Here is a 57671-nt window from a genome sequence, read left to right on the forward strand (position 1 = left end):
CTTCTACCAGTCGGTCTCGATGATGGCCGACATCATGGGTTTCGTCTTCGTGGTCGGGATGGCCATGGCCCTGTCTCAGCGCTACGTGACCCGAAAGGACCGGCTCTGGGGTGAACACACCCGGCTGGAGGACGACCTCTTCGTCTGGGCGCTGTTCCTGCTCGGCGTCGGCGGGTTCCTCCAGGAGTCGATTCGCATCGTCGGTGCCGGAATGCCCGAGTTCGAGACCGTGAGCGTCGTCGGCTACGCGCTCGCCTCGGTCTTCACGGGCCTCGGCATGGACCCCGAGATGGCCGCGACCCTCTACCGCCCGCTCTGGTGGTCCCACGCCCTGCTCGCGCTGGGCTTTGTCGCCACGGTGCCCTACGCGAAGCCGGTGCACATGCTCACGAGCTACGCGAACGTGGTGACCCGCGATCCGAAGGCCGGCGTTCGCCTGCCGGGCGTTCCGGAGGACGCCAGTCCCGAGGAGATCGGCACCACCGATATCGAGGACTTCTCCTGGAAGCAACTGCTCGATCACGACGCCTGTACGAAGTGTGGCCGGTGTACCTCGGTGTGTCCGGCCAACCAGTCCGGTCGGCCGCTCGACCCGCGAAACGTCATCCTCGACCTGCGGAAGTACGGCCGGGAACTCGAAGCCGGCGAGACCGAGGAGATCCCGATCATCTCCGGCGAGGAGGACTCGGTCATCGACCCGGAAACCATGGAGTCCTGTATGACCTGCATGGCCTGTGTCGATGCCTGTCCGGTCGAGATCGAGCACGTCACGCAGTTCACGGAGATGAACCGTCGGCTCACCGAGTCCGGCGCGATGGACGAGAACGTCCAGGAGGCCATGATGGCCCTCTTCCAGCAGGGCAACTCCTTCGGCGAGCCCGAGGCCCAGCGGGCGGAGTGGACCGAGGAACTCGAATTCGACATCCCCGATGCCCGCGAGACCGAGGTCGAGTACCTCTGGTACGTGGGTGATTACCCGAGCTTCGACGACCGGAACCAGAAGGTCGCTCGCTCCCTGGCCCGGATCTTCGAGGCCGCGGACGTCTCCTATGGCATCCTCTACGAGGACGAGAAAAACGCCGGGAACGACATCCGCCGCGTGGGCGAGGAAGGGCTCTTCGAGATGCTCGCGATGGAGAACATCGAGACCTTCGAGGCCGTGGACTACGACCAGATGGTCACCACGGACCCCCACGCCTACAACACCTTCAAGAACGAGTACGAGCAGTTCGGCTGGGAGCGCGGTGACGACGTGGTTCACTACACCCAGGTCGTCGAGGACCTCGTCGAGTCCGGCGCGCTGCCCCTGGAGGGCACGGAACTGGACACCCGCGCGACCTTCCACGACCCGTGTCACCTCGGCCGGTACAACGACGAGTTCGAGGCCCCGCGTGCAGTGCTCGACTCCACGGGGGCCGACCTCGACGAGATGCCCCGGAACAAGTCCGACTCCTACTGCTGTGGTGGCGGTGGCGGCGGCCTCTGGCTCGACCCCGACGAGGACGAGAAGCCGGCCGAAGAGCGGATCCGGGAGGCCCTCGAGGACACTTCGGGCGGCGAGGACGTCGACCAGTTCGTCGTCTCCTGTCCGATGTGTATGACCATGTACGAGGACGGCGCCAAGTCCGGCGGCTATCAGGACGACATCGAGGTCGTCGACCTCGCGGAGATGGTCTGGGACGCCCTCGAGGCGAACGGCGCTGCCGATTCGGTCGCGGCCGCGGACTGACAGTCGGAGTCTCTTTTTGCGTGGGGCGGTCAGTACGGGTATGGAACAGACCCGACGCCCCAGACGCCTGCGCCAGGACGGCATTCGCGAGCTGGTCCGGGAGACGACAGTCTCCCCGTCGGACCTGATCGCGCCCGTGTTCGTGGACGCGACGATCGACGAGCGGGTCGAGATCCCCTCGATGCCCGGCCACGAGCGGGTCCCGCTGGACCAGATCACGGAGCGAGTCGAGGAAGTGCTCGCGACCGGCATCGAAGCGGTGATCCTCTTCGGCGTGCCCCAGGAGAAAGACGCCGAGGGCTCGGGGGCCTGGGCCGAGGACGGTGTCATCCAGGAGGCGACCCGCCGCGTGAGCGAGGCGACAGAAGCCTATCTCATCACGGACGTCTGTCTCTGTGAGTACACCGACCACGGTCACTGTGGCGTGCTGGAACCCGGCGCGCCCGAGGACGTGACGCTCACGGTCGACAACGACCCGACCCTCGAACACATCGCGCGGACCGCAGTCTCCCACGCCGAGGCAGGGGCGGACATGGTCGCCCCGAGCGGAATGATGGACGGGATGGTCGGGGCCCTGCGAGAAGCCCTCGACGAGGCGGGCTTCGAGCACACCCCGATCATGAGTTACGCGGCGAAGTACGAGTCCGCGTTCTACGGGCCCTTCCGGGACGCCGCCGACGGCGCACCGAGTTTCGGCGATCGCCGCCACTACCAGATGGACCCGGGAAACGCCGAGGAGGCCATGCGTGAGGTCGCCCTCGACGTCGAGCAGGGTGCCGACGTGCTGATGGTCAAACCCGCCTTGCCCTACCTCGACGTCGTCCGGGCGGTCGACCAGTCCTTCGAATATCCGGTCGCGGCCTACAACGTCAGCGGCGAGTACGCCATGCTCCACGCGGCCGCGGAGAAGGGGTGGCTCGACCTCGAAGCGACGGCCCTCGAATCCCTCCAGTCGATCAAGCGGGCCGGCGCGGATCTGATCCTCACCTACTTCGCCGAGGACGTCGCCAGGCGACTGTAGCCCGCGAACAGCCGAGACGATTCCAGCGCCGAGCGAGTGCACTCAGCAGGGCGCGAACAGGGACCAAGAACAGTTGAAGAGAGTGAGCCGGTGGGCTACTGGATGCCCCAAGAGAACGACCCATTGTCAGGCCGATCCCCAGCAAGCGTCCGGGCCTTCTCGACCGCGTCGATGGCGTCGATGACCGCTTCGGCGAGTTGCGCCTCGCGTTCGAGGTCGGACTGCTCCAGGACTGCTTCGAGCTCCCGGTAGGACCGATCGAGTCGCTCCCTCGGTTTCGAGTCCGATGCTCCCCGAAACTCATCCATTCTCGTGGCCATACCAGCAATTGGAGGCCCCTTTCAGGTAGTAATGGTCTGCCTAAAGGTGTGTCACCAGGTCACAATAGACGGCCTCCATCTTGCACTTCGCTGTGAATGCGATATACAGACATTGACCTCCTCCCGCGCCTGAAGACGCGGGAATCAGTCTCGACGGCACGACAGTCGACCAACACCACCTTCATTGCCCCCGGTGGCAAAGCCCGTAGCATGAATCTGGAGTCCTCACGAGACCTGTACGACCGTGCGCTCTCGGTCCTCCCTGGCGGGGTGAACTCCCCCGTTCGGGCGAGCTATCCCTATCCCGCGTTCATCCAGCGCGGCGACGGCGCCCACGTCATCGACGCCGACGGCAACCGCTACATCGACTACGTGGCCGGCTACGGCCCGGTTCTCCTGGGCCACTCGCTCCCGGATCGGGTGATCGCGGCGATCCAGTCCCAGGTCAGCGACGGGCCGATGTACGGCGCACCCACGGAGGTCGAGGTCGAACTCGCGGAGTTCATCACACGCCACGTGCCCAGCATCGAGATGGTCCGGTTCGTGAACTCGGGCACCGAGGCCACGACAGGGGCCGTGCGACTCGCCCGCGGCTACACGGACCGGGACAAGGTCGTAATCATGCAGGGCGGCTATCACGGGGCCCAGGAGAGCACGCTGATCGAGGGCGACCAGCACGAGGCCGCCCCCTCCAGCCCCGGCGTCCCCGCCGAATTCGCCGCCAACACGATTCCCGTCCCGTTCAACGACGAGGCGGCGGTCGAGGCGGTCTTCGCGGACCACGGCTCGGAGATCGCCGCCGTGCTCACCGAGCCGCTCCTGGGCAACCAGGGCATCGTCATGCCCCAGCCGGGGTATCACGAGACCCTTCGCGAACTCACCCGAGAGCACGGCGCACTCCTGATCTTCGATGAGGTCATGACCGGGTTCCGGGTCGGCGGCCTGGGTTGTGCCCAGAGTCACTTCGGGATCGAACCCGACCTGACGACGCTGGCGAAGGTCATCGGCGGCGGGTTCCCGATCGGGGCGATCGGCGGCCGAACCGAGATCATGGAGTCGCTGACCCCCGCCGGGGACGTCTTCGAGGCCGGGACCTTCTCCGGGCACCCGGTCACCATGACCGCGGGACTGGAGACGCTGCGCTATGCCGCCGAGGAGAACGTCTACGAGCACCTGGCCGACCTGGGAGAACAGCTCCGATCGGGGCTGGTGGACATCGTGGCCGATCAGGCCCCCGCCTACACGGTGACGGGCATCGACAGCATGTTCAAGGTCATCTTCACCCGGGACGGGCCGGCCCAGACTGGGGCCTGTTCGGCCGGGTGTCGCCAGGATCCGGACTGCCCGCACAGTCAGGCCTGTCCGAAAAACGCAAGCGACGTGAAAGCCGCGGCGACCGACCGCTGGGAGCGGGTCTTCTACCACCAGATGCGCGAGCAGGGAGTCCTGCTCACCCCCAACCAGTTCGAATCCGAGTTCCTCACCGCCGCTCACACCGCCGAGGACATCGAAGAGACGTTGGAAGCCTACAAGGCCGTCCTCTAGGCACCCCAGCGGCCACGAGACGAATGGTTTTCCCTCGCTGGGCCCCGAGCAGCGGACATGAGTACACAGGGCCCGCTCGAACTCGCGACGCGGGGCTCGGATCTGGCGCTTCGACAGGCCAGTCAGGTCCAGTCCTGGCTCGCGGACCACCGGATCGAAACGGATCTTCACGAGGTCGAGACCCGGGGCGATCGCATCGAGGACGCGTTGATCCAGGACCTGGGGAAGACTGGCGCCTTTGTCCGAGAACTCGACCGCCTGATCGTCGACGAGACCGTCGACGGGGCCGTCCACTCCATGAAGGACGTGCCGACCGACGAGCCCGAGGAGATCACCATCGCGGCCGTGCCCGGTCGCGGGCCAATCGGCGACGTGCTGGTCACTCCCGAGGGGGACACACTCGATGGACTGCCCACGGGCGCGACCGTCGGGACATCGAGTCTCCGGCGCGGAGCCCAGTTGCAGGCCCGCCGGCCCGATCTGGAAATCGAGCCGCTTCGGGGGAACGTCGACACCCGACTGGAGAAAGTCCTCGCACCCACGCTGCAGGCCGAACACGAGGCGCGGCTGGCGGCCGAGGAAGACGAGGACGTGAGCGCGCCGGACGAACTGTCGGTCGAGGAGTGGTTCGACTCCCTGGCCGAGATCGAGCGGGCCGCCCTGGGTCGGGAGGTCGAGGTCGAGTACGACGGGATCGTGCTCGCGAAAGCGGGGCTCTCCCGGAGTGGCCTCCTCGAGGCGGTCCCGACACACGACCTTCCCGTGGAGTCCCACGTCCCCGCCGCCGGGCAGGGTGCGCTGGCAGTCGCTGCCAAGGACGGCTCGGCCGCCGCCGAGGCCATCCACGAGGCGCTGGACCACGCGCCGGCCCGCATCGCCACGACGGTCGAGCGGATCGTCATGCAGGAACTCGGCGCCGGCTGTGTCGCCCCGCTGGGCATCCACGCAACCCTCCAGGGCGACGTGGTCAGGACCGCGGTGCAGGTGCTCAGCCGTGACGGGAGCGAGACGATCGCCGAGACCCGGGCGCTGGAAGTGAACCGATACGCGGCGGCAGCCCGCGAGTTCGCCGCCGATCTGGCCGACCGCGGGGCCGACACCCTGATTCAGGAGGCGAAACGCGAATGAGCGAGCGACCTCGCGTGGCGGTCTTCCGCCCGGACGACGAGCGAATGGCCCAGGCGATCGAGATGCTCGAATCCCTTGCCGTAAAGCCGGTCCCGGACCCGATGCTCGAAATCCGACCGACTGGGGCCACCCCACGCACGGACGCGGCCGTCACGATCCTCACGAGCAAGACGGGCGTCGAACTCGCCGAAGGATGGGCACCCGGCGACACACGGCTGGTCGCGATCGGACCCTCGACCGCCGAGGCCGCCGAAAACGCGGGGTTCGAGGTCGATCTGATCCCCGACGCCTACACCTCCGCCGGGCTCGTTGGGGCCCTCGCGGACTCGGTCGCCGGCGAACGCGTCGAGGTGGCCCGGAGCGACCACGGCAGTACCGTCCTCACCGACGGGCTGAACGAGGCCGGCGCCTACGTGCACGAGACCGTCCTCTACGAACTGACCACGCCCGCCGACGCGGGCGAGTCCGTCGAACTGGCCGCCGCTGGCGAGCTGGATGCCGCGCTTTTCACCTCCTCGTTGACCCTCGAGCACTTCCTCGCCATCGCGTCCGAGCGAGGGATCGAGGCCGAGGTCCGGGCGGGACTCGCCCAGGCGACGGTGGGCGCGATCGGCTCGCCAACCGCCGAGACGGCCGCGTCAATGGATCTTTCCGTGGACGTGGTCCCGGCGGACGCCGACTTCGAGGCCCTGGCCCGGGCGGTCGTCGCCGAACTCGACTGATCACGTTTATCCCGGATGCCGACCCACTTTCGGATGATGGATCCGCCGGTCCCAGCACTCCACGACCGGGCCGTGGCCGCCGCCGATCGGCTGCTCGCGGCCGAGTCAGTCCGGGTGGTCTCTCACGACGACGCCGACGGCCTGACGAGCGCGGCAATCGCTGTGACAGCCCTCGAACGGGCCGGGCTCGCGGTCGAGGTGGATATCAAACACGGGCTCGACGAGGCGGCGATCGACGATCTGGCCGCGACTGGTGGGACCGTCCTGTTCACCGATCTGGGGAGCGGCGGACTCGATCGACTCGCCGATACGGGGTCGTTCACGCCTATCGTCGCCGACCACCACGAACCGGCAGACGGGTCGATCGAACACCACCTCAATCCCCACTGTGTCGGGCTCGACGGGGGGCGGGAACTCGCCGGAGCCGGGACAGCCTATCTCCTCGCCCGGACCGTCCTGGATCGGGCTGGCGTCGACGAGCCCGACCCACGCGAACTCGCGGCACTGGCCGTCGTGGGGGCCGTGGGCGACCGGCAGACCGTCGACGGGGAACTCGTGGGGGCAAACGCCGCGATTGCTGCCGAGGGGGAGGCTGCCGGCGTCATCGAGAGCGGGACCGACCTCGCGATCTACGGCACGCAGACCCGGCCGCTGCCCAAACTGCTGGAGTACACCACGGACGTTCGAATCCCCGGAATCACCGGGAATCGACGGGGCGCGATTGGATTTCTGGAGGACCTGGACGTGGAGTTACGAACCGAGGCGGGCTGGCCGACCTGGGCGGATCTCGGGGCCGAAAAACGGACCCAGGTCGCGAGTGCGCTGCTCACTCGGGCCGTCGAGCGCGGGGTGCCCCCGGAGCGAATCGATGCGCTGGTGGGGACCAGTTACATCCTCTCCCGGGAGGAGCCAGGGACACAACTTCGGGACGCGAGCGAGTTCGCCACGCTCCTGAACGCGACGGCCCGCTACGAGGAAAGCGAGGTCGGGCTCGCCGTTTGCCGGGGGGATCGGGATGGCGCACTCGATCGAGCCGAAACGCTTCTCCGGAACCACCGGCGGAACATCTCCGCGGGGATCGAGTCCCTCGCCGAGACGGGCACGACCGAGACGGACCACCTCCAGTGGGTCCACGCCGGCGAGCAGATCCGGGCGACGATCGTCGGCATCGTGGCCGGGATGGCCCTGGGCGAGGGCGACATCGACCGACACACACCCATCGTCGCGTTCGCGAACAAGCCCGACGAGGGCATCAAGGTCTCCGCCAGGGCGAACGGCCGGCTCGGCGATCGGGGGCTAAATCTCGGGACGGCCCTGCGCGAGGCCGCCGCAACCGTCGGCGGCGAGGGTGGCGGGCACGCGATGGCTGCCGGCGCGACGATCCCCGAGGGAACAGAAGAACCGTTCGTCAGCGCCCTCGACGAGCGGATCGGCGCACAACTGAATTAGGCCAGAATCGAGTTCAGGAGCTTGGACTGAGCCGCGGCGAGGTGTTCGGTGAAGGTGGAGGTGGTGATGCCCAGTTCGTCGGCCACCTCTCCCGCGTTGGCGCCTTTTGGGTGATCGAAGTACCCCAGCCGATGGGCTGTCTCCAGAACCTCCCGCTGGCGATCCGTGAGTTCGCCCCGGTCGACGAGCACGAGATCGCCCTCGCCGGCCTCCTGTGCCCGGACGATGCGGACGATTCGCACGTCGGGGAACGTGTTGCGAACGCCGATGACCACCTCTCGAAGTTCGTCCATGTCCGCGACGTAGACGGCAAAGTGAAGCGCCCCGTCGACGGTTCGCACGTCCCGAACTGGCACGTCGAAATCCTGGACGATGCCACAGGGACAGCACTCGGCCTGCTCGCGCTGGAAGCGATAGACCGAGCGGTCGCCATAGGAGAACACCTGTGTCGCCTCCTCGATGTCGGGGTCGCCCTCGACGGCGAACTCCTCGGTGATCCGCCCCGATTCGGGGGCGACCGACCACGAGATGGACTTCGCGTCGCCAGCGTCCCCGAGATACTGTGTGATACGACAGGCATCTGGGCTCTCGAAGGCCAGCTCGGCCCGAATGCCAGTCGGCATGACCGTACAGAACGGAGTAGGCAGGTAAACCGTTCCGGCCCCAGCAAGCCTGGCCCCGTTCTCGCCCGAGAATTCCCCTATATGAGGGGGCAGTCAAAATACGCACGGCCTCGTATTTCATACCCCACATCGGCCGAAAACACCCTCTTCCCAGGTTTTTCACCGTTTTCAAAGGATGGGAAGCGCAACGTGTTTTAGGGTTACGGGCCCGTAAGTACCTCACATGTACGCGAAGGGCGATCGACAGGGCACGACCGTCACGCGACGGTCGCGAACGAACGCGTGGGGCGGGCACCGCCGCCGAAACGGTGCGGGGCCGTCATGAGCGCCCTCGCGGAGCAGCCAAGCGAGTCCGGCGAGTCGGGCGGCATCCGAGCGGAGATCCAGCTCGCCGATCTGCGGAGCTGTCCAGTCGCACAGGTTTCAAAGCAGGGCGTGGAGTGTTTCAACGTCTCCAAACGAGTCGACCCGGAGACCGGGCGAGTGACCGAGGAGTTCGCGACGGACGCCGATCTGGACGGGGAATCGGGCCTGGATCCCGTCTTCTCGTATGGAAACCAATCGGTCTACCGCTTCCAGCGGACCTTCGGTCACGACTGTGCCTGCGAACTCGTCGAGGAGTATGACTGCCCGATCGTCGACGTTCAGGCCCAGGACGGCGATCTGACGATGGTGTTTCACGCGCCATCGATGGACGAGCTCCGGGGAGCCGTGACGGCCTTGCGGGAGTCGTTCCCCGACGTGGACGTCAAACGACTGGTCAGCTCCCGCGACGAGGACGGCAGTGAGGACCTGGTCTTCGTTGACCGCGGCGTGCTCACCGACCGCCAGCGGGAAGTCCTCGAAACGGCCCACGAGCTCGGTTACTTCCAGCATCCCAAGGGCGCCAACGCGGGTGAAGTCGCCGACGAACTGGACATCACCACCTCCACCTTCACCGAACACCTCGCCGCAGCCCAGTCCAAGCTCCTCGACGCGATCCTCGAAGAACCCGAGCCAGTCGGGACCTGACCACCCGTCGATCGCCACAGTTCACGTTTTTCGACTTCGAGAGTTTCTGTTCGATTTTACCGAAGCAGGCCTGAAACCGCCAGTAAGGACCATTCTCGGCGTTTTGGGCCTATTCTGTCGGCCAAAATGGGTCAGATCAGTTTCGATTTTTTATATAGCAGTATTTGGTTTATAGACGGGTTTTGGGTCGCCAGATCACACAAACCCAATGGGCACTACCACGGACCAATCTAGCAAGCATCCGCCTCAGTCTAGCCACCCAGCGTGCAAGCTGTCGTGAGACGCGGTCGAGATCTGACCACCCCAATTACCCAACCAACCCCACAGCAACCACCAGGGCCAAAAATCTGCCTGATAAACCACATCCCGATATACGAAATCAGCGACCGGACGACCACGAGCCAGGGACCCGACTCGAAGCCACAGCAGCACCTGTCCGAAGCGAACTGGGGGAAATTTCGCCAACTGGATCGGTTGGGGAAATTCCACCAACTACCAGAGTTCTGTCTTCAATAATGCAACAGAACCCCTCAATAAACTGTATTTCGCTATATTAAATTCAGTACCACGGGACGCCCAATAGCAACATTTTCCATAACGTGAAACCGAATCGAAACTGATGAACGAGCATCGGGGACGGACCCACGAGACCACGGACACCTCACTTCGCGTGCTCGATGCCGTCGCGGACCTCGAAGGGGCCACGGTGAGCGAGATCGCCGACGAACTGGACATGGCAGTCAGTACGGCCCACAAACACCTCCAGACCCTCTTGGGAAACGGCCTGATCGTCAAGCACGACGACGAGTACCAGCTCGGGCTCAAACTCTACCACCTCGGGTCGAAAGCCAAACGCCGGGAGCCACAGTTCATGCTCGCCCGCGAGAAGACCTACGAGCTCGCGGAGCGGACCCGCGAGGTCGTGAACTTCTCGGTCCTGGAGAACGGCCGCGCGATCACCCTCTTCGACAGTCTCGATACCGGGACCCTCGAAGGATTCCAGCGCGGACAGTACTTCTACCTCCACAGCACGGCCGCGGGCAAGGCGATGCTCGCCGAGATGGACGAGTCCCAGATCGATACGATCGTCGACCAGTGGGGACTCCCGAAGTTCACGGAGTACACGATCACGGACCGCGAGACACTCTGTGAGGAGCTCGAACAGGTCCGCAAGCGCGGGTACGCGGTCAACAAACAGGAGTCCTGGGAGAACCTCAAGGCAGTCGCGGTCCCCGTCACGGCCTCGGATGGGGAAGTCCTGGGCGCGATGGACGTCTCCGGTTCGCCCCACCGGATCTCCTACGAGCGCTCGATCGCTCGAACCCTCGCCAAGAGCGTCGACGAACTCGAACGAGCCCTGGAGTCCCATACTGTTCTCGAGTCCCACTGGAACGACCGGTAACGAAAGCGGCGAATCGTGGGACTTTTCCTCGCGTATTCGAGAGTTCGTTCTGTCGGCTTGACACTGGTGAGTGTGGGGAGAGCTCCCAATGTTTCAAAAAACAACCAGATTGTTGTCATAACTCAAACCATGGACAGTGACGATCAGGGCGAACGGGACGCAGAATGGTGGTCGAAACGACAGGAGGAGCTCCTGTATGCGGATTCGGACAGGGAGCCAGGCGAGGGGAACCTCACGGGGTTCGGGATCGACGCCCACCCGGTCGTGTTCCCGATCTCGCTGGCGATGATCGCGCTCTTTCTGGTGGGCACGATTCTCTTGGGCGATACGGCCGCGACGGCCTACGAGACGATCAATTCGGTGATCAACGCGAACCTGGGGTGGCTGTACATCTTCTCGGCCAACGTCTTTTTGCTGACGTTGGTGTACTTCGCGGCGAGTCGCTACGGCGACATCCGCATCGGGGGCCTCGGAGCACGGCCTGACTACACGACCTTCGAGTGGATGGCGATGCTCTTCAGCGCCGGGATGGGTATCGGCCTGATGTTCTGGAGCGTCGCCGAACCGATGAACCACCTCGCGACCGGTGGCGGGACGATGTTCCCGTTCACGCCGAACACTGCCGAGGCCGGGCGTGCAGCCCTCGGAATCACCTTCTTCCACTGGGGCATTCACCCGTGGGGAATCTTCGGGCTGGTGGCGCTGGGGCTTTCCTTCTTCGCCTTCAACCGCGGGCTTCCGCTCACTTTCCGCTCGATGTTCTACCCGCTCTTTGGCGATCGCGTCTTCGACTGGCCGGGCCACATCGTCGACCTGGTGACCGTCTTCGCCACGATCTTCGGGCTGGCGACCTCGCTCGGACTCGGAGCCTCACAGATCAACGTGGGGCTCTCGGTCGTCCTCGAACGGCTGGTCGGAACCGGGGTCCCGTTCGGGGCCGGGACCCAACTGCTCATCATCGCGGCGATCACCGCGATCACGGGCATCTCGGTGGGCCTGGGCATCGACAAGGGCCTGAAGCGGCTGAGCACGATCAACGTCTACCTGATGGTCCTGCTCATGCTCTTTGTCCTCGCGGTTGGCCCGACGCGCTATCTGCTGGAGGGTATCATCCGCGAAGTGGGCTTTTACATCCAGAATCTGCCCCACATGTCCCTGTTCACGGAGACCTTCATGGGGCCGCTAACCGACCAGGCCGGCAAGGAGGCCGGCTGGCAGGATAGCTGGACGATCTTCTACTGGGGCTGGTGGATCGCGTGGTCGCCCTTCGTCGGGCTGTTCATCGCCCGCATCTCCCGGGGTCGGTCGATCCGACAGATGATCCTCGGGGTCTTGCTGCTGCCGACCGGCTTCTCGATGGCGTTCCTGGGCTCGTTCGGCGGGCTGGCAGTCTTCACCGAACTCGAACTCGGCGGGACGATCCAGCAGACGGTCGTCGAGCAGGGGTCGGCCTACGCCATGTTCGAGTTGCTGGGGGCCTATCCGCTCTCGACGATCACCTCAGCCGCCGCGGTGGGCCTCGTGGTCACCTTCTTCGTGACTTCCGCCGACTCGGGCTCGCAGGTCATCGCGCTGGTGACTGCCGGCGGGAAGCTCAACGTGTCCCAGCGCCAGCGTATGCTCTGGGCGATCGTCGTGGGCATCGTCGCCGCGGCCCTGCTGGTCGGTGGCGGCCTCAACGCCCTCCAGACGGCGGCGATCACCACGGGGCTGCCCTTTGCCGGCGTCATCCTCATCCTGATCTACACGCTCTACCAGGGACTTCAGGAGGAGTACGAGACGCTCCAGGAGATCGAAACCCCGCCCGGCGCGGCCGGTGGGTCCAGTCCCAGTTCACCGGTGCCACAGACTGACGACGACTGAACACCCAACTTTTACTGCGCTCGGTCCCTCCGCGACCTCGCTTGCAAAAGCTGGACCAAAACGTCCGCTTTCGGCACTCACATAAAGTCCGCAATACCTGACTGTTTGTTCTTGTCGTTCTCGAAGATCGACTCGATCGAGCGTTCGAGGATGTGGAGGCGCTGTTTGGTGTACTCCCGCGAGCCGTACTCCTCGGCGACCTCGATGGCCGTATCGAGGTACTTGGTCACCGACCCCTCGTGAACGGTGAGGGTCACGTCGCCGCCACACTTCCGGCACTCGCCAGTCAGGGGCGCCCGCCGGTACTTCGCGCCACAGGAGAGACACCGAACCTCCTGGCGGGTGAACGCCCGCAGGTTTCCGATTAGATCCGGCAGGAAGTGATACTCGATCACCCGCTCGGCGACGTCGGTCTCGTCGACGGCCCGAAGCTTCCGGGCGAGTTCGAGCTGAGCCTCCATCTTGTCCATCATCGACTCCAGGGTCTTGTACGCCGAGAGATCCGGCCCGAGCGCGATGTCAGAGGTGTCGTGTGTGAACCCGAAGTCCGAGTAGGCCCGGTCGGTCCCCAGGTGGGCCTCCGCGATTTCGATGTCGACCTCGCCGGGGTCGGCCATCTCCCGGGTCGCCTCGTAGAACTCTCTGGGGTACTGGTCCACCGTGTCGACGTTGTGGGCCTCGTCGTCGATCTCCGCCGGGTCGATCCGCGAGGACATCACGAGCGGGGCGTCCATCCGCCCGCCACGCTGGTCGGGAAGGTACTGCTTCGAGAAGTTGAGCAGGCCGTCCATCAGGAGCATCACACAATCTTCGTCACCGTCACACTGCTTCTGGGAGGTGTCGTTGACGATGACCGAATGCGTCTCCGGAACCGTGAGGCTGTACGTATGTTCGACCTTCGATTCAGCATACGTGACCTGCGCGACTTCGTCGATCAGATAATCTCCCTCCCCGCCGTCAAATACACGTCGTCCCCGTGATTCGATCGAATCAGTCTGAGAGATCAATCTATCGTGCTTACGTGGAAGGTGAAAGCCAACCTCCTCCCCAAACCGAACGGCGTCCGTGGACGAGATGGTGAGAACGTAGCTCCGCTCGGAAGTGGATTCGTTTCCTGGATCGTAGACATCTGGGAACTTTTCAGCCAGTTTCACAGGATCTACGGACTTAACTCGGGCCGTAATGCCAAGCCGTGTGAGCAGGCCAAGCAAGTCCTCTTTCAGTTCCTTGCTAACTGTCGTCGCCGATACGACCAGGCGGTCTTTCTCCACGGTTCCGTCGCCACTGAAGTACCCACTGAGAAACGCTGCAACCACGTCTTTCGTCGCATCAAAGATACAGTCAGGAGCTCGCTTCTCCGCTGCATCGAGCCCAGCAGCTAGCACGTCTTCGAAGAAAACTCGCATCAATCGCCCGGAGACAGTAACTTTGTACTCGTTCTCGCGATAGGGTTCGACCCCAAATGCGTTTTCAAACGTATCGACGAAAAAATCACGAGCAGTTGATTCCACCCCGGAAATAGTCGTCTGATGTATCGTTCCCTTCGGCGTCTCCTGTTTTCGAGCGAAGCCCTCGGCAGTATAATAGCCAATCAGCGTGGCAAGATCGGTGTCGAGAGTGATCGTCCGATCGATTTCGGTCCGGTCACGTTTCATCCCCAAAGTCACATCACCCGGAACCCGATCGATAACTGCTCCGGGCGAGTCAAGCAATTCCAGCAACAGCGAAGCTGGAATGCTCTCCCGGTAAATGTAGTTACTTAACGCCTTCTTCGTCAAGCCGAGGTGTTTCGCTGTGCTCTGGAGTGGATAAAACTCACCGTCCCAATCCTTGGCGAGCACTGACTCAAAGAGATCATAGAGGAACTCCTTATCGAACCCTTTCACCATCAGCGCGCTCGGATCGATTTCGGGAGTCGAGAGGAACTCCGCTAGGAGATCGAACTGTTTCGGTTCGGACGACGGCTCAAAAACGTCGAGATTGGCGGGAGTAACCAGCGAATCGTCCTCGCTCACCTCACTCGCCATTTTGGCACTGATTCCGGAGCCATCAAACACGTGAACGTCGTGGTCAGGAGTGACAGTAACCTCCCGGCCGCTTCGCGTCTCGATGGTGACCATGTGATCAGTCGCCTGATGCTTCGAAACCGCCTCCACCGGCTTGCGAACGATCTCGCCGTCCTGACTCAACGAGGGAACGAACACCGTCTCGTCGATATCCTGCACCAGAGTTCCGAAATCGTCCTCGTCTGCGGTTTCGGGATCAAGCCGGGGCTCAACGAGATCCGAAATACGGTCGTAGTGCCAGACACCATTTTCGTCCTCGAACCAGATCTTCGTCTCGGGGTGGAAGCAATTCCGGCGCTTTGAGGCGTGAAAGTACGGATGCGCGTAGCCAACCGCCGCCGAGGTGAACCCGGCGACCCGCCCGACGACCGCCGCGGAGGTGTGTGGGGCCATTCCGAAGACGAGTTCGCCGATCAAATCCTCGCGATCCTCGAGTTCGTAGAAGGGGTCTAACTCGTAATAGTCCGTGAGGAGTTCGTCGACGAAATCCGCGGTCTTGAGCATGTGTTCGGCGGCCCCATCCGAGAGGATCACGTCCTGAACCCGCAGTTCGACCAGTTGATCGGCGTGCTCCAGCGGGTCGCCGTTAATATCCGTCTCGTAGCCCAACTCCCGGAAGTCCGCGACGGTCACGTCCAGTTCTGCAGGCCGAACCGCGGTCACCGGGAGGTCGGTCATGTCGTACCGGACCGTCCCGTCCTTGAACGCCGTCACGCCGTGTTTGGCCCGGAGCACGCCCTTCTCCATCGGCTCGGGGACCTTGGTCTTGGACATCAGCCCCTTGACGCCCTTCACGATGTCGAGGGAGGTCTCGCGCTCCTCGACGGCCGCCAGGGCATCGTTGAACTCCCTGCCCACGTCCACGGTCTGGATGTCGACGTTCGAGAGCGAGCGCTCACAGCGCGGACACTCCACGCGACCGGCCTCGTCCGGTTCGACACGAATGGAACACTCGGGGCACTCGTAGTACGGCTTCGTCCGCTCGCCACACGCCGGACAGCGGGGTTTGTACGTGTGCTCGCCACAGGCGACACAGACCCGCTCGCCGAGTTCCACCTCGACGGTTCCCTGGGTTCCGTCGATGGAGTCCCCCGCAGCGGCCGCTTTGCCCACGTCCCGCTGATTCCCCCCGGCCTCCCCGATCGGGAAGAGGGTGTGGACCGCGGGGCTCAGGTCACGGGACTCGGATTTCTCCGGGCGGCCCATCCGGTTCCCGATCCGGGTCGGGGCCCGCTCGCGGACCTCGAAGGGAGCGATCTCCTCGATCGCCTTCATGGCGTTCTCCCAGTCGAGAGCGGCCTCGGAAAGGTCCGCCAGGGCCCACTGTCGTTCGAGGTCGGTGCTGACCCCCACCGTCTCCGCGAGCGGTTGCCAGTCCTCGATCTGGAGGGTGTCCGCGTCCTGGTGATGCCCGATCAGGAGCACCTCCAATATCTCCCGAACCGGCTCCGTGCGGGGGACAGAGAGGGCCTCCCCCTCGATCGTCGCCTCGGACAGGGCCGCGGCGAGCGTGTCGAGGTCCTCGACGCTGATGTCGTGATAGAGGTAGGTGTAGGCGGGATGGAGCGGCGCGTCGTGATCGCGGGCCCAGTTGAGCGCCTGGGCCGGCTCCGGATCGGCGAGATCGACATAGGGCGAGTCCCGCAGCGCCTGCACGTCAGCCCCCGCTGCAGCCAGGTCCTGCACCCACCACTCGGTGGTGTAGGACGCGGGCGCGAGGGGTTTGTTGTTCTCGACGAACTCCCCGTAGTTCACCAGGTACTCGCCGACGTCGAGGATCGCCTCCACGCCGTTTCGCACTTCGAGGGCCTCCGCGGGGTCGTCGATGCGGCGGACGTCCCCGTTGGCGAGTTTGACCGTCGGTCCCTCGATGGAGTCGACCGGGATCACGCCGGCGGCCTTGCCCGGGCGCTCGGTCTTGATCTGGGTGCCCGTCGCGAGGAAGTCATCGACGAGGTGCATCGTCGCCGGATGAACCCCGGCCGTGGCGAAGCCGTGATTGCGGGCTCGACCGTACCGGAGTCGAAAGCCGCCAGGCTCGCTCGGGTGCGAGAAGACCGGTCGGCCCGCGATGAGATCCCGGAGGTATTTGGTCTTGGGCGGGGCCCGTGGCGGGCCCGCCTGCTCGTCCGATTCGGCCTCGACGTCGCCATCGGCCTCCTCCTCGGCGTCGTCTTCACCCACGTCCCCATCGATCAGCGCCTGCAACCAGGGCCACTCAACATCGTCGAGTTCGTCCGTGTACCGCTTGATCTTCGGGGCCTTGAGCGCGATCCCCTCCGCGAGAACCAGACACATCCCCCCGCGGGGGCTGTTGGTGTCGACCCGTTCGAGGTCCCGATAGCCCGAGACCTCGCCGTCGCCGGTTGCCTCCCCGTCGAGCATGATCGGCACGTTCCGGGCGATGTGAGTTGCCTCCTCGTCGGAGGGCGTGTACTGCAGGCCGGTCTCCTTATCGTAGAGGGCGATCTCCTCGGCGTACCGCTCGATCTCTTCCTCGCGGGGTTGGAAGGCCTCGATGCCCAGAAGCGAGCGCGCGTAGTCCGCGACCAGCACCGACAGCGCCTGGGCTGTGCCGCCGGCCGAGCGAATCGGGCCGGCGTAGGCGACCGAGACGAACTCGGTCCCGTCGTCGTTCGTCCGCAGTTCGACCCGGTCGATCCCCTCGATCGGCGCGGCGACGACCCCCTCGGTGAGCAGGGCGACAGCGGTGCGAACCGCGCCCTCGACTTTGCCCTGGCGGGTGTCGTAGTCGCCAACCGTCCCCTCGACGAAGTCCTCGACGAGCATGAGCGCGGCTCGCTCTCTGGAGTAGTCGCCTTCGAGTTCGCGCACGCGCTCGGCGACCCCGTCGATGCCCAGAATGTTCTCCACGCGGTCGGCCATGTCGGTGGCCACGGGGATCTCGACCTCGGGCGTGGGGTCCTCGCCACGCTCGCGGGCGGTCTCCGCGATGTCGATGGCCCGGTCCAGCCGGGTTTCCAGTTCGTCGAAGTACTGGGCGTCGACCTCGCGCATCTACAGATCGAGCCGGTCGAGCCCGGTGGCGTCGTCACGGTCCCTGTCGAGTGATTCCTCGAATCCCCAAAGGAGGGCCTCGCCGCCGTAGACTGTCGCCGATTCGATCCGGCCGGCGACGGCCTGGCCCGAGGGGCGCGAGAAGACCCCCTGAACGGCGAGTTCGGGGCCGGCGGTCACCGTCCCGGTGAACACGGGCATTTCGAGCGGTTCGTCGAAGGCAAGGGCGTCGGCGGCGAAGGCGTCCTGATCGTAGACAGCCAGTTCGAGCTCGCGGACGGCCCCGGAGCCGAGAATCCAGGCCGATTCCAGGTCGGCCTGAGCGACGGCGGCTTCGAGTTCCGCGAGTAGAGACTCGTCGTACGCAAGATCGACGAGCAGGGTCCGGTCGGGGGACACCTCCTGAAAGCGCATACCGACCGGGACGGGACCCGCGGGCAAAAAGCTGGCCTCTCCTGAATCGACCCGGGTGTCAGCGCCACGCCTCGAGGTCGCGTGTCTCGTCCATCGACGCCGATACCCAGGCGCCGTCCTGGGAAATATCGGCGATGACGAGCCGCGACTCGGAACCGGCCTCATCGACTGCAGCCATGACCTCTCCGGCAGTACCCGTGGCGGCCATGGACGTGGCATCAGACACCATGACGTTTGGTACAACGTCTCATCGATTATTTAAACACGTCGAATCGGAAAGATCCGGGTCTCAAACCGAACGAGAGATCGGACACGGCAGTCGCGAGTCGATCTGAAAACGGTTCGACCGATCAGAAAACGATGAGCCCGATACCTGTCGCCCCAATCATCATTCCGGCACCGAACGCGGCCACCCGCGCCATCGCTCGCCGCGAGCTGGTCTCCGTCCAGCCGGTTCCCAGGTCCATCCGTGCCTGGAGCCCCTCGATTGTCCGACCAAGCATGATCGAACTCGCCCAGGACAGGAGCCCGAAACCGAACCAGATCCCCCCGAACGCGAAGGTACTGTCGATCCAGATGGGGACCGAACGGCCCACGAGACCGAGAACCGTCAGGAAGACCACGGCGAGGACGACCCCGACCAGACCGGCCGGCGCCACGAGTCGAACCCGTTGCTGAATCGCCCAAGTAGCGGTTCGCACGGTCAGTCCACGGCCTCACGCATCCGGGGGTCGAGGGCGTCACGCATGCCGTCACCGAGCAGGTTGAACCCGAGGACGGTCAATGCGAGGAACAGTCCCGGGAAGAAAGACCACCACCAGACCCCGGTCAGGAGGCCCAGACTGACGCCGTTCGAGAGCATCAATCCCCAGGACGGCGTTCCCGCCGAGGCGCCGAAACCCAGGAACGAGAGCGCCGCGAGGTCGATGATCGCGAGCCCGAAGTTGAGGGTGCTCTGGACGGTAATGGGCGCGAGCGTGTTTGGCAAGATGTGTCGAACGAGGATTCGGGGATCGGTCGCCCCGAGGGCCTCGGTGGCATCGATGTACTCGTCTTCGAGGACTGTGAGTGCAGCCCCCCGCACGACGCGGGCAAACCGTGGCGTGTAGACGAGGGTCAGTGCCATCACGGCCCGCCAGAGGCCCAGTTCGTCGGGGAAGATCGAGACGAGAGCCAGGGCGAGGAGCAAGGAGGGGAACGCGAGCAGCACGTCCATCGACCGCATGATGACGTTGTCAGTCACGTCGCCGTAGTAGGCTGCAATGATGCCCATCCCCACCCCGAGTATCGTCGATGCACCGACGGTTATCGAACCGTAGAGCATCGCGTACCAGGCCCCATAGGCGACCCGGGGCAGCAGATCTCGGGCCTGCCCGTCAGTTCCGAAGGGGTACTCCAGACTCGGGGCCGCCCGATTCGGGTTCGTCCCGAGTTGACTCTGTGAGATGACCTCGAGGTCCAGTGCGAACCGGGAATAGATCGCGATGGCAAGCATCGCGAGGATAATCAGAATGCCGGCGAGCGCCAGCCGATTCGACAGGAGCTGGGAGAGGAACGGCGAGGCGCGAAGCCGCTCGAAGAGGCTCCGGGTCGAACTGCCGCCCTCCTGGACTGTTTGTGTACTCATTGGTTGATCCGTGGGTCAAGGTACGAGTAAGTGATGTCGACGCCGAGGTTCACGAGCGTGAAGAGGAACGCGAAGGTCAGCACCGTCCCCTGGACGATGGGGTAATCGCCGACCTTGATCGCCTCGACGAGCAGGACGCCGATACCGCCGATCGCAAAGACCGTCTCGGTCAGGACCGCCCCACCGAGGAGGGTTCCGAACTGGATGCCGATGACCGTGATAACCGGGATGAGCGCGTTTCGGAAGCCGTGTTTGAGGACCGTGATCTTGGCCCCCTGGCCCTTCGCCCGGGCCGTTCGAATGTAGTCCTGTCTGATGACCTCAAGCATCGAGGACCGCATCATCCGGGAGATCAGCGCCATCGAGTAGATGCCGATCGTGAGCGAGGGCAACAACATATGCCTGACCGCAGAGACGAACATATCCCACTCGCCAGCGAGGAGCGTGTCCACGGTCACAAGGCCAGTGACGTGTATCGCCTGGAAGTTGTAAAGCGAGGAGATCCGACCACTCGTCGGCAACACGCCGAAAAACTGGGCGAAGACGAAGATCAGGATCGGCCCACTCCAGAAGATCGGGATGCTGATCCCGGCCAGGGCCCCGACCCGGGAGAGGTGATCGGTGATCGTGTCTTGCTTGATCGCGCTAACGAGGCCGAACGGAATGCCAAAGAGAATGCCGAAAAACTGGCCATAGAGCGCCAGTTCGATGGTCACCGGGAGCTTCTCGATGAGGACCTCCCGGACCGGCGTATTCCGGTAGATGATGTAGGAATCGCCGAAGTTGAGCTGGGCGGCGTTCCAGAGGAAGTCGGCGTACTGAACCCATATCGGATCGTTCAGGCCGAGGCCTTCTCGGATCTGTTCGACGAACTCCTCGCTCGCTCGTTGCCCGGCGATCGTCAGTGCCGGATCACCCGGAGACAGATGCAAAATTGAGAACACGACTGTCGCCACCCCGATCAGCACGGGGACGAGCAGCAGGAGGCGTTTGATGACGAAACGCTTCGGAAACATCGGCTCGTCGAAGCCTATTCGACGGAGACGTAATTAAGATACGGACCGCTGATGGTTGCGACGGTGTAGTTCTGCACGCGATTGGCGACACCGCGAAGCTCCTCGGCGTAGTCCAGGTAGACCCACGGCGCCTCGTCGTGGGCGATCTGCATCGCCTCGTTGTAGAGCTCCTCACGCTCGGCGTCGTCGAGGGATCGCTGGCCCTCCTCGACCAGGTCCATGTACTCGCGGTTTGCCCATCCCGCGCGGTTGCTCGTGTTGAAGCCCTCGGTGTCGAAGCTAACCCAGTCCTGGCCCTCCGTGAGCTGGTCCGCCTCGACCTGTGGGTGCAACAGCGCGTACGCGAAGTTGTCCGGGTCCGCGTTGTCGGTCATCCAGCCGAGGAAACACGCGTCGTGTCGACCTTCGGCGGTGTATTCGAGGAACGGCCCGAAGGACTGCTGGTTGATCTCCACGTCGATGCCGACCTCGCCGAGGTTCGACGAGACGGTCTCGGCGGTCTGCAGCGGCGACGGGTTGTACGCCCGCGGGTTCTGGAAGGTGGCCAGTTCGAAGGAGAACCCATCGCCGTAGCCGGCCTCATCGAGGAGTTGCTGGGCCTCGTCGGGATCGTACGGGTAGGGATCGAGATCCTCGTTGTACCCCAGGAGGTTCGGTGGCAGCGGCTGGCTTGCCTGGACCGCCACACCGGCGTAGATCTCTTCGACGATGGACTCCGTGTCGATGGCGTAGCTGATTGCCTGACGGACCCGGCGGTCCTGGAATTGCTCGATCGAGGAGAGGTTGAACGCCATGTAGCCGATGTTGATCCCCTCCTTGCGCTCGAGTGACGCGTTGTCGAAGCCCTCGACCTGCTGGGCGGACTGGGCACCGAGGCCGTCGATGATGTCCAGTTCGCCGGAGCCGAGTGACTGGGCTCGCGTCGAGTTCTCACCGACGGTGACGAAGACGAGTTCGTCGACGTGGGGGCCTTCACCCCAGTAGTCCTCGTTGGCCGACAGCCGGATCTGCTCGTTGCCGTCGTCGAGGGTCTCAAGCTCGAAGGGACCAGTTCCGTTCGCATTTGACTGCAGGTCCGTTCCGTACTCTTCGATGGATGCCTCCGAGTGGACCGCAGAGGGGAACATGGCCAGGTTCCGGAAGAACGGGGCGTATTGCTGGGACAACTCGATCGTCATCTCGTAATCCCCGTCCACCTGAATGTCTTCGATCCAGTTCCCGAGCGTGAAGTTGCCGTACGCGGACACGTAATCGTCTCCAGCGTAGTACTCGTAATCCGAATCGGTGAAGCGGCGATAGGTCGCCACGAAGTCCTGGGCGGTGAACTCCTCGCCGTCGTGGAAGGTCACACCCTCTCGGAGCGTCAGCGAGACGGTCTGGCCGTCCATCGAGTAGTCCGTCGCCAACCCCTCGCGCAGCGTCGCCTCACCCGGGACGAAGTCGATCAGCTTGTCATAGAGGTTCTCGGTGACCTTCGCGACCTCGCCACTGGTACTGTTCTGGAAGTCAAGCGTCGTCGAGTGGCTGCCACGGCCGTATCGCAACAGCGTGGAATCCTCGGAATCCCCGTTGTCTTGGTCGTCAGTCCCATTACCACTACATCCCGCGAGTGCAGCAGTAACGGCAGCACCGCCGGCTGCGGTGAGAAATCCCCGACGCGAAACCGTGCTGTCACTGGATGACATGAAATTACCTCAGATGTGTAACTATCATAAATGTTTGCATCAATTCAGATCTCGTCAATCCAGCAGATGACACGCCGCGGGATGGTCTCCATCCGACAAGACTGGGTCCGCAACCTCACAGACACTCTCGAAGGTATCGGAGAGGAGCGATTCCGCCTCCTCCCAGTCGCCCGAGGCGACCTGTTCTACTGCCGACTCGAGTACGCTACCGGCCTCACCGGCCGGAACCGTGTCGAAGTGGTCCTCGCGCAACTGCTCGGCAATTGCACGGGGCGTCTCGGAGTCGGCCTCGTGGGTCGCCGTCTCCAGGTCGATTGTCCGGTCCTCCACGCGCTGTTTGAAGAACATGATCTCCCGATACACCTCCTGATCCACGTCGAGGTCGTCCGGCGGAATGATTTGCGGGCAGCGCGTACGGAAGTGACAGCCCGACGGCGGGTCGATGGGGGATGGAACGTCACCCCGCAGGATGTCGCGGTCTTCGGTTCCCACCGTCGGATCCGGAACCGGAATCGCCGAGAGCAGAGCCTGTGTGTACGGGTGTCGGGGATCTTCGAATAGCGCTTCGGTGTCCGCGAGTTCGACGATCTCGCCGAGATACATCACCGCGACGCGGTCGGAGATGTGTCGCACAACCGAGAGGTCGTGGGCGATGAACAGGTACGTGAGGTCAAAGCGGTTCTGCAGGTCCTCGAGCAGATTGAGGATCTGGGCCTGGACCGAGACGTCCAGTGCCGAGACCGGTTCGTCGGCCACGATGAAGTCCGGATCCACCGCCAGCGCACGGGCGATTCCGACCCGTTGGCGCTGGCCACCCGACATTTCGTGTGGATACCGGTTGTACTGGCCAGTTTCGAGCCCGACGGCTTCGATGAGCTGGTTGACCCGACGGCGGCGTCGGAGCCGGTCGCTGTCGCCAGCGGAGACGACAACCGAGATCAGTTCGATCCGGCCCGATTCCGAGCGTGAAACCGTGGTTTCGACGCCAACGTGTTCGTCCACCTCGACGGTGACGTCGTCGTCCGCGACCGCCACGGAAACGTGTACCGTCGAGATGTCCTCAGCCGCCCCGACCACGGCATCCACCTCGTCACCAACCTCGACTTCCACACGGTCCCGTTCGATTCCCGAAACCGTGAGGTCGGCCGTCGTGCTGACGGACGGATCGCTCTCCGGGAGGTCGTGTATCTTGAGCGGTTCCATGATCGTCTGCCCGACTGTCAGTCGGGGGTCGAGCGAGGAGAGGGGGTCCTGGAAGATCATCTGCATGTCCTTCCTGGCCTCCCGCAACCCGGACCGATCCAGGTCGGTGAGGTCAGTGCCGGCAAAGAGAACCCGTCCGTCGGTCGGCTCGACGAGATGGAGGAGGGCCCGGCCAGCCGTCGATTTCCCACAGCCGGACTCCCCGACGAGGCCGAGTGTCTCACCTGGGTAGATCGAGAAGTCGACCCCGTCGACGGCCTTGACACTCTTTCCGGTGCCACCGAGGAAGCGATCGAGAACGCCGTCGTCTTCCTCGTAGTACTTCTTGAGGTCGGAGACCTCGAGTAACGGTTCTGCCCCGCGCTCCCCGGTGTCCTGTGGGAGGACGCTGTCCGTCCCGTATTTCGACTTATCGAAATCCTCGAGGAGACACTTCGACCGGTGGTCCACCGCGGTCCCACCGTGTTGCCGGAATTCGATCTCGCCGTCCGTACAGCCATCGGTCACCCAGGGACAGCGGGGGGCGAAGTGACAGCCCTCGGGCATGTCGATGAGGTCGGGGACGTTGCCGGCGATGGGCGTGAGACGCTCCTTGTCCTCGGTCGGGATGGATTCGAGCAGCGTGTAGGTGTAGGGATGGGATGGGTTCGCAAAGACCTCCTCGGCGGGCCCTTCCTCGACGATCTCACCGGCGTACATCACGGCGACCCGATCACAGGTCTCGGCCACCACGCCGAGGTCGTGAGTGATCATGAGAACGGACATCCCCAGTTCGGCCTGTAACTCGTCGATGAGGTCCAGAATCTGGGCCTGAATCGTCACGTCAAGGGCCGTGGTCGGCTCGTCGGCGATGAGCAAGTCCGGCTGGCTCGCCAGCGCGATCGCGATGAGAACCCGCTGACGCATTCCACCGGAGAACTCGTGAGGGTACTCCTCGAAGCGGGCCCCTGGCTCCGGAATGCCGACCTCTTCGAGGATCTCGATCGTGCGTTCGCGGATCTCCGGGTCGATATCCCGACTGATTTGGGGCAGGATCTCGCGAATGGCGTTCAGCCACGTGTCCTTTCGCCGGCCGCCGAACTGGTGGAGGGACAGGCTCTCCGCGACCTGCTCGCCGACCGTATGGGCCGGGTTGAGGGACGTCATCGGGTCCTGAAAGATCATACTGATCGCCTGCCCCCGCACGAGACGAAGCGCCGCCTCCGGGGCAGCGGTCAGGTCGACGGTGTTGCCGTCGACGAAAGTTGGGTTAGAAAACGTCTCACGGAGTTCAGCAGCAATCTCGGCATCCGTGAATTCGATGGTCCCCCCGGCAATCTCACCGGGATCGTCGACGAGACCCATCGTCGACAGCGCCGTGACACTCTTGCCAGAGCCGGACTCCCCGACCAGGCCGACAGTCTCCCCGGGCTCGATCTCGAGATCGATCCCGTCGACTGCCTTGACCTGACCGCGGTCGGTAGCGAATTGGGTGCGGAGATCCTCCATAGAGAGCAGCGGCGGCATACCCACCGTTTGTCCCCGCGTCGGCGATATATCTTTTCACTGCTGAAGGTTCGTCGGGAGACAATGTTTACCCGTCAGGGACCACCCAATGCGGGTATGGATGACGTGAGTCACCCGTTGGACGGCGACCAGAGTCGGTGGCAGGAAGTCGTCGAGGAGAGCCAATCGCTGGCCGCGGACTACGAAACACAGGGGTGGGACGTCTTCGCCCCCGTCCCAGGAGATGTCGTTCCGGTACCGGCACCGGGTGGCTCGGAGACGACAAAAGTGGGCCTTGACGTACTCGTCTCCGGTGACGAGTTCGAGAAACTGGAATCGATGGTCGAGACCGGGACCTTCGACGAGTTCGAGGCGTTCAACGCGCAGGACGGGGGGCTGGTCTACGCCACGGTCGTCTTTCGGTCCTCGGCCGAGGAGACCGCTGTCTGCCTCCCGCTTTACTATCGCACCGCCGAGGCCGACCGGATGCTCGAACGGGTGCGGGGGGGCGAGCAACTCCACGTCTACCTCCACCCGCTTTCCGGCGAGCAACACGTCCAGTTCGGCGTCGAGGACCCCCGGCCGCTGTTCCCCCCGGAGGACCTCGAATGAATTCGAGAACTCGACATGGAGTGTCGTAGCCTACATATGCGAGGATGCTGTAAACCGCTCACATGAAAGTCGCCGACGCGATGACACCCCGGGAGGACGTGGTCACTGTCTCGCTTCCCGGAACCAGGGACGACGTCCTGGAGTACCTCCAGGAGCGGGCCTTCTCCTCGGTCCCGGTAGTCAAAGAAACGGACGACGGCGAACAGTACCGCGGGCTCGTCTCCCGCGAGGCCCTGATCGCCAGACCGGACGAGGACCAGCTCGCCATCCTGATGGAGGACGTCCCGACGACCGAGAGCGAAGCGGACATCCACGACGTGGCGCAGGTCATGGCCGAAACTGGCGAGCGGCGCATCCCCGTCGTCAACGGGGGCTCGTTGACCGGGATGATCACCGTCACGGACATCATCCGGGCCATCGCTGACGGCGACGTCGACGGCGACCTCGAAGTCGGCGACCTCGCGAGTTACGACGTGAACACGGTCTTCGTGGGCACGCCGCTGGTCGTCGCCGAGCGGGAGATCGCTTTTGCCAACGTGCCGTATGCCATCGCGCTCGACGAGACGGGCGAGATGGCGGGCATCATCACCGAGGTCGACCTCATCGATGTGGCCGAGGTCGTCGAGGGCGAAGACGCCACCGGCGATTCGATCGCCAACCAGGACGACGACTGGATGTGGGAGGGCATCAAGGCCGTCGGCAACCGCTACCTGCCGACCCGCGACGTCGAACTCCCGGACGCGCCGGTCAGCGAGTACATGAGCGATCAGCTGGTGAGCGTGACCGGGACCCGCAGCGCGCGGGAGGTGGCCGGCCTGCTCCTGGACAACGACATCGAGCAGGTCCCGCTGAAGCGGGGGGACGAACTCGTCGGGGTCGTTCGCGACGTGGATCTCATCGCCGGACTATGAAGGCCCTGACCGAACTCGCAAAACGCCGGGGGTTTTTTTTCCAGACCGGGAAAGCCTACGGCGGCGTCGGCGGGTTCTACACCTACGGTCCGGAGGGGGCGACCCTCAAGTCGACCGTCGAATCGACCTGGCGTGACCGCTGGGTGACACGGGAGGGCCACGACGAGATCGACGCCCCGACGATCCTCCCCGAGGCGGTCTTCGAGGCCTCGGGCCACCTCGACGGTTTCGATGACCTGCTGGTCGAGTGCCCGGAGTGTCAGAGCAGCCACCGGGCCGATCACCTGATCGAGGACCAGACCGACATCGCCGAGGCCGAGAGTTTCACGCCCAGGGAGATCGAATCGCTGCTCGCCGAACACGAGATCGAGTGCCCGAGCTGTGGGGCCCCGCTCGCCGGCGAACCGGTCGAGGAGTTCAACCTCATGTTCGAGACCGCGATCGGCCCCGGATCGACGAACAAGGGCTATCTCCGCCCGGAGACCGCCCAGGGGATTTTCGTCGACTTCCCGCGGCTCCGCGAGTACGCCCGTGGCGAGTTGCCCTTCGGCGTGGCACAGATCGGTCGGGCCTACCGCAACGAGATCAGCCCGCGAAACGCCATCGTGCGCACGAGAGAGTTCACCCAGGCCGAACTCGAACTGTTCTTCGACCCCGAGAGCGACGAGCCGCCGCTTTCCCGGGTCGCAGACGTCGAGGCCCCGCTTTATAGCGCCGCAGACCAGGACGGCGACGGCGAGGTGCGCTTCGAACCGATCGGTGAGGCCGTCGAGTCCGGCCCCATCGCCGACGACTGGGTCGGGTACTACGTGGGCGTGGCGACCGAGTGGTACGAGCGAATCGGCATCGACCTGGATCGGCTCCGGTTCAGACAGCACCAGCCCGAGGAGCGGGCCCACTACGCCACGGACTGCTGGGACGCCGAGGCCGACGTGAGCGGGCCCGACGAGGAACCGAACTGGATCGAACTGGCGGGCATCGCCAACCGGGGGACCTACGACCTCTCCCATCACGCGGCCCACACCGACGAGCGGTTCAGCGTCTTCCAGGAGTACGACGAACCACGCACGGTCGAGCGCGCCACCGTCGACCCCGATATGGCCGCCCTCGGGCCGGAGTACGGGTCCCAGGCCGCTGAAATTGCCACTGCACTGGAGGAGCTGGCCGAGACCGACCAATCGGCCTTCGAAGGCGACAGCGTCAGCGTCGAACTCGAGGCGGAGACCGTCGACGTGCCCATCGAGCAGACCGGCTTCCAGGTCGAGGAAGTCACCGAGCGGGGCCAGCACGAGACCCCGACCGTGATCGAGCCCTCGATGGGGATCGACCGGACCGTCTATGCCATCCTGGTCCACGCCTACGACGAGGACGAGATCGACGACGAGGAACGGACCGTCCTTCGCCTCCCGGCCGAGATGGCCCCCACCCTGGTCGGGGTCTTCCCGCTGATGGACAAGGACGGCCTCGGCGAGCGGGCCCGCGAACTGGAACGGGAGTTGCGTGCGGCCGGACTCGCCACGACCTACGACGACTCGGGGGCGATCGGTCGCCGCTACCGTCGCCAGGACGAGGTCGGCACCCCGTACACGGTGACCGTCGACTACGAGAGTTTAGAGACCGACACCGTCACGATCCGGGACCGGGACACCACCGAGCAGGTTCGGGTTCCGATGGCCGAACTACCCGAGACCCTCGCCGCGCTCCGTGACGGCGAGCGCACCTTCGAACAGCTGTGAGCGAACCCGGCCGGCGGCTGGTGCACGCGAGTGGGAGTCTGGTCCCGATCGCCTACGTCTTCGAGGTGCTCACCTGGCGGCAGGTCCAGGGACTGCTCGTCCTCGCGCTGGCCGTCGTCACGGTCCTGGAGGGATTGCGTCTCTCCGGCCGACTCGACTGGTGGGTCTACGAGCGGTTCACCCGCGACTACGAGGCACACTGGCCTGCCGGCTACGCGCTGGCGCTCCTCGGTGCGACCGCGACCGTCCTGGTCTTTCGGCCCACGGTGGCGGTGCCGGCACTCCTCATGCTGACCATCGCCGATCCGATCAGCGGCGTGCTCTCGAGTGACGAACTCGCGGTGAAGCAGGGCTACGTGTTGCTGGTGACCTTCGGGGTCAGTCTCGGCATTGCCGGGCTGCTTCGGGTCCCCCTGCTCGCGGCAGTGCTGGGCGCGGGCGCAGCCACCGTCGCCGACGGCGTCAAGCCCACCATCGCGGGCTACGTCATCGACGACAACCTCACCATCCCCGTCGCCGCCGCGACCGCGATGGAACTCGGCCTGTTCTTCTAGACACACGAACCCTTAACCGCTCGAACGCACAATCCACGATCGAATGGCAGCAGGCGAGGGGACACTCGAATCGCCCCTGATCGAACCGGGCGCGATCGAGGCACGACCGTACCAGACAGATCTGGTCGAGAAGGCCCGGGACGCCCACACGCTCGTCTCCCTGCCCACCGGCCTCGGGAAGACCGCGGTGAGCCTGCGGGTGACCGCCCACCGACTCGCCGACCGGCCGGACGCGAAGGCCATGCTCCTGGCCCCGACAAAGCCCCTCGTCGAGCAACACGCCGCGTTCTACCGGGAGGCGCTAACGATTCCCGACGAGCAGATCGTCGTCTTCACCGGCGAGACCGCCCCCGAGGATCGAGGGGCGCTGTTCGCCGACGCTCGAATCATCGTCGGCACACCCCAGGTGATCGAGAACGACCTGCTGGGCAATCGGATCGATCTCGAACCCGTGGTCCATCTGACCTTCGACGAGTGTCATCGGGCGAGCGGGGACTACCCCTACGCCTACGTCGCCGAACGCTACCACGAAGCGGCCGCCGACCCGCTCGTGACCGGGATGAGCGCCTCGCCGGGCGACGACGAGGAAGCCATCGAACAGGTCATGGCCAATCTGGGCCTGGAGCGGGTCGCGGTGAAAACCGAATCCGACCCGGACGTGGCCGAGTACACTCACGAGACCGACGTCGAGTGGGTGCGGGTCGAACTCCCGGAGGCGGTTATCGAGATCCGGGATCTGTTACAGGAGGTGCTCGCCGACCGGCTGGGAACCCTGCGAGAACTCGGTGTCACCGGCAAGACCGACCCGGAGATCTCACAGGGAGACCTCCACGAGATCCGCAAGAAGCTCCAGCGGCGGATCGACGACGGCGATTCGGCGGGCTACGAGGGCATGTCCGTCCACGCCGAGATCATGAAGGTAAAGCGGGCCGTCGAACTGGTCGAGACCCAGAGTGTCGACGCCCTGCGGCGGTACTTCGAGCGCCAGCGAAACGCCGCCCGCTCCTCGGGGGCCTCGAAGGCCAGCCAGCGGTTCGTCTCGGACCCACAGATCAAGCGAGCGATGTCGAAAGCCGAGTCCTTCGAGGACCTCCACCCGAAATTCCGCCGGGTGCGCATTTTGCTCGCGGAGACGCTGGGCGTGCGGGACGGCGACCGGGTCATCGTCTTCACCGAGTCCCGGGACACCGCCGAGGCGCTCACGGAGTTTCTCTCGGCTCACTTCTCGGTCCGGCGGTTCGTCGGCCAGGGCGACAAGGAGGGGTCCTCCGGGATGACCCAGACCGAACAGACGGAGGTGCTCGAGGCCTTCCGCGCGGGGGAGTTCGAGGTCCTGGTCTCGACCTCCGTCGCCGAGGAGGGGCTTGACGTCCCGGAGGTCGATCTGGTCTGTTTCTTCGAGCCGGTTCCCAACGCGATCCGTTCGATCCAGCGCAAGGGTCGAACTGGCCGACAGGCCCGGGGGCGAGTCGTGGTGTTACTGGCCGAGGACACCCGCGACGAGGCCTACTTCTGGATCTCGCGCCGCCGCGAGGACGAGATGGCCGCCGAACTCGAGGGATTGCGCGAGGCCGCCCCGGAACTCGAAGCCGAATTCAGTGACGAACAGGCCGGCCTGGAGACCTTCGCCGGGGAGGAGGGCCCGACCGACACGTCCGAGGAGCGAGAAGCCGACACGGGGGACGGACAGGCCGGCATCGCGGACTTCGGGGCGGCGGAGACGAATGGGACAGGAGCGACAGAAGCGCCGGCGGGAGAAGAGACAGTGGACGACTCTGGGGTCGTCGCCGAGGCGGGCGGCGAGGACCACGTCGAGATCGTGATCGACCAGCGGGAACTGGACGCCAGCATCGCCCGGGACCTCTCGAAGCGCGAAGGGGTACAGACCCGCCTGGAGACACTCGAGGTGGGTGATTACGTGCTCAGCGACCGCGTGGCCGTCGAGCGCAAGACCATCGAGGACTTCCTCTCGACCCTGCTCGACGGCGATCGGGGGCTGTTCGACCAGATCGGCGATCTGACCCGCCACTACGGCCGTCCGGTCCTGGTGATCGAGGGTGAGGGAGACCTCTACGGCGAGCGAAACGTCCACCCGAACGCGATCCGGGGGGCCCTCGCCAGCCTGGCCGTGGATTTCGGCGTCTCGGTGCTTTTTACCCCGGACGAAACCGAGACGGCGGCGCTGCTAGAGACCATCGCCAGACGCGAGCAAGAAACGCGGGACCGCGAGGTGAGCGTCCATGGCACCTCCGCGGCGAAGACGCTCACGGAGCAACAGGAGTACGTCGTCGCGTCGATCGCGGACATCGGCCCGATCACCGCTCGCTCGCTATTGGAGGCGCTTGGCAGCGTCGAAGCGGTCCTCACGGCGGATGAAGAGACCCTTCAGTCAGTCGAGGGTGTGGGAGAAGTCACGGCAAGCCGGATCCGCGAGGTCGTCGGGAGCGAGTATGTGAGTTAGGGGACGACCGTGAGCCGGACCCGCTCGCTTCGCAGTACCGTCTCCGCAGCACTGCCCAGCAGCGCCCGCTCGACCGGGCCGGGTGGCTCGGCGTGGCCCATCACCACGTGATCGGCCCCGCGCTCGGCGACCAGATCCAGCACGTCCTCGCCCAGTCGGTCCGCCGGCCGGAAGTCGAGATCGAGATCGGTCGAGAGGGAGAGCGAGGCCTCGACGTCGGTCGCGTCGAGGATGCGACGGGCCCGGTCGAGGACCGCCTCGGCCGCCGGCGTTCGGTCGGTCGTGATGTGCACCACGTCCAGGGTCGCATCGAAGGCCGCCGCGAGGTCCACGGCATACGAGAGGGCCCGATAGCTCACGTCCGAGCCGTCGATGGGCACGAGCACCCGGTCGGTCGTCATCGGCCGGCGAGTGCCGCGAGAGCCTCGGCAGCCTCGCGAGCGGCCTCGAGGAAGGCTTTTGCCTGCTGTGGGTCCTCGCTCGTCCGGGCCCGCTCGGCGAGGACGGCGATCGTCTGGGAGAGGGACTCCTGGGCCCCAGCGTCGCCGGCGGCGACCGGCGTTCCACCGGGTGCGGTCGCAGTCCGGGCTGCTGTCGTTCCGGGCCCCTGGCTGGGTTCAGTTCCGGGGTCGGTCTGGCCGGCCCCAGCATCGACCTGGCTGGCCCCGGGGTCCACCTGGCCCCCGGCCGCCGGGTCAGCGCCGCCCGTCGACGCGCCAACACCCGGTTCGGCGGATGAATCCTCGCTCTCGGGCTGGCTCTCTGCGGCCGGCTGACCCTCGGCCTGACAGGTGGGGCAGAACTCCTGGCCCTGATAGCGGAAGATCGGCGAGCCACAGGTGTCACAGTGTTTGTTCGTCATCGTCGCGCCCTGGAGCAGTAGCTCGCTCATCCGCTCGGTGGCTTCCCGATCCCCCTGGTCGGCCTCGTATTTCTCCCGGAGCCGTTCCCGTTCGGCCTCCTTGTCGAAGTTTTCGCTCATTGGTCGGCACGTCGGGCCGCGACGGTTAAAATGGCGCGGGTGAGAGCCCGACATCTTATAACCGGGGCCGGACCTAGGCCTGCTCAATGCAGGTCGAGGACCTCTCGGGGCTCCCCGACGGGGTGACAGCACACTTCGCGTCCGCGGGCATCGAGGAGCTCTATCCCCCCCAGGCCGCCGCCGTCGAGGCCGGCGTGCTCTCCGGGGAGAGTGTCGTCGCCAGCGTGCCGACGGCGAGTGGCAAGACCCTCATCGCCCAGCTCGGGATGCTCTCGGCCATCCACGAGACCGGCGGGATGGCCCTGTACATCGTGCCGCTTCGGGCCCTCGCCAGCGAGAAGGCCGCCGAGTTCGAGGCCTTCGAGCAGTTCGGACTCGACGTGGCGGTCTCGACGGGCAACTACGAGGAGGACGGCGACTGGCTGGGGAACGCCGACGTGGTCGTCGCGACCTCCGAGAAGGTCGACTCGCTCATCCGGAACGGCGCGGATTGGATCGACGACCTGGCGTGTGTCGTCGCCGACGAGGTCCACCTGGTTGATGACCGGGGCCGGGGACCGACCCTGGAGGTGACCCTCGCGAAGCTCCGCTCCCGAGTTCCCTCCCTCCAGGTCGTCGCGCTCTCCGCGACTATCGGCAACGCCGACGAGATCGCCGACTGGCTCGATGCCGAACTGGTCGACTCGGACTGGCGGCCGATCGAACTCCGGACCGGGGTCCACTACGGTGACGCGCTGCACCTCGACGACGGCACGACAACGGAGCTCCCCACCGGCTCGCACGACCAGACCGAGGCGCTGGTCGCGGACACCATCGCGGAGGACGGCTCGGCGCTGGTCTTCGTCAACTCCCGACGGAACGCCGAAGCCGCGGCCCGGCGGCTGGGCGCGGTGACCGAATCGGCACTCTCCGCCGCGGACCGGGACGCCCTCCAGGAGGTCGCCGACGAGATCCGGGCCGTCAGCGACACGGAGACCAGCGAGGACCTGGCGGCGGCCGTCGAGAAGGGAGCGGCCTTTCACCACGCCGGCCTCGCTCGCGGCCATCGCACCCTCGTCGAGGACGCCTTCCGGGAGCGGTTGATCCGGGCCGTCAGCGCCACCCCCACACTCGCGGCCGGCGTGAACACGCCGAGTCGGCGGGTCGTGGTCCGGGACTGGCGGCGCTACGACGGGTCGACGGGTGGGATGGCCCCGCTCTCGACCCTGGAGGTCCATCAGATGTTCGGGCGCGCGGGCCGGCCCGGCCGTGATCCTCACGGCGAGGCCGTCCTGCTCGCGAAGTCCCACGACGAACTGGAGGAGCTGTTCGACCGCTATGTCTATGCCGACCCCGAGCCGGTTCGCTCGAAGCTGGCCGCCGAGCCGGCGCTGCGCTCACACGTGCTCTCGACGGTCGCCACCGGCTTCGTCCGCAGTCACGAGGGGCTGCTCGAATTCCTCGGCGAGACGCTGTACGCCTCCCAGACCGACGATCCATCCCGGCTGGAGGCGGTCACCGAGGACGTTCTGGAGTATCTCGATCGAAACGACTTCCTGGTCCGAGAGAACGGCGACTTGCGGGCCACGCCGGCCGGGCATCTGGTCTCTCAGCTCTACCTCGATCCGATGTCCGCGGCGATCATCATCGACGGGCTCCGTGCGGGTGAGGGCTCGCCCACCCCGCTGGGGCTCTATCACCTGGTGAGTCGCACGCCGGACATGTACGAGCTGTACCTGAAGTCCGGCGACGAGTCGACCTACACGGAGATCGCTTACGAGCGGGAGCGAGAACTGCTCGGGCAGACCCCATCCGAGTTCGCCGAGGGCGAGTTCGAGGACTGGCTCTCGGCCCTGAAGACCGCCAAACTCCTGGAGGACTGGGCCGAGGAGCTCGACGAGGACCGGATCGCCGAGCGCTACGGCGTCGGCCCCGGGGACATCCGTGGGAAGGTCGAGACCGCCGAGTGGTTGCTCCAGGCCGCAGAGCGACTCGCCGGGGAACTCGAAATACGTTCGGCGAGCGCGATTCGCGAGGCCCGAATCCGGGTCGAACACGGGATCCAGGCGGACCTGCTCGACCTGGTGGGGATTCGACACGTCGGCCGAAAGCGGGCCAGACGCCTCCGTGAGGCTGGGTTCGAAACCCGCGAAGATCTGCGACAGGCCGAACCGGGACGGGTGCTCGCAGCGCTTTCCGGGCGGCGCAAGACCACGGAGAAAGTCCTCGCGAGCGCGGGGCACCCCAACCCGGACCTCGACGGGGTCGAGGCGGACGAGGACACACCGTCGAGCCAGCACACGACCACCCGGGACCCCCCGGAGAACTCGCAGCGCACGCAGGCCAATCTGGGTGAGTTCGAGTGAAGACGGTGACGGGCCGGGTGAGGATCGACGGAGAGGACGACCTCCAGTCGCTCCTCGATTCGCTCCGGCGTGTCGGGACGGACCACGACGTGCTGGTCCAGGCCTTCGACGCCCGCTACATCGCCGGGCCGACCCACCTCGAATCGGCGCTCGCCCACGCGAAGCGCTCGATGGAACGGGGGGAGAACGTCGCCGACGATCTCGCGGTCGAGGTCCTGTGCTATGCGGCCGGCCGCCGACAGATCGACCGGGCGATGGAACTCGGCCTGGGCACCGGCGAACAGTCGGTGATCGTGCTAATCGACGGCGAGCGAGAGACTGCAGCAGCTGCGGCGGTCGCCGAACTCGTTTCGGCGGGATCGGTAGAGCCCTCGGCGGAGCATCTCAGCGACTTCTTCGGGATTACCCGGGCGGAGCGGGAGGCCACCACCGGAACCCTCACCGACCTGGTGCTCGAACGGGTGGCGCTGCTCGACGTCGAGAAGTAAGGCGGCGGATCGGGTTCTCCAGTTGAAACGAAGGGGTTCGAACGCGTCGCCGTCAGTCGATTACGTGAAACCGATTCACATGGGCATGCTGTGCCCGAAGAAACGGTCGGACGGGAAAATCGAGGGAACACGACGGGCGTTCCACACGAAACGCCGCCCGCGTGCGTCAGTCAATCGCACGACTGGTGTCTGACACCACGTCGGAACCGACTTACAGCGCGTTCTTGACCTGTTCGAGGAACTGCTGGGGCGGCTGTGCGCCCGTGAACTCGCCGGCCTCGTCGTTGATGTTGACCTGCGGGACACCGCGGACACCGAAGTCCTGGGAGAGCTCCATGAACTCCTGGGCCTCGATCATCTCGGAGGTGAAGTTGGAGTTCTCGATCGCGAACTTGTGGGCGGTCTCGACGGCCTGCGGGCAGTGCGGGCAGGTCAGGGTGACAAAGACCTTGAGGTTCACCGGCTCGTCGATCTCGGCCAGTTCCGCCTTGATATTCTCATCGAGGCCGCTCTCGCCGGTGGAGACCGCGACGATGTCACGGACGTAGGCACCGAACTCCTGGCCCGAGGGGATGCCATAATAGCGCACGCCCTTGATCTCGCCGTCGGTGATGACGGTGACCGGGGCCTGGTCGTACTTGTTTGCATCCCACTCCTCGGCGGCCTCGCTGTCCATGTCGTGGACCTCGACCGTGTACTTCTCGCTGAGGGATTCGAGTTCCTCGTTGAGTTCCACAGTCTCCTCGCAGTACTCACAGTTCCCGTCCGTGAAGACGTGAGCCGTGACTTCGTTCGTCATCTGCTCGAAGACTTCCCGGACGTCGTCGCGGTTCTCGTCGGAGAGTATTGCCATCTTAACTCAACACTACCGCCCCAGCTATTAATATGTGTTGGGCTCGGTTCGTTCGAGCGGTCGCGCCGATCCCCTCCAAACCGACTCCTACGGGAAGGAATCGGTACAATTCCCGATCTTGCGAACAAGTTACGTGGGAGTATTTACCACGATTTGGTGGGGCGGTATTGCACACCTAGAGTAAAACTGCCGCGTGTCGGTTACTCCGCCAGCTCTTCGAGGATCGCCTCGGCCTGGGCCTGGCCGATGTCCCCCTCCTCGACCATTCGGCTCGCGACCGCGTCGATCTGATCGCCCTCCGCGCCGGCCTGAATCGCGAGGTTCTGGGCGTGCAGGGACATGTGGCCCTGCTGAATGCCCTCGCTCACGAGCGCCCGAAGCGCCGCGAGGTTCTGGGCGAGGCCGACCGACGCGAGCACGCCGGCCATCTCCTCGGCGGAGTCCACGTCGAGGATCTCCATTGCGGCCTGGGCCACCGGCTGGAGCCCGGTCGCGCCGCCGACGGTCCCGACCTGGATCGGGAGTTCGATGCTGCAGGCGAGATTGCCGTCGTCGTCGACCTCGTAACTCGTCAGGGAGTCATAGCCGTCCCGGGCCGCATACGTGTGTGCCCCGGCTTCAATTGCCCGCCAGTCGTTGAACGTCGCGGTCGTCACCGCGTCGATGCCGTTCATGATGCCCTTGTTGTGGGTCGCCGCCCGGTAGGGATCGCCCATCGCGAAGGCCCAGGCGTCGACGATGCGATCACGGACCTCCTCGCCCGTGAACTCGCTATCCTCGGCTGCCAGTTCTTCGGGCGGGATGGTACAGGTCGCCCGCGCCAGCCGGCGATCGGCCAGGTTCGAGAGGATGCGCATCTCCACGTCGCCCCCGGTCAGGGCCTCGATCTCGGGGGCCAGGGCCTCGGCCATCGTGTTCACCGCGTTGCCGCCCATGGCGTCCTGGACGTTCACGATCAGATGGGTCACGACCATCTGGCCGTTCGGCGTGTCGATCACCCGGACCTCGATGTCCTCACAGCCCCCGCCGAACTTCACCAGCGTGGGATCCTGCTCGTCGGCCAACTCCTGCAGCCGCTCTTTTTCCTTCAGGATCCGCATCCGTGCGGCCTGGGGATCGGCGACGTCGACGGCCTGGATCTGAGCGATCATGCGCGGGGCGTCGACCTCCGTCTCGAAGCCACCCTGGGTTCGGGCCATGCGGGCCGCATACGAGGCCGCGGCGACCACGCTGGTCTCCTCGATGGCCATCGGGATCAGTCGGTCCTCGCCGTCGACCCGAAAGTTCGTCGCGACCGAGAGGGGGTACTCCAGGGTCCCGATGACGTTCTCGCTGACCGTATCCGCCCGGTCGTCATCCAGTCCCGTGCCGCCGATCGCTTCGGTCGCCTCCGCGGAGAGGTCCGCCAGGTCCGCGATCGTCTCTCGTCGCTCTTCGACCGGCAACTTGTAAAATCCGGAAATGCGCGAGTCCATGGCGTGGGAAAGACCCTGACAAATAAAAAACCTCCCCGCACGGTCAGGCGGTCGTGGTCCGCTCGCCGGTCTCGACGACATAGCGCTGGCCGACCATGGGATCCAAAAGCGAGTCGACGGGGGCGTCGTCGTCACGGAGCACCGGCACGTCTCCGGTTCGGACCGACTCGACCTGTCTGTCGAGGGCGTCGTCCAGTTCGTAGCCGATCGGTCGGGTCGCGGCCCGCTCGTGGAGTTCGGCCGTCGAGAGCGAGGTGGACTGTTTGGTCGCCACGATCTCGACGTTCTGGACGACCCCCGGCTGGGCGGTCCGGAAGGCCGTCACCGTCGGGAAGACCGTTTCCATCGTTCGATACTCCGCCCGGAAGAAGGCCGACCCGGACCCGCTGGGGGCCGAGATGATGTTCGCGAGGAGCACGCCGTCCGCGGAGAGCCGCTGGGTGGCGAGGTCGAAGAACTCCGTCGTCGTCAGGTGGAAGGGCACCGAGTCACGCTTGTAGGCGTCCAGGACGATGAGGTCGTACTCCGTGTCGGTCTCCCGGAGATACTGCCGCCCGTCCATGGTGTGAACCGAGAGGTCCGGCCCGGTCTCCAGGTCGAAGTAGTCCCGGGCAGCCTGGACGACCCCGGGGTCGATCTCGACGACGTCCACGTTCACGTCGTACTTTTGGGCGAAGATCTTCGGTCCGGTGAAGCCGCCACCGCCGATGAACAGCACGTTCTCGACACTCTCAACCGAATCGGTATAGAGGAAGGGCAGATGGAAATACCGGGTGTAGGTGAAGACGTGCCGGTCGGGATCGTCGAGGTCCATCGCGCTGTGTGAGACCCCATCGAGGTACAGCGTGCGGACCCCGTCCTGGTCGGCCACGCGAAGTTGCTGGTGGGCAGTCTGGGTCTCGTAGACCGTCTCCCCGGCCATGGCGACCCCGAACGGGGGTGCGAGGACGGCCCCGAGGAGCAGCGCCGTGACGAGCAGCACGCGAATCACCTCCCGGGACGAGGGACTCGGGAAAGCAAGGGCGGCGGCCGTGACGAGGGTCATCCCGCCGAAGATCAGGCCGATGACCTCGATGGAAAAGGCCGGGATAAGGAGAAACGTCGTCCCAAAGGCCCCGACGATGCTCCCGATGGTGCCAAGCGCGTAGACCCGTCCCGAGGCCGCCCCGGTGCTCTCGGTTCGGGACAGTTCGGCGGCGTAGGGGCTGATGAAACCCAGGAGGTAGGTCGGCGGGCCGAAGAGCAGCGTGACCGGCACGAGCGAGCCGAAACGGGCCGGGATCGGGAGCGTGGCGGTCTGACGGATCAGGAAGTCCCCGGCGAAGATCAGGAAGGCGACGTACACCGTCGACCAGAGCAACAGCGTCCGGAGCGAGGCGACACTCGCCTCGGTCTGTGCGCGGCGACCACCCCGGGCGTAGCCAAGACTCAGCGCGGTGAGGAACACCCCGATGATGCTCCCCCAGGTGTAGATCGAACTGCCGAACTCCGGGGCGATCATTCGCCCCGCGAGGATCTCGAGGCCCATGCTCGCGACCCCGGAGACCAGCACCGCGAGCGTCGGCTCGTCGAGCCAGAACGCACGCACGCGGGATGTATCCATAGGGGCCGTTGGGCGAGGACGGCCAAAACGGTTGGCACTCGGGACGAACCCCTTCGTTTCGTCTGGAGAATGAGACACAAACCCACGAACTGCGCCGGGATCGTGGGGAAACTGTGTGGAACAGAAGAGGCTTTCGAAACGAAGGTCCTTCGAACCCCGCTACCCCGCGACGACGCCGGTTCAGTGTGCACTACACGGCTGAAACGGGCTGGTGGCAGAGTTGGTGGCTCCAGCCGTCCGCGTTCGTGTGTGGGACTCTCACCCAGATCGCCGACGAGATAGGGCGTCTTATGTATCGGCAGTCACTACCTCGAAAGTGGGTACTACCATCATGGCGGAAGTTGAAGTCGACCAAGACCTTTGTATCGCGGACCAGGTTTGTGCATCGATGCATCCCGACCTCTTCGAGATGGGCGACGACGGGTTCGCTCACGTCGTCGACGGGATGGAAGAACTCGAAGACGCCGGCGACATCGACCGCGCGAAGGAGGCCGCCGAGGCCTGCCCCGTCGACGCGATCACCGTTTCGGAGTAACGGTTCACTCGCGGCCGGTTTCTCGGATTTTTTCGGTCCCTTAGCGCGAGCGCTCGTAGGTGGAAAAGACGAGATCGCCCCGTTCTTCCTGCTCGATGAGCTCCCACCGATCCCGGTCCCACTCCGGGAAGTGGGTATCCCCGGGCGGCGTTTCGGGGATCTCGGTGATGTAGAGCCGATCGGCCCGCGGGAGGAACTGCTCGTAGATCGAGCCGCCGCCGGCGACGAAGGCGATCTCCGCGTCGGTCGCCGCGGCGATCTCGATGGCCTCTGGGATGCTGTTGGCCTGCACGGCCCCGTCCAGCACGTCGATCCCGTTCGTGGAGAGGACCACGTTCAACCGGTCGGGAAGTGGCTCGCCGAGGCGGTCGACGATCGCCTCGTAAGTGCGTCGGCCCATGATCACCGGGTGGCTGACGGTGCACTCCTTGAAGTGTTTCAGGTCCGCGGGGTAGTGCCAGGGAATCGACTTGCTGTCGCCGATCACGCCGTTCTCCGCGACCGCGGCGATGAGCGCGATCTTCATTCGGCCACCGCGAAGTCGATCGCGGGTGCGGGATCGTAGCCCGACAGGGTGATATCCGCGGGCGAGAGCGAATCCAGGGACCGATCCGCGATCTCGATCTCGGGACGATCCCGGGGCGCTCTGGTCAGTTGTGTCAAAAGCCCCGGCACGTGATCATAGCCCTCGGGGTCCGGCGGGGCCGTTGTCTCGATCCACTCCCGGATGGCGGCGTACTCGGCTTTCTCCTCGACGGCTGTGACCCGTTCTCGCAGCTCCGCGGCGTGGTCCTCGTACCACGATCCGCGGTCGCCTTTGCCCAGGTAGATGTGGGCGTCGACGATGCTGTGGCCGAACTCCCCCACGGGAAGCCCGACCTGGTTCGCGACGGCGTGGGTGAGCAACGCGTACGAGGCGATGTTGAACGGGATCCCCAGCGCGATGTCCCCCGAACGCTGCTGGAGGTGCGTGTTGAGCCGACCGTCCTGGACGTTGAAGACGAAGGTGTAGTGACACGGCGGGAGCGTCGAGTCCGCGGCGTTGGCCGGGTGCCAGGCGTTGACCACCAGCCGCCGGCTCTCGGGGTTGTGCTGCAGGCCATCGAGCACGTAGGCGATCTGATCGAAGGTCCCCTCCTCGTTCAGATACTGGCTGTCCGGGTCGGGCCAGGACTCCCCGGGCAGGCGGTCAGCTTCCGCTGGCACCGGGTAGCGACGCCAGAAACGCCCGTAAGCCGTGTCGAGATGCCCCTCCTCGTCGGCCCAGGCGTCCCAGATCCCGGTCTCCTCCCGGAGGGTGCGGATGTGCTCCTCCCCGGAGAGATACCAGATCAACTCCTGGACCAGCGAGTTCCATCGCGCCCGCGAGAGGTCCTTGGTCGTCAAGAGCGGGAACCCGGCCTGCAGGTCCACCGTGTAGTGCTGGGAGAAGTCGGCCAGGGTGTCGACGCCGGTCCGGTTCTCCTCGTAGGTTCCGGTCCGGAGCACCGATTCCACGAGATCGAGGTACTGCTGCATCTGCTCGAAACCCCGGTCCGAGGCGGCATAAATCGTTGCCTACCAGCCGCGAAGGTACTGGGGCGGCACGTCGGGTTCGACCTCGTACAGCGACTCTGCGGCCCGAAGCCCGAAGTACGGGTCGTTGAGGAACTTGCGCCCGACGATGGCCACGTCGGCCCGGTCGTTTCGGATCAGCGCCTCGCCCTGTTCGGGTGTCGTGATGGCCCCGACGGCCCCCACGGCGGGCAGATCAGTCTCCGCGCGGACCTGTTCGGCGAGTGCGACCTGGTAGTTCGGCCCCGCATAATCGATCTGCTGGTCCGGGTGGATGCCGCCACTCGAGACGTCGAGGAAGTCCAGCCCCCGATCGGCGAGGATCGAGCCGAGTTCGACCGTGTCCTCGATCGTCCAGGACGGCTCGGGCAGCCAGTCGGTCCCCGAGACCCGCATGAAGACCGGGACCTCCTCGCCGACCGCCTCCCGAACTGTGTCGTATACCTCGCGGGCAAAGCGGGTCCGGCCCTCGAAGTCCCCGCCGTAGGCGTCGGTGCGCTGGTTCGTGACCGGCGAGAGGAACTCGTGGATCAGATAGCCGTGGGCCGCGTGAATCTCGACGGCCTGGAACCCGGCCTCGATCGCCCGCTCGGCCGCCGCGCCGAAGGACTCGACGATCGCCTCGATGTCGTTCGGATCGAGCCGTTCGGTCGGTGGGGCCTCGCCCACGTATGGGTAGGCCTGGCCGCTCGGCCCGACGACGGTCCAGCCGCCCTCTTCCGGCTGCAGCGGTTCGGAGCCCTCCCAGGGCCTGGTCGTCGAGGCCTTGCGCCCCGCGTGAGCGAGTTGGATGGCCGGGACCGCACCCTGCTCGGCGACGAACTCCGCGATCGGCGCCAGCGCCTGAGCCTGCTCGTCGTTCCAGAGCCCCAGGTCGTGGGACGTGATACGGCCTCGCGGCTCGACGGCTGTGGCTTCCTGGATGACGATTCCGGCCCCGCCGACCGCCCGGGAGCCGTAGTGAACCCGGTGCCACTCGGTCGCGACCCCCTCTGTCCCAGCGGAGTACTGACACATCGGCGAGAGTGCCAGGCGATTTCGCGCCCGCACCGATCGCAACGAGAGTTCGGAGAACAGTCCGGTTGACATAGCCGAACCTGGGACCGAGACGGGGATAATCGTTCTGGCCGGCCTACTCGCTCAGATCGAAGTGCTCGGCGGCGATGTCCATGTCCTTGTCCCCGCGCCCGGAGAGGTTGATCAGGATCGTGTCGTGTTCGGACGCTAGATCCTCGGCCAGCGCGATGGCGTGACTCGATTCGAGGGCCGGGATGATCCCTTCCGCTTCCGAGAGGGTCCGGAACGCCTCGAGGGCCTCGTCGTCGGTGACCGCCCGGTATTCCGCTCGCCCGATCGCCCGGAACATGGCGTGCTCGGGCCCGACACCCGGGTAGTCCAGGCCCGCCGAAACCGAGTGCACCTCGGTGTCTTCCGGGAGCACCCGGGTGGCCATCCCGTGCAGCGTGCCGTCCTCACCGGCAGCGAGCGGGGCGGCATGGCGTTTCGAGTCGCCGCCCTCACCGCCGCCCTCGGCACCGTAGAAGGCCACGTCGTCCTCCCGGAAGGCGTGAAAGAGCCCGATCGCGTTCGAGCCGCCCCCGACACACGCGACCGCGGCGTCCGGGAGTTCACCCACCCGGTCCTGGAACTGCTCGCGGGCTTCCTGCCCGATGACCGACTGGAAGTCCCGGACCATGCGCGGGAACGGGTCGGGGCCGACCGCACTCCCCACCAGGTAGTGGGTGTCCTCGACGTTCGCCGCAAAATCCTCGAGGGCGGCGTCCACGGCCTCAGCGAGCCCCGCGTCGCCGGTCGTGACCTCGTTTACCTCCGCGCCGAGCAGCCGCATGCGGAAGACGTTCATCCGCTGGCGGGTCACGTCCTTCTCGCCCATGTAGATCTCCGTGGGGAGGTCCAGTGCGGCCCCGACCATGGCGGTCGCGACGCCGTGCTGGCCGGCCCCGGTCTCGGCAATAAGACGAGTCTTGCCCGCCCGGTCGGCGAGCAGCCCCTGCCCGAGGGCGTTGTTGATCTTGTGGGCGCCGCCGTGCAGGAGATCCTCGCGCTTGAGGTAGATCTCCGCGCCGAACTGCTCGCTGAGTGTCTCGGCGTGATACAGCGGCGTGGGCCGCCCGGCGAAGGACTCCCGCAGGTCGGCGAGGGCCGCCTGAAAGTCGGGGTCGTCCTTGTACTCGTCGTAGGTGTCTGCGAGTCGTTCCAGCGGCTCTCTGAGCGGTTCGGGCACGTGCCGACCGCCGTACTCCGCGAAGTCGCCTGCGGTCATACCCGATGGATGGGGGCCGAGCGATAAATACGTGTGCACTACTGCACAGGGCCGTCCACTGCGGGCGGGATCTGGCAGCCACCGATCCCCGCCAATCCTTATCCGCCGGTGGCGTGTAGTAGTTCACATGGTCGGTCGAGGGAGCGATGGCGACGTGATGGTGGCCGTCGAAGATCCAGCGCAGGTTGCACAGCTCGTCCGCACGGCCCGTGACATCGCCCAGGGACATGGCGGCACGGTGAGACTCGTCACCGTCGTGGTCAAACCCTACGAATCGCCGTTTGGCATGTTCTCGGACGAGACGATCGTCAAGGAGTTCGCGGCCGACAGCCACGAATTGCTCGACCGTGCGCCGGACCCCGAGGGGGTCGAGGTCGTCCGGGACCTGGTCGTGGCTCGCTCGGTCGAGAAGGGACTGGTCTCGGCCGTGAAACGAACGGACCCGGCGGCCCTGGTCATCGGCTGGGACAGCGACCCACGGCGGAGCGACGCCCTCCTGGGGACGACCGTGGACCACGTGCTCGAACGCGCCCCGACTGACGTCTACGTCGAGCGGATCGGTCGGGAAGCGGGGACCGTCGAGTCGGTGTTGCTCCCCGTCGCGGGCGGGCCCCACACCCCGACCGCGCGAACGGCGGCCGTGGCGATCGCCTTGGCGAACGACGCCGCGATCACCGTTCTCACGGTCGCGACCGAGAACACACCCGAACGGGAGGCTCGCACCGTCGTCGATCAGGAGGCCGCTACCATCGAGGCGGCGCACCCGGACCTCACGGTCGAGACACAGATCGAGCGGGGAACAGTCGAGGAGGTGATCGTCGCGGAATCCGGGCCACACGACGTGCTCGTCCTCGGGGCGACCCGAAAAGGCCCGCTTCGAGGTCGACTGGTCGGCTCGGTCCCGCGGCGGATCGTCGACGGGACCGAACAGACAGTCATCATCGCCCGGTCGGCGAGTGTCGCTGGCGGACTGTTCAGTCGAGTGGCCGCGGCGCTCACGGGAGGGGAACGGTGACGGCCTGGGGGCTCGTCGTTCTCGCGACCGCCATCGCCATCTTCACTGCCTGGACCCTCGGCGCGAACAGCAACTCCCCGCCCTTCGCGCCGGCGATCGGGGCCCGGGCCATCTCGACGATGCAGGCGGCGTTTCTCATCGGCCTGCTGGCAGGCGCGGGGGCGCTCCTCCAGGGCGGGAGCATCTCGGAAACCATCGGGACCGGGCTGTTCCAGGGGGTAGCCTTCACGCCGCTTGCGGCGACCGCCGGGTTGCTCACCGCCGGGGGGTTCATGGCCGTGGGGATCTTCGCCGGCTACCCAGTGCCGGCGGCCTTTGCCACGACGGGCGCGATGGTCGGCGTGGGCCTCTCGCTTGGCGGGACCCCGAACATGGAGACGCTTCGCGGAATCGGGCTGTTCTGGGTACTCGTCCCGCCGGTCTCCGGTGGGCTGGCCTTCGGGACGGCGTCGCTACTTCGGCGTGATGACATCTCGGATACGCTCAGCATTCCGTTGCTCGCCGCGATCGTCGCAGGCGTGCTCGCGAACATCGAACTCGGCGTCATCCCGGGGCCGCCAAGGGTCGCCCAGAACTCACTCGCCCGGTTCGTCGCCGGAACCATCACTACCCCAGTCGTGGGCGGCCTCGACACGGGAATCGTCCTGGTGACGCTGCTGTTCGCGATCGGCGGCTTCGTCTTTATCAGACGGCGCACCCAGCAGTCAGTCGATCGCGGCGTCAAGACCTTCCTGGTGGGACTCGGGAGCGTCGTCGCCTTCTCCAGTGGCGGGAGCCAGGTCGGACTCGCCACGGGGCCCCTGGAATACCTCTACGGCGTCGAGTTGGGCCTGCCCGGGATCGTCCTGCTGGCGATCGGCGGAGCCGGCATTCTGGCGGGAGCCTGGATGGGGGCCCCGCGGCTCCTCCAGGCGACCTCGCGGGAGTACGCCCAGCTCGGAGCGCGGCGGTCGATCGCGGCCCTCGTGCCCGGGTTTCTGATCGCTCAGGCGGCGATCGCGCTGGGCATCCCGATCTCCTTCAACAACATCATCATTTCCGGCGTGATCGGTGGTGGTCTGGCCGCCGGGTCGGCCGGGGTCTCCCGACGGAAAATCCTCGTCACCCTCGGCTTCTGGGTGATTACGCTCGTCACCTCCGTCGCGGTCGGGTACGGCGTCAACACCGGGCTCGAGCTGGTGTTCTGATCGCCAGACCGGCGTGAACAGGAGTCACCAGACCAGCGTGAACAGAAGCGTGAACGTCACGTACGCGCCCACGGTGGAGAGCAGCGGAACCACGTTTTGCATGACGATCACCCGGCCGGTCGTGGAGGGATCGAACAGGTCTGCAGCCGACGGGATGTCCGCGGGGTCCTCCTCGCCGATCGGCGGGAGTTCCTCACCCGGCTCTTCGGCCGCGAGCGCGCCCACGGAGACCCCCTCGGTCCCCTCGCCGTGAACCACCTCCGGGATCGTCGCGGGGCGGGTCGCCCGCCCCCAGCCCAGGCCGACGATGGACATCGTCGCGATGATCACGAAGGAGGCCGGGATGCCGATCGCCGAGAGTCCGATCACGATGGCCGAGGAGACGATCGCCACGATGATCGCCGCCGTAAGCGGGAGGTCGGTGATGTCGTTCCCGAGCGTGTCGAGGGTCCGTCGGGCGATCGTAAACGCCCCGACCGCGACTGCGACCCCGCCCAGAATGATCATCATGTTCATGTCCACGCCGGCCCCCACGAGGGGCGCGATGGCGTTCGCGATGTTCGAGGTGCCCGAGGAGAAGGCCATCAGGCTCCCAATTACGATCACCACGATCGCGCCGGTCAACTCCCGGCGGGTCGTGTTCGGGCCGGTTTTGGGCCGGGGGATGGCTCCGGAGCGATCCAGTTCCCAGAGTGCGCCGGGCGTGTTGTCGATCGCCACCCAGCGATTGATCCGGGGATAGAGATAGCGGCCGATCATCCCGGAGACCCAGAAGCCGACGATCGGGGCCACGATCCACCAGACGGCGATCTCGCCCATGACCGCCCAGTCAAGTTCACCCGTGGCGACGCCCAACCCGGCGATCGCGCCGACGGCCGTCATCGAGGTCGAGGCCGGGACCCCGAAGTAGTTCCCGACGAACAGCGCGCCGCCGATGAAGAAGAGGACGACAATACTCGATTCCATCGTGAACACGGTTGTGCTGGTGATGAGTTCCGAGCCCAGCGTGTCCACCACCCGACGGCCGATGGTCCACGCGCCGATAAAGAAGAAAATCGACATGAGTGCCGCGGCACCGGTCTTCGAGATGGCGTCCGAGCCGACCGCCGGGCCGAAGGCCGGGCCAGTGGTGGCCCCGCCGATGTTGAACCCGACGAATAGCGAGACGCCGATGCCGATGAGAAGGAGGATTTCGATCATACCGGAGCCTCGGTTCGGAGTTCCTTAAGCACCGTGACAGCCGCGAGGTGGAGCCGGAAGGGACGGGTATTCCTATCTGGAGATGCTCTGGCCACGTATGCACATCTTCGACTGGCTTTCGGCACCGGAGGGACGACGATGAACCCGAACCGCGTCGATTTCATCATCGACCTGACCTACGGCCTGTTGATCTTCGTGGCCATCGCGCTCATCCTCGTGGTCGAGACGATCGTCGGGATCGCCTTCGGCCTGGGCGTCCTGGCCTCGTATGTCGTCCACATCGGCTGGAAGATGGCCCGCTTCGACCCGGACTGGATGACCAAGGACGTGGCCGAACAGGTCGAACAGTCCGTCACCAGGGAAGTCGAGGACACGATCACCAAGGAGATGGACGAGGTGACAAAGCAGGTCGAAGAAAAGGTCAGCGAGGACGTCGGCGAAACCGTCGAACAGACCGTCGAGGAGACGGTCAGCGACGAGATGGACGAGGTGACAAAGCAGGTCGAGGAGAAAGTCACCGAGGACGTCGGGGAGACCGTCGAGCAGACCGTCGAAAAGACGGTCGAAGAGACAGTCGGAGAGACCGTGGAAGAGACCGTCGAGGAGACCGTGGAAGAGACCGTCGAGGAGACTATCGGCGAGGAACTCGAGGGCAAGAAGAAATCCGAGGACGAGACAGACGAGGACGAGGCGTAATCGAGCGCGCCCGGTTTTTGGAGTTTCGGCGATCTGGCGGCTGTGAGACTGTTTTTAATTTGCCCACTGTCCGTACTATTCTCCCCATCACTTTCTGAGTGGTAATTTCACCCACGAGAACAGATCCCGCCGTTCCGACTCCCAGAGACGAATAATCGGCCGGGCGCTTTTATCACCCGCCGTGCGAACTTGCAGACTGCATTCACGACAGCACCATATCGCCGGCTCGCTGTCACAGAGGACTCTACCCATGGACGACGACACCACTATCGAGGAACTCCGCGAACAGATCACGTCGCTCGAAACACAGGTCGAAGAACTCCAGGCTGCGGAGGACGGCCCGACCGAGATGGTCATCATCGCGACCAAGGGGACCCTGGACATGGCCTACCCCGTCCTCATTCTCGGGCCGATGGCCGCCGCCTTCGGCTGGAACGTGACCGTCTTCGCCACGTTCTGGGGCCTGGACATGCTCCACGAGGAGAACTACCGGGACCTCAAGCTGTCTTCGGCCGGGAACCCGAACATGCCCCTGCCCAACCTCCTCGCCGTCATGCCCGGAATGGATCGGCTGACCACCAAGATGATGCGGGACAAGATCGACGAGGTCGGCACCGACTCGGTTCCGGAACTGGTCGAGCGGGGTCTGGAGAACGGCGTGAACTTCCAGGCCTGCCAGATGACCATGGACCTGATGGACTACGACGACGAGGAATTCATCGACGGCGTCGAGACCGGCGTGGGCGCGGCCCACGCACTTCGCCAGATGGCCGATTCGGACGTGCAGCTTCTGGTCTAGGCGACTTTCCGGTTCATTCCTCCCGTGTCAGAAGTCCGGGATCTGCACAGATGTACTCGTCCCGGACGAGCTGTTCGTCGACGACCTGCAGGCCGAGTTCGTCCAGTTCGCGGCTGATTCGGTCCAGGTCGTCGTGATCGAGGCCGAGGGCGTTGACGTAGACGTTTCGCTCGCCCGTCATCACCTCCCGCACCGCGGTGACCCCCTCGATCTCTCGGGCCCGCTTTGCGAGGGCGTCACGCCTGGCAATCGGAGCTGTGCAGATGATCTTCGTGTAGAGTGGGTAGCCAGCCGCGTCGTAATCCACGTCGACGTAATACCCCCGGATGATCCCCTCCTCTTCGAGTTTGGCGAGCCGAGTCCTGACGGTGCTGGCGGAGATGTCGAGCCGGTCGGCCACCTCGCTCGAGGAGGTGTGGCGGGCGGCCCCCTGTAAGGCGCCGATGATCCGGCGATCGATCGCATCGAGACTCCCATCCTTCATTGTGCAGGTCACCGGGCGGGGGCGGGTTAACTTGCTCGGCCCGAGTCCTTGGCCTGACCCAGTTGCGGGAACGGGCCACCTTCAACAGATCTGGAGAAAACAGCGGGTATATCGGACGAACCGTTTCTGATATCCACGTATTTATGGTGATCCGTTCGTAAATTCACTCGAACACACGCCGGCCCGGATCGGCACTTTCTCTCTCATGATCCACACCACCGTTCTTTCGACGAACCCCGGACATTCGAACCGTCCCGCAGGTTTCAGTTCGGACGAAATTGGGGGTGTGTCCCGGGAATGAAGGAGCTCGAACGGGACCTCGGCCTCCCGGCCGTGCTGGCGATCAGCATCGGGGCGATGGTCGGGAGCGGGATCTTCATCCTCCCGGGTCTGGCCCTGAAAATGGCCGGGCCGGCAGTTATATTGGCCTACCTGCTCGCCGGATTGCTCGTCTTGCCCGCCGCGCTCAGCAAGTCCGAGATGGCGACTGCGATGCCCGAATCCGGGGGGACCTACCTGTACATCGAGCGCGGGATGGGGCCGCTGCTGGGGACGATCGCCGGCGTCGGGACCTGGTTCTCGCTCACGTTCAAGGGCGCGCTCGCGCTCATCGGCGGCGCACCGTATCTCGTCTTGCTCTTCGATCTCCCCGTCAAACCCGTCGCGCTGGTGGCCGGGTTCGTCCTGATCGTGATCAACATCGTCGGGGTAAAACAGACCGGCCGGCTCCAGGTCGCGATCGTCGTCGTCATGCTGGCCGCACTCACCTGGTTCGTGGCCGGCAGTGCGACGGCGATCGATCCCGTGAGCTACGGCGGCTTCTTCGACAGCGGTCTGAACGGCTTGCTCGCCGCGACCGGTTTCGTCTTCGTCTCGTATGCCGGGGTGACCAAGGTCGCCAGCGTCGCCGAGGAGATCGAGAACCCGGACCGGAACATCCCGCTCGGGATTCTCGGCTCGCTCGCCTTCACGACCGCGTTGTACGTCGCGCTGGTCGTGGTCATGGTCGGGGTCGTCCCGGCCGCCGACCTGATGGGCTCGAACATCCCGATGGCCCTGGCGGCGGAGGCCACGCTCCCTGGCATCGGGATCTTCGCGGTGATTCTGGCGGCAGTCATCGCTCTAATTAGTACTGCGAACGCCGGGATCCTCTCCTCCTCGCGGTACCCGCTGGCGATGAGCCGGGACGCGTTGGCCCCGCCGGCGTTCACCAAGGTCAGCGACCGGTTTGGCACCCCGCTCAACGCGATCACGCTCACCGGGGCCATGCTGCTTTTCATGGTGGCCTTTGTCCCGATCCAGGAGATCGCGAAGCTGGCCAGTGCCTTTCAGATCCTGGTCTTCGTCCTCGTCAACATCGCGCTGATCGCGTTCCGGGAGGCCGAGCCCGACGGCTACGAACCCAGCTTCCGCACCCCGCTGTATCCGGTGCCCCAGCTGTTCGGGATCGCGGGTGGCATCGTGTTGATCCCGTTCATGGGCCTGATCCCCCTCGTGGGCGCGGTACTGATCGTCCTGGGCTCGATGGCCTGGTACTACACCTACGTGCGCACCCAGAGTGACATCGAACGTGAAGGCGCGGTCACAGACGCCGTCCGCCAGCAACTGGGCAAACAGACCCTCGAACACACAGAAGCCATGATGACGTCGCCGGGCAGTTACGATGTCCTGGTGGCCGTCACGGAGAGCACACCGGTCGAGCGCGAGACGACCCTGTTAGCCATCGCGGAGGCCATCGCGAGCGCACAGGACAGTTCGATCCGGGCGACGCGGTTCGACGAGGTCCCCGACCAGTTGCCGCTGGGCACCGCGAGTGACCGGCCGATATCCGGGGACAAGTCCTTCGAGGAGCGGATGGCCGAGTTCGCCTCTCAGACGGCGGTGCCCATGGAGTATGGCACGGCCGCCTCTCACGACACGAAACACGCGATCGTCAATCACGCCGACCACCACGACCTCGACGCGATACTGATGGAGCGGCGGGGCGAGCAGCACCACACCTCGGTGTTCGGGAGTGAGGTCGGATGGATCAAGCGCCACACCGAGCGGGACGTCATCGAGGTCGAGGATCGGGGCCTGGCTGACATCGACCGGATCTCGCTGGTCACCGACTGTGGGCACGGCGACGCGACGAAACTCCTGATCGCGGAGGCCCTCGCGGCGACCTACGGCGCGGATCTCGAACTGCTGGCCGCAGTCGAGCCAACTGCGACCGAACCGAAACGGGCCACCACCGGCGAACACCTCGAGGAGATGGCCAGTCACGTTTCCGTGCCGGTCCAGACCCGCCTCATCGAGGCCGAAGATCGACCCGCCGGGTTGATCGAGGCCACCCGGGGGACCGGCCTGCTGGTCACCTGTGCAGGCCCGACAGGCCTCCGTGGGGCGTTGCTTGGGCGACCGGAAGACCGGCTGATCGTCGGAAGCGACGCGACGGCCGTCGCGATCACCACCGGCGGAGAGCGCCCCAATCTGGTGCGGCGATTCCTGGGGAACCGGGTCTTCTGACGGGCCGGGCTTCGTAGCGCTTATTGGGCGGTGATCGGAAGCGAGTTCACATGTCAGACTTTGGCGCGCTCTCCCTCGTGCCCCCGCTGTTGGCGATCCTTTTGGCGATCGTCACACGGAAGGCCGTATTGTCACTCTTCCTCGGCGTCTGGGTCGGGGGAGTCATTTACTCCGGCGGGCTCGGCGTCGGCCAGACCTTCACCTGGATCGCGTCGGCACTCGGCGACAGCGTCTTTCACGCACAGGTCGTGATCTTCCTGTTGCTCCTGGGCTCGGCCGTCGCGATGATCTGGCGCATCGGCGGCTCGCATGCCGTTCGGGACTGGACGATGAACCACCTCGACAGCCAGCGCAAGGCCGGCGTCGTGGCCTGGCTTTTGGGCATCGCGATGTTCTTCGACGATTACGCCAACACGGCCATCGTCGGGAGCAGCGTGAAAGACGTCTCGGACCGGCTCAAGATCTCCCGGGAGAAACTCTCCTACATCGTCGACTCGACGGCGGCCCCGGTCTCGACGCTGGGGATCTCCTCCTGGGTCGCCTATCAGCTCACGATGATCGAGGAGGGCTACGCGGCGACCGACCTCGCCGCAAGCGAGATCCCCGACGCCTTCGAGGTGTTCCTCCAGTCAATTCCCTTCAACATGTACGCCATCCTCGCCATCGTGATGGTCGGCATCGTGGTCCTCTCGGGGCGGGACTACGGCGAGATGCTGGGGGCCGAACATCGAGCCGCGACGACCGGACTCGTGAGTCGCGAGGGGGCCCGGCCGATGCAGGACGTCGCGGCCGAACTGGGCGAACCCGACGTGACCAACCCCCGGTTGCGGTCCTTTTTCCTCCCGATCGCGGTGCTCATCGTCGTCACCCTCGGGTCGGGACTGTACACGGGCTACCAGCCGGGAGCCACCCTCCAGGAGATGTTCACCGGCGGAGACTATGCGATGGCCCTGATCTTCGGGTCCTTCGCGATGGTCGTCTCGACGTACCTATTGGCCTGGTTCGACGGCCACCTGACGCTGGGCGAGAGTGTTGATGTCACCATCGACGGCTTCTCCCTCATGCTGACCGCGGTGACGATCCTTGTGTTGGCCTGGTCGATCGGCAACGTCGCGAACGACCTGGGCACCGGGAAGTACGTCGCCGGCATCGCCACCCAGACCCTCTCCCCGGCCGTGTTACCCGCCGTCGTGCTCTTCGTCACGGGCTTTGTCGCCTTCTCGATGGGGAGTGCGTGGGCCGCCATGAGCATCATGACGCCCATCGTGATCCCGGTGGCCTGGGAACTCGCCGGGACACACACCATGGTCGCCGTGGTCGTCGGGATGGTCTTCTCGGGGGCGATCTTCGGCGATCACACCTCGCCGATCTCGGACACGACCGTCCTCTCCGCGACCTTCACCGGGGCTGACCTGATCGATCACGTGCGCACGCAACTCTATTATGCGATCACCGTCGCCGTGGTTACCGCGTCTCTGATGGTCGTCTGGGGCGTGACCCGCATCTCGCCGGTGATCCTCCTGGTGGTCGGTGTGGTGGTCCTGACCGGCCTGGTCTATGCCCTCTCCGCTCTCGACGCGAGGCGTCGGTCCATCGATCCGGTCCAGACGCCAGTCGAGTCGGCCGAGGACTGAAGTCCGTCCGGTTTCGCCACCGTTTACCGAAAACCGTACGACTGCACCAGGTCCGCTCCTCGCTTAATAGCCTCCTACCGCCGTCCCGGCCCGTTTTTCCCTCGATGAATTCGGCAAAACCAACGGTAACGATCCTCACACTTCATCTCCGCTGGTCGCCTATGAACAGGTGTCTCACCGACTGGAAGTTGGGATGGGTGGGGCGGAGACAATCATGACAGATCCAGGGAAATACGAGGGGGACGGAATCGACCGCCGAACACTACTCAAGGGGACTGCGACACTCGCCGGTGCGGGACTCATCGGCGTTCCGATGCTGAGCGGGAGCGCCGCAGCGAAGCCGAATCGGACCCCGTGTCACCGGGATTTCACCTGCAGCGGGGACGGAACGTACGTCAAGTTCGAGTTCGTCATCGAGGAAGACGACGAGGGGAACGTCCTGGATTGCTACTTCGAGGAGGAGACGGACACCGGATTGCTCGAGATCACGGACTGGGAGCACAAACCCGGCGAGCCCTGTGAGCCCATCGCCGTGGAGTGGGACTCGGACACACACGTCGCAACGACGGTGCTGGCCTTCGGCGGCAGAGACTGTGAACTCGTCGAGGACCCGGGAACGTCCTATAACGCAGACGGGGATGGTGATGCTGGTCTGGACACGCCCAGCGGGCAGACGGCCGCGATCAGTAACCTCCAGTTCTGTGTCGAGGAGGCTCCGTTCCCGGCATGTCCGTTCTACGGGACCACCCGGTCGGACCCGACGGCGATCAACAGCATCCAATATGACGCCGGGCTCGGCGCGATCGTCGAGACGTCGATCGGCGACATCCCCGATGACTTCGCGGACAGTAACTACCCGAACGGCGTGGCCTTCGACGACGCGAGCGACGTCTGGTACTTCGCCGAGAAGAACGGCGCCCTCAAGACGATGAACGAGGACGGCGCGCTCGGAATCGAGGAGTACGGCGTCATCACGCCGGCCAACGAGTCGATCGCCGGGGCCGCGTTCCGGGACGACACCGCGGAGTACCTGTTCATCCCGAACGGGACAAACCGGCTCATGGCCGCGTCCATCGCGGGCGGCAGCGTGACGACTCGGGATGTCGTCACCCTGAATTGGTCGGTCGGGCTTGGGGACCTCGCGATCAACCGGGCGGAAGACGTCCTGTATGTCAGCACGACCAGCTCGGACACTGTCGTCGGCGCGCTGTTCTTCAGCGTCGACCTGCAGGACCCGACCGTCCAGACACTGATCGCCAGCGAGGCGGACGGCGACCGGACCGAAGTCGCGATCAAGTCCCAGATCGCCTTCGACGCGGACGAGACCCTCTGGGCGCACAACGCGGGCACCGGCGAGTGGAGAACGGTGACCGACCTCACCACGGGCGCACTGAGCGACGTGGTCGCGACGACGAGGGAGTACACCGACCTCGCCCGCTGTGGGTTCGCGGAGTACAGCCAGGCCTGATCGAGGCGGCCACTGGAAAAGGGTGATAGTCCCACCAGGATTCGAACCTGGGTCGTTGCCCCCAGAAGGCAACAGGATTGGCCACTACCCCATGGGACTTCGTTTCACTCGCCCCATGTGCATCGCAAACCTGGCGGTTTGCGCAACCCCATGGGACTTCACCCGACCCTATTCGACGGTCGCCCTTAACCGTTCCGCGTTCGACTCACGAACCGCCGTTCCGCTACACTTTTGGGACTCATCACAGACTCTCGGGACGATGTACATCGGTCGCTTCATCGTCGTCGGCCCGGAGATCGCCGCCTATCGAGTCTCCTCGCGATCGTTTCCCAACCGCAAAATCGTCGAGCGCGGGGACACACTGACCGTGCGGCCGACCGCCGAGGCCCCCGAATCGGACAACCCCTACATCTCCTATAACTGTGTGAAACCCGGCGGCGAGTCGATGGTCGTCGGCAACGGCTCACACGTCGATCCCATCGCGGAGAAACTCGACCTGGGCTATCCGCCCCGTGACGCCCTCGTATCCGGGCTGTTCGCCCTCGACTACGAGAAGGACGACTACGACACGCCCCGGATCGCCGGAATAGTCGGCGACGAGGCCTACATCGGGATCGTCCGCCGGGATGCGTTGCTGGTGCGTGCGGTGACGGAGCCGACCCTGGTTGCGACCTACGAGAAGGACGCCCCCGAATCCTACGACTTCGAGGCGACCGACGCCACGACGGCTGCCGAGGCAGTCTACGAGGCTGACTTCGAGCACGCCGTCGCCGCGGCCGGCGTTTCGCGTTCTGGAGACGAGTTCGAACGGGCCGTCCACAACGGGAACTAACCCCGTTCGGCTGGTAGGGCCGTCCATGAAGGTCGGGCTCATCTCGGACATCCACGCGAACCGGGTGGCGCTCGAAGCCGTGCTGGAAGACATGCCCCCAGTCGATCGGATCGTCTGCGCCGGGGATCTGGTCGGGTACAATCCCTGGCCGGCAGCCGTAATCGAGACGATTCAGGAGCAGGAGATTCCCTGCGTGCAGGGGAATCACGACCGGATGGTCGCCTCGGGACGGAACTTCCCGGGAAACGAAATGGCCAGAGCAGGCGTCCGACTGGCCCGGAAGCAGCTCTCGGCCGACCAGATCGCCTTCCTCGACGGCTTGCCGCCTGAGCGGCACGTTTTCGACGGGCGGGTGAAGATCGTCCACGGCCACCCTGCGGATCCGGATCACTACACCTACCCCGAAGAGTTCGGGCCGGACCTGCTCGGCGAGGAGTCAGTGCTCGTCCTCGGCCACACCCACGTGCAGCACGTCGCGGAGACTTCCGAGGGCGTGATCGTCAACCCCGGCAGCGTGGGCCAGCCCCGGGATCGGGACCCCCGAGCGGCCTACGCGGTGCTGGATCTCGATTCTATCTCTGTCGAGCCCCGTCGGGTGTCCTACGACATCCCCCAGGTCGAGCAGGCCACAATCGAGGCCGGGTTGCCACGGTCGACGGCTACCCGCCTACGGGACGGCCGATAGCTCAGACCGGTTTTAGTTCCGCGGAGAAGTGCCGGAGTTCCTCGTTTGGCGGTTCGGCGACGATCTCGTAGCCGGGGACCGAATCGGTCGCCTCCAGGACTGTCGCCGCCGTCTCGACGACGTGATCGATGTGTTCGCGGTGATAGGTCCGGCGGGGAAGCGCGAGGCGGACCAGTTCCGGCCGGTCGGTGCCGGGGAAGGCAAAGCTCCCGAGTTCCACGGCCCGCACGCCGCCCTGGCGGTACAGTTCGACCACCAGCGCCTGGCCCGGGAACTGGGATTTCGGCACTTCGGGCACCATCTTCTCGGCGTCGAGGTAGACGGCGTGGCCGCCGACTGGCTGGTAGATCGGGACCCCGGCCGCCGCGAGTTCCTCGCCGAGGGTCTGGGTCTGTCCCACCCGCTGGGCCACGTACTCGTCCTCGACGGCCTCCCGGAGTCCGACTGCGAGAGCCTCCAGATCTCGGCCGGCCATCCCCCCGTAGGTCACAAAGCCCTCGTAGAGGATCGCCCGCTGTTTGACCCGCTCGAACAGGTCGGGATCCCGAACGGCCACGAACCCGCCGATGTTGGTGATCCCGTCTTTCTTGGCGCTCATGACCACCGCATCGGCATACGAGAGCTGTTCGCGCGCGATCTCGGCAACGCTCGCATCCGCGAACTCCGGCTCACGCTGTTTGACGAAGTGTGCGTTCTCGGCGAACCGACAGGCATCGACGACCAGCGGCACGTCGAGTTCATCCGCCAGCGCACTCGCCTCGCGGGTGTTTTCGACACTGACGGGCTGGCCGGCCGCGGAGTTGTTGGTGATCGTCAGCACGATCGCCGGGATCGACTCCGTTCCGTGCTCCTCGGCGAGTGCCCGCACGCAGTCGAGATCGAGATTGCCCTTGAAGTCGCCGGGAGCGTCCGGGTCCATGGCATCCTCGACCGGGCAGTCCACCGGATTCGCCCCGGCGTTCGCGACGTGTGCACGCGTGGTGTCGAAATGGGTGTTGTTCGGGACCACGTCGCCGTCCTCGAACAGGGTCCCGTAGAGGACGTTCTCCGCGCCCCGGCCCTGGTGAGCAGGGACGACGTGCTCGAAACCCATGACCGATTCGACGGCCTCCTCGAAGGCCCTGAAACTCGAACTGCCCGCGTAGGACTCGTCGCCGCGAAAGAGGGCGGCCCACTGCTCGTCGCTCATGGTACCGGTTCCGCTGTCGGTCAACAGGTCGATGTACACGGTTTCGGCGTCAAGATTGAAGACGTTGTAGCCGGCCGCCTCGATGGCCGTCTCGCGTTCCTCGCGAGGCGGAAGCCGGGTACTGCTCACCATCTTCGAGAGATACGAGCGCATGGGCAGTGTCGGGGACGGCGGCCCCTAACTCTTCGTGCGGATTCGTGTGCGTGAGTGCGATTTCGGCGTCGCCGTCGGGCGAATCTGATCAGCAGGGGCCG

The 57671-nt window shown here is 65.3% G+C and carries 48 protein-coding genes and 1 tRNA gene (1 of these 49 only partly in view); 26 read left to right on the forward strand and 23 right to left on the reverse strand.

Going from position 1 to position 57671, the window contains the following annotated elements; translation table 11 throughout:
- Together RH831_RS02700 and hemB are read left to right on the forward strand one after the other, a co-directional pair.
- A protein-coding gene (locus tag RH831_RS02700) for a (Fe-S)-binding protein (RefSeq protein ID WP_310552721.1) crosses the window boundary here: on the forward strand, window positions 1-1729 show its 3' portion. Its footprint begins 380 nt before the window's first position; 1729 of the gene's 2109 nt are visible here — the last part of the coding sequence; its start codon lies beyond the left edge, outside the window; the stop codon is at window positions 1727-1729.
- 40 nt (window positions 1730-1769) lie between these two features.
- Window positions 1770-2750: a porphobilinogen synthase gene (gene hemB / locus RH831_RS02705; RefSeq protein WP_310552722.1), complete on the forward strand. Its 981-nt coding sequence runs from the start codon at window positions 1770-1772 to the stop codon at window positions 2748-2750.
- 95 nt (window positions 2751-2845) lie between these two features.
- Here the strand turns inward: hemB and RH831_RS02710 are convergent, their stop codons facing one another.
- A complete protein-coding gene (locus RH831_RS02710) occupies window positions 2846-3070 on the reverse strand; it encodes a hypothetical protein (protein WP_310552723.1) in 225 nt (74 codons plus the stop codon).
- Between the two features lie 210 nt (window positions 3071-3280).
- Here RH831_RS02710 and RH831_RS02715 point away from each other — a divergent pair, with 210 nt between their 5' ends.
- The 4 genes from RH831_RS02715 to RH831_RS02730 are packed head-to-tail and all read left to right on the forward strand — an operon-like array spanning window position 3281 to window position 7914.
- On the forward strand, window positions 3281-4615 hold the full coding sequence (locus RH831_RS02715; protein ID WP_310552724.1) for a glutamate-1-semialdehyde 2,1-aminomutase: 1335 nt from the start codon (window positions 3281-3283) through the stop codon (window positions 4613-4615).
- A gap of 57 nt (window positions 4616-4672) precedes the next feature.
- A complete protein-coding gene (hemC, locus tag RH831_RS02720) occupies window positions 4673-5743 on the forward strand; it encodes a hydroxymethylbilane synthase (protein WP_310552726.1) in 1071 nt (356 codons plus the stop codon).
- Window positions 5740-6465: a uroporphyrinogen-III synthase gene (locus RH831_RS02725; protein ID WP_310552727.1), complete on the forward strand. Its 726-nt coding sequence runs from the start codon at window positions 5740-5742 to the stop codon at window positions 6463-6465. Before hemC ends, RH831_RS02725 begins: the two co-directional genes overlap by 4 nt.
- Window positions 6466-6501: 36 nt before the next feature.
- Window positions 6502-7914, forward strand: a complete 1413-nt coding sequence (locus RH831_RS02730) for a DHH family phosphoesterase (protein WP_310552728.1) — start codon at window positions 6502-6504, stop codon at window positions 7912-7914.
- On the opposite strand, the gene RH831_RS02735 is transcribed toward RH831_RS02730, so the two are convergent.
- Window positions 7911-8537 carry a helix-turn-helix domain-containing protein gene (locus tag RH831_RS02735; protein WP_310552729.1) on the reverse strand — a complete coding sequence of 209 codons (627 nt, stop codon included), beginning with the start codon at window positions 8535-8537 and terminating at the stop codon, window positions 7911-7913. The genes RH831_RS02730 and RH831_RS02735 overlap by 4 nt on opposite strands.
- Before the next feature lie 321 nt (window positions 8538-8858).
- Here RH831_RS02735 and RH831_RS02740 point away from each other — a divergent pair, with 321 nt between their 5' ends.
- The 3 genes from RH831_RS02740 (at window position 8859) to RH831_RS02750 (ending at window position 12813) form a co-directional block, all read left to right on the forward strand.
- Entirely contained in the window at window positions 8859-9548 is a 690-nt protein-coding gene (locus tag RH831_RS02740; RefSeq protein ID WP_310552730.1) for a helix-turn-helix domain-containing protein, read from the forward strand.
- A 619-nt stretch (window positions 9549-10167) separates the two neighbouring features.
- Window positions 10168-10950, forward strand: coding sequence for an IclR family transcriptional regulator (locus RH831_RS02745; RefSeq protein WP_310552731.1), 783 nt, complete (start codon window positions 10168-10170; stop codon window positions 10948-10950).
- 129 nt (window positions 10951-11079) lie between these two features.
- Complete coding sequence (locus RH831_RS02750; protein WP_310552732.1) at window positions 11080-12813, forward strand: BCCT family transporter; 1734 nt, start codon at window positions 11080-11082, stop codon at window positions 12811-12813.
- Between the two features lie 77 nt (window positions 12814-12890).
- On the opposite strand, the gene polC is transcribed toward RH831_RS02750, so the two are convergent.
- From polC to RH831_RS02790, 8 genes are all read right to left on the reverse strand, one after another.
- Window positions 12891-17897, reverse strand: coding sequence for a DNA polymerase II large subunit (gene polC, locus RH831_RS02755; RefSeq protein WP_310552733.1), 5007 nt, complete (start codon window positions 17895-17897; stop codon window positions 12891-12893).
- Entirely contained in the window at window positions 17898-18311 is a 414-nt protein-coding gene (locus RH831_RS02760; protein WP_310552734.1) for a PCC domain-containing protein, read from the reverse strand.
- A gap of 58 nt (window positions 18312-18369) precedes the next feature.
- Window positions 18370-18540, reverse strand: coding sequence for a hypothetical protein (locus RH831_RS02765; RefSeq protein WP_310552736.1), 171 nt, complete (start codon window positions 18538-18540; stop codon window positions 18370-18372).
- Between the two features lie 121 nt (window positions 18541-18661).
- The gene (locus RH831_RS02770) at window positions 18662-19012 is read right to left on the reverse strand and encodes a hypothetical protein (RefSeq protein WP_310552737.1); all 351 of its coding nucleotides are present in this window, start codon (window positions 19010-19012) and stop codon (window positions 18662-18664) included.
- 2 nt (window positions 19013-19014) lie between these two features.
- The gene (locus RH831_RS02775) at window positions 19015-19938 is read right to left on the reverse strand and encodes an ABC transporter permease (protein ID WP_310552738.1); all 924 of its coding nucleotides are present in this window, start codon (window positions 19936-19938) and stop codon (window positions 19015-19017) included.
- Window positions 19935-20954: an ABC transporter permease gene (locus tag RH831_RS02780; protein ID WP_310552739.1), complete on the reverse strand. Its 1020-nt coding sequence runs from the start codon at window positions 20952-20954 to the stop codon at window positions 19935-19937. Before RH831_RS02780 ends, RH831_RS02775 begins: the two co-directional genes overlap by 4 nt.
- Window positions 20955-20968: 14 nt before the next feature.
- Entirely contained in the window at window positions 20969-22639 is a 1671-nt protein-coding gene (locus RH831_RS02785; protein WP_310552740.1) for an ABC transporter substrate-binding protein, read from the reverse strand.
- Window positions 22640-22693: 54 nt separating this feature from the next.
- Window positions 22694-25348, reverse strand: coding sequence for an ABC transporter ATP-binding protein (locus RH831_RS02790; protein WP_310552741.1), 2655 nt, complete (start codon window positions 25346-25348; stop codon window positions 22694-22696).
- A gap of 96 nt (window positions 25349-25444) precedes the next feature.
- Between RH831_RS02790 and RH831_RS02795 the strand changes: the two genes are divergently transcribed.
- The 5 genes from RH831_RS02795 (at window position 25445) to RH831_RS02815 (ending at window position 31601) form a co-directional block, all read left to right on the forward strand.
- Entirely contained in the window at window positions 25445-25939 is a 495-nt protein-coding gene (locus tag RH831_RS02795) for a hypothetical protein (RefSeq protein WP_310552742.1), read from the forward strand.
- Between the two features lie 62 nt (window positions 25940-26001).
- Window positions 26002-26850 (forward strand): CBS domain-containing protein, encoded by an 849-nt coding sequence (locus RH831_RS02800; RefSeq protein ID WP_071932478.1) that lies wholly within the window; start codon window positions 26002-26004, stop codon window positions 26848-26850.
- Entirely contained in the window at window positions 26847-28586 is a 1740-nt protein-coding gene (gene glyS / locus RH831_RS02805) for a glycine--tRNA ligase (protein WP_310552743.1), read from the forward strand. The genes RH831_RS02800 and glyS overlap by 4 nt, the downstream gene beginning before the upstream one ends.
- Window positions 28583-29140, forward strand: coding sequence for a dolichol kinase (locus RH831_RS02810; RefSeq protein ID WP_310552744.1), 558 nt, complete (start codon window positions 28583-28585; stop codon window positions 29138-29140). Before glyS ends, RH831_RS02810 begins: the two co-directional genes overlap by 4 nt.
- A 43-nt stretch (window positions 29141-29183) precedes the next feature.
- Window positions 29184-31601: a DEAD/DEAH box helicase gene (locus RH831_RS02815; protein ID WP_310552746.1), complete on the forward strand. Its 2418-nt coding sequence runs from the start codon at window positions 29184-29186 to the stop codon at window positions 31599-31601.
- Here the strand turns inward: RH831_RS02815 and RH831_RS02820 are convergent.
- Both RH831_RS02820 and RH831_RS02825 read right to left on the reverse strand, forming a co-directional pair.
- Window positions 31598-32002, reverse strand: coding sequence for a universal stress protein (locus tag RH831_RS02820; RefSeq protein WP_310552747.1), 405 nt, complete (start codon window positions 32000-32002; stop codon window positions 31598-31600). The two genes, RH831_RS02815 and RH831_RS02820, sit on opposite strands and share 4 nt — an antisense overlap.
- A complete protein-coding gene (locus tag RH831_RS02825) occupies window positions 31999-32583 on the reverse strand; it encodes an Sjogren's syndrome/scleroderma autoantigen 1 family protein (protein WP_310552748.1) in 585 nt (194 codons plus the stop codon). Before RH831_RS02825 ends, RH831_RS02820 begins: the two co-directional genes overlap by 4 nt.
- An 86-nt stretch (window positions 32584-32669) precedes the next feature.
- Here RH831_RS02825 and RH831_RS02830 point away from each other — a divergent pair, with 86 nt between their 5' ends.
- Together RH831_RS02830 and cgi121 are read left to right on the forward strand one after the other, a co-directional pair.
- Entirely contained in the window at window positions 32670-34928 is a 2259-nt protein-coding gene (locus RH831_RS02830) for an ATP-dependent DNA helicase (protein WP_310552749.1), read from the forward strand.
- On the forward strand, window positions 34925-35416 hold the full coding sequence (cgi121, locus tag RH831_RS02835; protein ID WP_310552750.1) for a KEOPS complex subunit Cgi121: 492 nt from the start codon (window positions 34925-34927) through the stop codon (window positions 35414-35416). Before RH831_RS02830 ends, cgi121 begins: the two co-directional genes overlap by 4 nt.
- A gap of 211 nt (window positions 35417-35627) precedes the next feature.
- On the opposite strand, the gene RH831_RS02840 is transcribed toward cgi121, so the two are convergent.
- The 3 genes from RH831_RS02840 to RH831_RS02850 all read right to left on the reverse strand — a co-directional run bounded on the left by RH831_RS02840 (window position 35628) and on the right by RH831_RS02850 (window position 39347).
- The gene (locus tag RH831_RS02840; RefSeq protein WP_310552751.1) at window positions 35628-36269 is read right to left on the reverse strand and encodes a protein disulfide oxidoreductase; all 642 of its coding nucleotides are present in this window, start codon (window positions 36267-36269) and stop codon (window positions 35628-35630) included.
- A gap of 200 nt (window positions 36270-36469) precedes the next feature.
- Window positions 36470-37744 carry a hydroxymethylglutaryl-CoA reductase, degradative gene (locus RH831_RS02845; RefSeq protein ID WP_310552752.1) on the reverse strand — a complete coding sequence of 425 codons (1275 nt, stop codon included), beginning with the start codon at window positions 37742-37744 and terminating at the stop codon, window positions 36470-36472.
- A gap of 43 nt (window positions 37745-37787) precedes the next feature.
- Window positions 37788-39347, reverse strand: a complete 1560-nt coding sequence (locus RH831_RS02850; RefSeq protein ID WP_310552753.1) for a fused MFS/spermidine synthase — start codon at window positions 39345-39347, stop codon at window positions 37788-37790.
- Between the two features lie 331 nt (window positions 39348-39678).
- Here RH831_RS02850 and RH831_RS02855 point away from each other — a divergent pair, with 331 nt between their 5' ends.
- The gene (locus RH831_RS02855; RefSeq protein WP_310552755.1) at window positions 39679-39882 is read left to right on the forward strand and encodes a ferredoxin; all 204 of its coding nucleotides are present in this window, start codon (window positions 39679-39681) and stop codon (window positions 39880-39882) included.
- A gap of 40 nt (window positions 39883-39922) precedes the next feature.
- Here the strand turns inward: RH831_RS02855 and RH831_RS02860 are convergent, their stop codons facing one another.
- The 4 genes from RH831_RS02860 to trpB are packed head-to-tail and all read right to left on the reverse strand — an operon-like array spanning window position 39923 to window position 43720.
- Window positions 39923-40408, reverse strand: a complete 486-nt coding sequence (locus tag RH831_RS02860; protein ID WP_310552757.1) for a dihydrofolate reductase — start codon at window positions 40406-40408, stop codon at window positions 39923-39925.
- Window positions 40405-41400: a thymidylate synthase gene (gene thyA / locus RH831_RS02865; protein ID WP_310552758.1), complete on the reverse strand. Its 996-nt coding sequence runs from the start codon at window positions 41398-41400 to the stop codon at window positions 40405-40407. Before thyA ends, RH831_RS02860 begins: the two co-directional genes overlap by 4 nt.
- 39 nt (window positions 41401-41439) lie before the next feature.
- A complete protein-coding gene (locus tag RH831_RS02870) occupies window positions 41440-42525 on the reverse strand; it encodes an NADH:flavin oxidoreductase/NADH oxidase (RefSeq protein ID WP_310552759.1) in 1086 nt (361 codons plus the stop codon).
- Window positions 42526-42568: 43 nt separating this feature from the next.
- Window positions 42569-43720 (reverse strand): tryptophan synthase subunit beta, encoded by a 1152-nt coding sequence (trpB, locus tag RH831_RS02875; protein ID WP_310552760.1) that lies wholly within the window; start codon window positions 43718-43720, stop codon window positions 42569-42571.
- A 127-nt stretch (window positions 43721-43847) separates the two neighbouring features.
- On the opposite strand from trpB, the gene RH831_RS02880 reads away from it, so the two are divergent.
- Together RH831_RS02880 and RH831_RS02885 are read left to right on the forward strand one after the other, a co-directional pair.
- The gene (locus RH831_RS02880) at window positions 43848-44735 is read left to right on the forward strand and encodes a universal stress protein (RefSeq protein ID WP_310552761.1); all 888 of its coding nucleotides are present in this window, start codon (window positions 43848-43850) and stop codon (window positions 44733-44735) included.
- On the forward strand, window positions 44732-45922 hold the full coding sequence (locus RH831_RS02885; RefSeq protein WP_310552762.1) for an inorganic phosphate transporter: 1191 nt from the start codon (window positions 44732-44734) through the stop codon (window positions 45920-45922). Before RH831_RS02880 ends, RH831_RS02885 begins: the two co-directional genes overlap by 4 nt.
- 24 nt (window positions 45923-45946) lie before the next feature.
- Here the strand turns inward: RH831_RS02885 and RH831_RS02890 are convergent, their stop codons facing one another.
- On the reverse strand, window positions 45947-47122 hold the full coding sequence (locus RH831_RS02890; RefSeq protein ID WP_310552763.1) for an anion permease: 1176 nt from the start codon (window positions 47120-47122) through the stop codon (window positions 45947-45949).
- A gap of 138 nt (window positions 47123-47260) precedes the next feature.
- Here RH831_RS02890 and RH831_RS02895 point away from each other — a divergent pair, with 138 nt between their 5' ends.
- Entirely contained in the window at window positions 47261-47818 is a 558-nt protein-coding gene (locus tag RH831_RS02895) for a hypothetical protein (protein WP_310552764.1), read from the forward strand.
- A 250-nt stretch (window positions 47819-48068) separates the two neighbouring features.
- On the forward strand, window positions 48069-48617 hold the full coding sequence (locus RH831_RS02900) for a DsrE/DsrF/DrsH-like family protein (protein WP_310552765.1): 549 nt from the start codon (window positions 48069-48071) through the stop codon (window positions 48615-48617).
- 13 nt (window positions 48618-48630) lie between these two features.
- Here RH831_RS02900 and RH831_RS02905 read toward each other — a convergent pair whose 3' ends face one another.
- Window positions 48631-49101 (reverse strand): Lrp/AsnC family transcriptional regulator, encoded by a 471-nt coding sequence (locus tag RH831_RS02905; RefSeq protein ID WP_071932464.1) that lies wholly within the window; start codon window positions 49099-49101, stop codon window positions 48631-48633.
- Window positions 49102-49398: 297 nt separating this feature from the next.
- Between RH831_RS02905 and RH831_RS02910 the strand changes: the two genes are divergently transcribed.
- From RH831_RS02910 to RH831_RS02920, 3 genes are all read left to right on the forward strand, one after another.
- Window positions 49399-51609, forward strand: a complete 2211-nt coding sequence (locus tag RH831_RS02910; protein WP_310552766.1) for an amino acid permease — start codon at window positions 49399-49401, stop codon at window positions 51607-51609.
- A gap of 50 nt (window positions 51610-51659) precedes the next feature.
- Window positions 51660-53243, forward strand: coding sequence for a Na+/H+ antiporter NhaC family protein (locus tag RH831_RS02915; RefSeq protein ID WP_310552768.1), 1584 nt, complete (start codon window positions 51660-51662; stop codon window positions 53241-53243).
- A gap of 214 nt (window positions 53244-53457) precedes the next feature.
- Window positions 53458-54711 carry a twin-arginine translocation signal domain-containing protein gene (locus tag RH831_RS02920; RefSeq protein WP_310552769.1) on the forward strand — a complete coding sequence of 418 codons (1254 nt, stop codon included), beginning with the start codon at window positions 53458-53460 and terminating at the stop codon, window positions 54709-54711.
- Window positions 54712-54737: 26 nt separating this feature from the next.
- On the opposite strand, the gene RH831_RS02925 is transcribed toward RH831_RS02920, so the two are convergent.
- Window positions 54738-54810, reverse strand: a tRNA-Gln gene (locus RH831_RS02925).
- 160 nt (window positions 54811-54970) lie between these two features.
- On the opposite strand from RH831_RS02925, the gene RH831_RS02930 reads away from it, so the two are divergent.
- On the forward strand, window positions 54971-55543 hold the full coding sequence (locus RH831_RS02930; RefSeq protein WP_310552770.1) for an IMP cyclohydrolase: 573 nt from the start codon (window positions 54971-54973) through the stop codon (window positions 55541-55543).
- Window positions 55544-55568: 25 nt separating this feature from the next.
- Complete coding sequence (locus RH831_RS02935) at window positions 55569-56228, forward strand: metallophosphoesterase family protein (RefSeq protein WP_310552772.1); 660 nt, start codon at window positions 55569-55571, stop codon at window positions 56226-56228.
- 1 nt (window position 56229) lies between these two features.
- On the opposite strand, the gene RH831_RS02940 is transcribed toward RH831_RS02935, so the two are convergent.
- Window positions 56230-57570: a tryptophanase gene (locus tag RH831_RS02940; protein WP_310552773.1), complete on the reverse strand. Its 1341-nt coding sequence runs from the start codon at window positions 57568-57570 to the stop codon at window positions 56230-56232.
- Between the last annotated feature and the right edge of the window lie 101 nt (window positions 57571-57671).

It is taken from the genome of Halodesulfurarchaeum sp. HSR-GB, assembly GCF_031432215.1.
GTDB lineage: Archaea > Halobacteriota > Halobacteria > Halobacteriales > Halobacteriaceae > Halodesulfurarchaeum.

Coding starts and splice junctions, on each gene's coding strand:
- hemB (WP_310552722.1), top strand. CDS start 1,770: ATGGAACAGACCCGACGCCCCAGACGCCTGCGCCAGGACGGCATTCGC.
- RH831_RS02710 (WP_310552723.1), bottom strand. CDS start 3,070: ATGGCCACGAGAATGGATGAGTTTCGGGGAGCATCGGACTCGAAACCG.
- RH831_RS02715 (WP_310552724.1), top strand. CDS start 3,281: ATGAATCTGGAGTCCTCACGAGACCTGTACGACCGTGCGCTCTCGGTC.
- hemC (WP_310552726.1), top strand. CDS start 4,673: ATGAGTACACAGGGCCCGCTCGAACTCGCGACGCGGGGCTCGGATCTG.
- RH831_RS02725 (WP_310552727.1), top strand. CDS start 5,740: ATGAGCGAGCGACCTCGCGTGGCGGTCTTCCGCCCGGACGACGAGCGA.
- RH831_RS02730 (WP_310552728.1), top strand. CDS start 6,502: ATGGATCCGCCGGTCCCAGCACTCCACGACCGGGCCGTGGCCGCCGCC.
- RH831_RS02735 (WP_310552729.1), bottom strand. CDS start 8,537: ATGCCGACTGGCATTCGGGCCGAGCTGGCCTTCGAGAGCCCAGATGCC.
- RH831_RS02740 (WP_310552730.1), top strand. CDS start 8,859: ATGAGCGCCCTCGCGGAGCAGCCAAGCGAGTCCGGCGAGTCGGGCGGC.
- RH831_RS02745 (WP_310552731.1), top strand. CDS start 10,168: ATGAACGAGCATCGGGGACGGACCCACGAGACCACGGACACCTCACTT.
- RH831_RS02750 (WP_310552732.1), top strand. CDS start 11,080: ATGGACAGTGACGATCAGGGCGAACGGGACGCAGAATGGTGGTCGAAA.
- polC (WP_310552733.1), bottom strand. CDS start 17,897: ATGCGCGAGGTCGACGCCCAGTACTTCGACGAACTGGAAACCCGGCTG.
- RH831_RS02760 (WP_310552734.1), bottom strand. CDS start 18,311: ATGCGCTTTCAGGAGGTGTCCCCCGACCGGACCCTGCTCGTCGATCTT.
- RH831_RS02765 (WP_310552736.1), bottom strand. CDS start 18,540: ATGGTGTCTGATGCCACGTCCATGGCCGCCACGGGTACTGCCGGAGAG.
- RH831_RS02775 (WP_310552738.1), bottom strand. CDS start 19,938: ATGAGTACACAAACAGTCCAGGAGGGCGGCAGTTCGACCCGGAGCCTC.
- RH831_RS02780 (WP_310552739.1), bottom strand. CDS start 20,954: ATGTTTCCGAAGCGTTTCGTCATCAAACGCCTCCTGCTGCTCGTCCCC.
- RH831_RS02785 (WP_310552740.1), bottom strand. CDS start 22,639: ATGTCATCCAGTGACAGCACGGTTTCGCGTCGGGGATTTCTCACCGCA.
- RH831_RS02790 (WP_310552741.1), bottom strand. CDS start 25,348: ATGCCGCCGCTGCTCTCTATGGAGGATCTCCGCACCCAATTCGCTACC.
- RH831_RS02795 (WP_310552742.1), top strand. CDS start 25,445: ATGGATGACGTGAGTCACCCGTTGGACGGCGACCAGAGTCGGTGGCAG.
- RH831_RS02800 (WP_071932478.1), top strand. CDS start 26,002: ATGAAAGTCGCCGACGCGATGACACCCCGGGAGGACGTGGTCACTGTC.
- glyS (WP_310552743.1), top strand. CDS start 26,847: ATGAAGGCCCTGACCGAACTCGCAAAACGCCGGGGGTTTTTTTTCCAG.
- RH831_RS02815 (WP_310552746.1), top strand. CDS start 29,184: ATGGCAGCAGGCGAGGGGACACTCGAATCGCCCCTGATCGAACCGGGC.
- RH831_RS02820 (WP_310552747.1), bottom strand. CDS start 32,002: ATGACGACCGACCGGGTGCTCGTGCCCATCGACGGCTCGGACGTGAGC.
- RH831_RS02825 (WP_310552748.1), bottom strand. CDS start 32,583: ATGAGCGAAAACTTCGACAAGGAGGCCGAACGGGAACGGCTCCGGGAG.
- RH831_RS02830 (WP_310552749.1), top strand. CDS start 32,670: ATGCAGGTCGAGGACCTCTCGGGGCTCCCCGACGGGGTGACAGCACAC.
- RH831_RS02840 (WP_310552751.1), bottom strand. CDS start 36,269: ATGGCAATACTCTCCGACGAGAACCGCGACGACGTCCGGGAAGTCTTC.
- RH831_RS02845 (WP_310552752.1), bottom strand. CDS start 37,744: ATGGACTCGCGCATTTCCGGATTTTACAAGTTGCCGGTCGAAGAGCGA.
- RH831_RS02850 (WP_310552753.1), bottom strand. CDS start 39,347: ATGGATACATCCCGCGTGCGTGCGTTCTGGCTCGACGAGCCGACGCTC.
- RH831_RS02855 (WP_310552755.1), top strand. CDS start 39,679: ATGGCGGAAGTTGAAGTCGACCAAGACCTTTGTATCGCGGACCAGGTT.
- RH831_RS02860 (WP_310552757.1), bottom strand. CDS start 40,408: ATGAAGATCGCGCTCATCGCCGCGGTCGCGGAGAACGGCGTGATCGGC.
- thyA (WP_310552758.1), bottom strand. CDS start 41,400: ATGCAGCAGTACCTCGATCTCGTGGAATCGGTGCTCCGGACCGGAACC.
- RH831_RS02870 (WP_310552759.1), bottom strand. CDS start 42,525: ATGTCAACCGGACTGTTCTCCGAACTCTCGTTGCGATCGGTGCGGGCG.
- trpB (WP_310552760.1), bottom strand. CDS start 43,720: ATGACCGCAGGCGACTTCGCGGAGTACGGCGGTCGGCACGTGCCCGAA.
- RH831_RS02880 (WP_310552761.1), top strand. CDS start 43,848: ATGGTCGGTCGAGGGAGCGATGGCGACGTGATGGTGGCCGTCGAAGAT.
- RH831_RS02890 (WP_310552763.1), bottom strand. CDS start 47,122: ATGATCGAAATCCTCCTTCTCATCGGCATCGGCGTCTCGCTATTCGTC.
- RH831_RS02895 (WP_310552764.1), top strand. CDS start 47,261: ATGAACCCGAACCGCGTCGATTTCATCATCGACCTGACCTACGGCCTG.
- RH831_RS02900 (WP_310552765.1), top strand. CDS start 48,069: ATGGACGACGACACCACTATCGAGGAACTCCGCGAACAGATCACGTCG.
- RH831_RS02905 (WP_071932464.1), bottom strand. CDS start 49,101: ATGAAGGATGGGAGTCTCGATGCGATCGATCGCCGGATCATCGGCGCC.
- RH831_RS02910 (WP_310552766.1), top strand. CDS start 49,399: ATGAAGGAGCTCGAACGGGACCTCGGCCTCCCGGCCGTGCTGGCGATC.
- RH831_RS02915 (WP_310552768.1), top strand. CDS start 51,660: ATGTCAGACTTTGGCGCGCTCTCCCTCGTGCCCCCGCTGTTGGCGATC.
- RH831_RS02920 (WP_310552769.1), top strand. CDS start 53,458: ATGACAGATCCAGGGAAATACGAGGGGGACGGAATCGACCGCCGAACA.
- RH831_RS02930 (WP_310552770.1), top strand. CDS start 54,971: ATGTACATCGGTCGCTTCATCGTCGTCGGCCCGGAGATCGCCGCCTAT.
- RH831_RS02935 (WP_310552772.1), top strand. CDS start 55,569: ATGAAGGTCGGGCTCATCTCGGACATCCACGCGAACCGGGTGGCGCTC.
- RH831_RS02940 (WP_310552773.1), bottom strand. CDS start 57,570: ATGCGCTCGTATCTCTCGAAGATGGTGAGCAGTACCCGGCTTCCGCCT.